General features: G+C 51.3%; 40 protein-coding genes, 2 tRNA genes and 2 pseudogenes (1 of these 44 running past the window's edge). 11 read left to right on the top strand and 33 right to left on the bottom strand.

Annotation, left to right across the window (positions count from 1 at the left end; translation table 11 throughout):
• The 4 genes and pseudogenes from DBZ16_RS15200 to DBZ16_RS11935 form a co-directional block, all read right to left on the bottom strand.
• The coding region (locus DBZ16_RS15200; RefSeq protein WP_430914363.1) for a hypothetical protein at nucleotides 1-9,063 on the bottom strand (9,063 nt) is incomplete at its 3' end.
• A 2-nt stretch (nucleotides 9,064-9,065) separates the two neighbouring features.
• Nucleotides 9,066-9,138: pseudogene (locus DBZ16_RS16745) on the bottom strand (hypothetical protein); the annotation flags it as partial.
• Between the two features lie 153 nt (nucleotides 9,139-9,291).
• A pseudogene (locus tag DBZ16_RS16750) lies at nucleotides 9,292-10,620 on the bottom strand (ESPR-type extended signal peptide-containing protein); the annotation flags it as partial.
• Between the two features lie 1,065 nt (nucleotides 10,621-11,685).
• Complete coding sequence (locus DBZ16_RS11935) at nucleotides 11,686-12,615, bottom strand: hypothetical protein (protein ID WP_107814148.1); 930 nt, start codon at nucleotides 12,613-12,615, stop codon at nucleotides 11,686-11,688.
• Between the two features lie 253 nt (nucleotides 12,616-12,868).
• Between DBZ16_RS11935 and ubiG the strand changes: the two genes are divergently transcribed.
• Nucleotides 12,869-13,588 (top strand): bifunctional 2-polyprenyl-6-hydroxyphenol methylase/3-demethylubiquinol 3-O-methyltransferase UbiG, encoded by a 720-nt coding sequence (ubiG, locus tag DBZ16_RS11940; RefSeq protein ID WP_107814149.1) that lies wholly within the window; start codon nucleotides 12,869-12,871, stop codon nucleotides 13,586-13,588.
• Nucleotides 13,589-13,937: 349 nt separating this feature from the next.
• On the opposite strand, the gene ftsZ is transcribed toward ubiG, so the two are convergent.
• The 27 genes from ftsZ to rsmA form a co-directional block, all read right to left on the bottom strand.
• The gene (gene ftsZ, locus DBZ16_RS11945) at nucleotides 13,938-15,128 is read right to left on the bottom strand and encodes a cell division protein FtsZ (RefSeq protein WP_070498756.1); all 1,191 of its coding nucleotides are present in this window, start codon (nucleotides 15,126-15,128) and stop codon (nucleotides 13,938-13,940) included.
• 224 nt (nucleotides 15,129-15,352) lie between these two features.
• Nucleotides 15,353-16,597, bottom strand: coding sequence for a cell division protein FtsA (gene ftsA / locus DBZ16_RS11950; RefSeq protein WP_107814150.1), 1,245 nt, complete (start codon nucleotides 16,595-16,597; stop codon nucleotides 15,353-15,355).
• A gap of 80 nt (nucleotides 16,598-16,677) precedes the next feature.
• Nucleotides 16,678-17,403, bottom strand: coding sequence for a cell division protein FtsQ/DivIB (locus DBZ16_RS11955; protein WP_107814151.1), 726 nt, complete (start codon nucleotides 17,401-17,403; stop codon nucleotides 16,678-16,680).
• On the bottom strand, nucleotides 17,393-18,307 hold the full coding sequence (locus tag DBZ16_RS11960; RefSeq protein WP_107814152.1) for a D-alanine--D-alanine ligase: 915 nt from the start codon (nucleotides 18,305-18,307) through the stop codon (nucleotides 17,393-17,395). The genes DBZ16_RS11955 and DBZ16_RS11960 overlap by 11 nt, the downstream gene beginning before the upstream one ends.
• Nucleotides 18,308-18,456: 149 nt before the next feature.
• Entirely contained in the window at nucleotides 18,457-19,866 is a 1,410-nt protein-coding gene (gene murC, locus DBZ16_RS11965) for a UDP-N-acetylmuramate--L-alanine ligase (RefSeq protein ID WP_167390294.1), read from the bottom strand.
• A gap of 265 nt (nucleotides 19,867-20,131) precedes the next feature.
• Nucleotides 20,132-20,959: a class I SAM-dependent methyltransferase gene (locus DBZ16_RS11975; RefSeq protein ID WP_107814155.1), complete on the bottom strand. Its 828-nt coding sequence runs from the start codon at nucleotides 20,957-20,959 to the stop codon at nucleotides 20,132-20,134.
• A 134-nt stretch (nucleotides 20,960-21,093) separates the two neighbouring features.
• Complete coding sequence (gene murG, locus DBZ16_RS11980; RefSeq protein WP_107814156.1) at nucleotides 21,094-22,161, bottom strand: undecaprenyldiphospho-muramoylpentapeptide beta-N-acetylglucosaminyltransferase; 1,068 nt, start codon at nucleotides 22,159-22,161, stop codon at nucleotides 21,094-21,096.
• Nucleotides 22,162-22,164: 3 nt separating this feature from the next.
• Nucleotides 22,165-23,427, bottom strand: coding sequence for an FtsW/RodA/SpoVE family cell cycle protein (locus tag DBZ16_RS11985; RefSeq protein ID WP_107814157.1), 1,263 nt, complete (start codon nucleotides 23,425-23,427; stop codon nucleotides 22,165-22,167).
• Nucleotides 23,428-23,747: 320 nt separating this feature from the next.
• A complete protein-coding gene (locus tag DBZ16_RS11990) occupies nucleotides 23,748-25,244 on the bottom strand; it encodes an amidase (protein ID WP_107814158.1) in 1,497 nt (498 codons plus the stop codon).
• 394 nt (nucleotides 25,245-25,638) lie between these two features.
• Complete coding sequence (locus DBZ16_RS11995; protein ID WP_107814159.1) at nucleotides 25,639-26,235, bottom strand: L,D-transpeptidase family protein; 597 nt, start codon at nucleotides 26,233-26,235, stop codon at nucleotides 25,639-25,641.
• A gap of 13 nt (nucleotides 26,236-26,248) precedes the next feature.
• Nucleotides 26,249-27,586: a UDP-N-acetylmuramoyl-L-alanine--D-glutamate ligase gene (murD, locus tag DBZ16_RS12000; RefSeq protein WP_107814160.1), complete on the bottom strand. Its 1,338-nt coding sequence runs from the start codon at nucleotides 27,584-27,586 to the stop codon at nucleotides 26,249-26,251.
• A gap of 43 nt (nucleotides 27,587-27,629) precedes the next feature.
• Entirely contained in the window at nucleotides 27,630-29,189 is a 1,560-nt protein-coding gene (locus tag DBZ16_RS16550; protein WP_107814161.1) for an SEL1-like repeat protein, read from the bottom strand.
• A gap of 84 nt (nucleotides 29,190-29,273) precedes the next feature.
• Nucleotides 29,274-30,401: a tetratricopeptide repeat protein gene (locus tag DBZ16_RS16045; protein WP_107814162.1), complete on the bottom strand. Its 1,128-nt coding sequence runs from the start codon at nucleotides 30,399-30,401 to the stop codon at nucleotides 29,274-29,276.
• Between the two features lie 70 nt (nucleotides 30,402-30,471).
• Nucleotides 30,472-31,626, bottom strand: coding sequence for a tetratricopeptide repeat protein (locus DBZ16_RS12015; RefSeq protein ID WP_107814163.1), 1,155 nt, complete (start codon nucleotides 31,624-31,626; stop codon nucleotides 30,472-30,474).
• A gap of 70 nt (nucleotides 31,627-31,696) precedes the next feature.
• Nucleotides 31,697-32,932, bottom strand: a complete 1,236-nt coding sequence (locus tag DBZ16_RS12020) for an SEL1-like repeat protein (protein ID WP_167390295.1) — start codon at nucleotides 32,930-32,932, stop codon at nucleotides 31,697-31,699.
• Between the two features lie 257 nt (nucleotides 32,933-33,189).
• On the bottom strand, nucleotides 33,190-33,678 hold the full coding sequence (locus DBZ16_RS12025; RefSeq protein ID WP_107814165.1) for a group II truncated hemoglobin: 489 nt from the start codon (nucleotides 33,676-33,678) through the stop codon (nucleotides 33,190-33,192).
• Between the two features lie 172 nt (nucleotides 33,679-33,850).
• Complete coding sequence (dusA, locus tag DBZ16_RS12030; RefSeq protein WP_107814237.1) at nucleotides 33,851-34,864, bottom strand: tRNA dihydrouridine(20/20a) synthase DusA; 1,014 nt, start codon at nucleotides 34,862-34,864, stop codon at nucleotides 33,851-33,853.
• 127 nt (nucleotides 34,865-34,991) lie between these two features.
• Nucleotides 34,992-35,783, bottom strand: coding sequence for a formate/nitrite transporter family protein (locus tag DBZ16_RS12035; protein WP_107814166.1), 792 nt, complete (start codon nucleotides 35,781-35,783; stop codon nucleotides 34,992-34,994).
• Between the two features lie 454 nt (nucleotides 35,784-36,237).
• A complete protein-coding gene (gene greB, locus DBZ16_RS12040) occupies nucleotides 36,238-36,729 on the bottom strand; it encodes a transcription elongation factor GreB (protein WP_107814167.1) in 492 nt (163 codons plus the stop codon).
• A gap of 88 nt (nucleotides 36,730-36,817) precedes the next feature.
• Nucleotides 36,818-38,362, bottom strand: coding sequence for an amidophosphoribosyltransferase (gene purF / locus DBZ16_RS12045; protein WP_107814168.1), 1,545 nt, complete (start codon nucleotides 38,360-38,362; stop codon nucleotides 36,818-36,820).
• A gap of 347 nt (nucleotides 38,363-38,709) precedes the next feature.
• Nucleotides 38,710-39,216 (bottom strand): CvpA family protein, encoded by a 507-nt coding sequence (locus DBZ16_RS12050; RefSeq protein WP_070515270.1) that lies wholly within the window; start codon nucleotides 39,214-39,216, stop codon nucleotides 38,710-38,712.
• Entirely contained in the window at nucleotides 39,209-40,444 is a 1,236-nt protein-coding gene (locus DBZ16_RS12055; protein WP_107814169.1) for a cell division protein FtsN, read from the bottom strand. The genes DBZ16_RS12050 and DBZ16_RS12055 overlap by 8 nt, the downstream gene beginning before the upstream one ends.
• Nucleotides 40,445-40,456: 12 nt before the next feature.
• Nucleotides 40,457-41,731 carry a bifunctional tetrahydrofolate synthase/dihydrofolate synthase gene (gene folC / locus DBZ16_RS12060; protein WP_107814170.1) on the bottom strand — a complete coding sequence of 425 codons (1,275 nt, stop codon included), beginning with the start codon at nucleotides 41,729-41,731 and terminating at the stop codon, nucleotides 40,457-40,459.
• A gap of 134 nt (nucleotides 41,732-41,865) precedes the next feature.
• Nucleotides 41,866-42,300 carry a protein YgfX gene (locus DBZ16_RS12065; protein ID WP_107814171.1) on the bottom strand — a complete coding sequence of 145 codons (435 nt, stop codon included), beginning with the start codon at nucleotides 42,298-42,300 and terminating at the stop codon, nucleotides 41,866-41,868.
• Between the two features lie 4 nt (nucleotides 42,301-42,304).
• Complete coding sequence (locus DBZ16_RS12070; RefSeq protein WP_049224915.1) at nucleotides 42,305-42,664, bottom strand: hypothetical protein; 360 nt, start codon at nucleotides 42,662-42,664, stop codon at nucleotides 42,305-42,307.
• 122 nt (nucleotides 42,665-42,786) lie between these two features.
• Nucleotides 42,787-43,515, bottom strand: a complete 729-nt coding sequence (locus DBZ16_RS12075; RefSeq protein WP_003740819.1) for an amino acid ABC transporter ATP-binding protein — start codon at nucleotides 43,513-43,515, stop codon at nucleotides 42,787-42,789.
• 17 nt (nucleotides 43,516-43,532) lie between these two features.
• Nucleotides 43,533-44,312: a 16S rRNA (adenine(1518)-N(6)/adenine(1519)-N(6))-dimethyltransferase RsmA gene (gene rsmA / locus DBZ16_RS12080; RefSeq protein ID WP_107814172.1), complete on the bottom strand. Its 780-nt coding sequence runs from the start codon at nucleotides 44,310-44,312 to the stop codon at nucleotides 43,533-43,535.
• A 183-nt stretch (nucleotides 44,313-44,495) separates the two neighbouring features.
• Between rsmA and DBZ16_RS12085 the strand changes: the two genes are divergently transcribed.
• The 3 genes from DBZ16_RS12085 to DBZ16_RS12095 all read left to right on the top strand — a co-directional run bounded on the left by DBZ16_RS12085 (nucleotide 44,496) and on the right by DBZ16_RS12095 (nucleotide 46,143).
• Nucleotides 44,496-45,848, top strand: a complete 1,353-nt coding sequence (locus DBZ16_RS12085; RefSeq protein WP_107814173.1) for a deoxyguanosinetriphosphate triphosphohydrolase — start codon at nucleotides 44,496-44,498, stop codon at nucleotides 45,846-45,848.
• A gap of 131 nt (nucleotides 45,849-45,979) precedes the next feature.
• Nucleotides 45,980-46,056 (top strand) — tRNA-Arg (locus DBZ16_RS12090).
• A 12-nt stretch (nucleotides 46,057-46,068) separates the two neighbouring features.
• Nucleotides 46,069-46,143, top strand: a tRNA-Glu gene (locus tag DBZ16_RS12095).
• 239 nt (nucleotides 46,144-46,382) lie between these two features.
• Here DBZ16_RS12095 and DBZ16_RS12100 read toward each other — a convergent pair.
• The gene (locus tag DBZ16_RS12100; protein WP_107814174.1) at nucleotides 46,383-47,525 is read right to left on the bottom strand and encodes an extracellular solute-binding protein; all 1,143 of its coding nucleotides are present in this window, start codon (nucleotides 47,523-47,525) and stop codon (nucleotides 46,383-46,385) included.
• Nucleotides 47,526-47,827: 302 nt separating this feature from the next.
• Here DBZ16_RS12100 and rpsT point away from each other — a divergent pair, with 302 nt between their 5' ends.
• The 7 genes from rpsT to DBZ16_RS15220 all read left to right on the top strand — a co-directional run bounded on the left by rpsT (nucleotide 47,828) and on the right by DBZ16_RS15220 (nucleotide 57,057).
• Nucleotides 47,828-48,091, top strand: coding sequence for a 30S ribosomal protein S20 (gene rpsT, locus DBZ16_RS12105; RefSeq protein WP_002212556.1), 264 nt, complete (start codon nucleotides 47,828-47,830; stop codon nucleotides 48,089-48,091).
• Between the two features lie 240 nt (nucleotides 48,092-48,331).
• The gene (locus DBZ16_RS12115) at nucleotides 48,332-49,552 is read left to right on the top strand and encodes a phospholipase A (RefSeq protein WP_107814175.1); all 1,221 of its coding nucleotides are present in this window, start codon (nucleotides 48,332-48,334) and stop codon (nucleotides 49,550-49,552) included.
• 158 nt (nucleotides 49,553-49,710) lie between these two features.
• Complete coding sequence (locus DBZ16_RS12120; protein WP_039407693.1) at nucleotides 49,711-50,412, top strand: DUF502 domain-containing protein; 702 nt, start codon at nucleotides 49,711-49,713, stop codon at nucleotides 50,410-50,412.
• 64 nt (nucleotides 50,413-50,476) lie between these two features.
• Nucleotides 50,477-52,285, top strand: coding sequence for an aspartate--tRNA ligase (gene aspS, locus DBZ16_RS12125; protein ID WP_107814176.1), 1,809 nt, complete (start codon nucleotides 50,477-50,479; stop codon nucleotides 52,283-52,285).
• A gap of 450 nt (nucleotides 52,286-52,735) precedes the next feature.
• The gene (locus tag DBZ16_RS12135) at nucleotides 52,736-54,109 is read left to right on the top strand and encodes a hypothetical protein (RefSeq protein ID WP_240600373.1); all 1,374 of its coding nucleotides are present in this window, start codon (nucleotides 52,736-52,738) and stop codon (nucleotides 54,107-54,109) included.
• 264 nt (nucleotides 54,110-54,373) lie between these two features.
• On the top strand, nucleotides 54,374-55,849 hold the full coding sequence (locus DBZ16_RS12140; RefSeq protein WP_107814177.1) for a surface lipoprotein assembly modifier: 1,476 nt from the start codon (nucleotides 54,374-54,376) through the stop codon (nucleotides 55,847-55,849).
• Between the two features lie 1,004 nt (nucleotides 55,850-56,853).
• Nucleotides 56,854-57,057: a hypothetical protein gene (locus DBZ16_RS15220; RefSeq protein WP_159070330.1), complete on the top strand. Its 204-nt coding sequence runs from the start codon at nucleotides 56,854-56,856 to the stop codon at nucleotides 57,055-57,057.
• A gap of 150 nt (nucleotides 57,058-57,207) precedes the next feature.
• On the opposite strand, the gene DBZ16_RS12150 is transcribed toward DBZ16_RS15220, so the two are convergent.
• Nucleotides 57,208-57,671, bottom strand: partial view of an acetate kinase gene (locus tag DBZ16_RS12150; RefSeq protein WP_107814179.1) — the 3' end only. 748 nt of this gene lie beyond the right edge of the window; the window shows 464 of its 1,212 coding nt (coding positions 749-1,212); its start codon lies off the right edge, out of view — the gene reads right to left on this strand; its stop codon occupies nucleotides 57,208-57,210.

Raw genomic sequence — 57,671 nt, forward strand, 5'->3', positions numbered from 1 at the left:
GTACTCGGTGTTGTTGCCGTCCACTTTTTCGCTGACGGTCACGTTCTTACCGGCGACGACGGTGGTGGTTTTTTCAGTTGCGGCGAGTTGTTCGTTCAACTGGGCAACGTTGACGGCGTCGGTGGCTGCCGTACCTTTGGCTACGTTGGCAATCTTGTTGCCGCCGTTGTTCAGACCGTCTTTGGTCAGAGACACTTGGCTTGGCGAACCGTCCGCACCGATCTTCAGACCTTCTCCGCTCAGTACGCTGTTGCCGGAGATGAAGCTGTCGGCGAGTACGGTAGTAGCGGAAACAGTACCAAATTCGACGTCGTCTGAAGCCTCAATCGTCAGCTCTTTACCGCTGCGTTTCACTCGGATGTTCTTACCTTGTTTCACGGTCACGGTATCGCCTGAGGCAATGTTTTCACTGTCGCTGTCGGCTTCATCGTTGGCTTTCAGGTTCCAGCCTTTACCTACGGTCTCTTTAACTGCGGCAATCGCGTCGTGAACGTTGTCTTTGCCTGTACCACCAATATCGCTGGTCGTAACGTTGCCTTTGTCGTTGGCCGCTTTACCACCAAGGAGTTTCGCCAGGTTGGCTTGAGTTTCGTTCAACTGTTCTTCAGTCGCGGCTTGACCTTTGGTAGCGAAGTCCGCACCGCCCAAGGCTTTGTTGCTCAGACCGCTGACAATACCTTCTTTACCGTCAATCACGACCGGTTTGCCGCCGTTCGCTGCGTCTTTGCCGATGGTTACTTTCTCAGCCAGGCTGAAGTCGATTTCTTTGCCTGTGCCGCTTGTGGTAACGATGTTCTTATCTTTACTTGTGTACTTGACGGTATCGCCCAAGTTCACTTTTTCAGACGACCCGTTGTCTGCAACGATGTTCAGACCTTTGCTGACTTCTTCGCCCACTTTGTCCAATGCTTCTTGAACTGTACCAACAGCATCATGTTTCGTACCGTCTGCTTTAGTTACAGTAAAGACAGGAGCTTCAATCGCACCAGTAATCGGGTTGATGCTGCTATTCAACGCTTTGGCAATCGGGTTCAGCTGGCTGACGTTAACCACATCAGTATCTGCCACACCTTTGGCTACGTTGGCAATCTTGTTGCCGCCGTTGTTCAGACCGGCAGTGGTCAGAGACACTTGGTTCGGAGAACCGTCTGCACCAATCTTCAGTCCATCAGTATTCAATACGCTGTTGCCTGCGATAACACTTTCAGCAACCACGCTGGTAGCTTCTACTGAATCAGCTTTGACATGAGCAAACTCAACATTGTCTTCAGTCTCAACCGTCAGATCTTTACCGCTGCGTTTCACTCGGATGTTCTTACCTTGTTTCACAGTCACGGTGTCGCCTGCAGCGATTTTCTCGCTGTCGGTCTCGTCGTTCGCTTTCAGGTTCCAGCCTTTCTCGGCAGTCTCTTTCACGGACTTGATCGCCTCGTGAATGTTGCCTTTACCTGTGTCACCGATGTTGGCAGTGGATACATTGCCGTTCTCGTTCTTGGCTTCTCCGCCCAAGATGGTTTTCAGGTTCACTTGGGTAGCATCCAGCTGCGCTTCAGTCGCTGCTTTGTTCGAAGTCGCAAAGTCCGCACCGCCCAACATTTTGTTGGTCAGTCCGCTTACCGTGCCGTTCGTACCGTCAAGTACAATCGGGGTGCTGCCGGTTTTGCCCAACGTAACTTTGTCGTTCAAACCGAAATCAACTTTGCCTCCCGACAGGGTTTTGGTCTTAATGTTGCCATCGGTACCGGTGTAAGTAACGGTATCACCTAAGTTGACTTTTTCAGTCGACCCTTCGTCGGCGGCAATCTTCAGACCTTTGTTCAACTCGTCACCGACTTTGTCCAATGCTTCTTGAACGGTATGCACCGGTGCACTTACCGTACCGTCCGCTTGTTTGACGGTAAAGTTAGGAGCAGCGATAGAACCATCCGCACCAACGGTCGTATTCAACGCTGTTGCCAACGGTTTGATTTGGCTGACGTTCACTCCGTCGGTGTCTTCCGTACCTTTGGCTACTTTGGCAATCTTGTTGCCGCCGTTGTTCAGTCCGGCAGTAGTCAGGGATACTTGGTTCGGAGAACTGTCATCACCAATCTTCAGACCATTAGTAGTCAAGACGCTGTTGCCTGTGATGACGCTGTCGGCAACCACGCTGGCAGCTTCTACTGAATTAGCTTTGACATGAGCAAACTCGACGTCGTCTGAAGTGGCTACGGTGATGTTTTTGCCGTCGCGGGTTACTTTGATGTTTTTGCCGTCTTTGAAGTTAACCGTTTCGCCGGCAGCAACTTTCTCTTCGGTATCGTCGTTCGCTTGCAGCTTCCAACCTTTTTCCACCGTCTCTTTCACAGACTTGATTGCGTCGTGAACCGTATTTTGGTTAGTACCACCGATATTACTCATGGCAATATTGCCGTTGGTGTTTTCTGCGTTACCGCCCAAAATGGTTTTTAGATTCACTTGGCTAGCATTCAGCTGTTCTTCGGTTGCAGCTTGGCCTTTGGTGGCAAAGTCCGCACCGCCCAAGGTTTTGTTGGTCAGTCCGCTTACCGTGCCGTTCGTACCGTCAAGTACAATCGGGGTGCTGCCGGTTTTGCCCAATGTAACTTTGTCGTTCAAACCAAAATCAACTTTACCCCCCGACAGGGTTTTGGTCTTAATGTTGCCATCGGTACCGGTGTAAGTAACGGTGTCACCTAAGTTGACTTTTTCAGACGACCCTTCATCAGCGGCAATGACCAAACCTTTCTTCAACTCTTCGCCCACCTTATCCAAGGCTTCTTGAACCGTACCGACAGCGGTATTTTTCGTGCCGTCCGCTTTAGTTACGGTGAACGCAGGCGCAGCCACTTCACCCGTTGTCGGGTTGACTGTTGTGTTCAATGCGGCTGCAATCGGTTTAAGTTGCTCGACATTTACCGCGTCGGTATCCGCAGTGCCTTTGGCTACTTTGGCAATCTTATTGCCGCCGTTATCCAGACCGTTTTTAGTCAGAGATACAGGAGCGTTTGCAGCACCATTGGAGATGGTCAGTCCATTACCATCTAATACGTTGCTGCCGACGGTTACTTTGTCAAAGACCACTTCATCCGAAGTCGCTACGGTGATGTTTTTACCGTCGCGGGTTACTTTGATGTTTTTGCCGTCTTTGAACGTTACCGTTTCGCCTGCCTCCACTTTTTCGGTAGTATCGCTATTGGCTTGCAGATTCCAGCCTTTTTCAGCGGTTTCTTTGACGGATTTAATTGCATCGCTGACAGTAGTCTTACCTGTTTCGCCGATGTCGGTAACCGTTACCGTACCGTTTTGGTTGGTTGAACCTGTACCCAAAACATTTGCCAGATTGGTTTGTGCAGCATTTATCTGTTCTTCAGTTGCAGCTTGACCTTTGGCTGCAAAATCCGCACCGCCCAAGGTTTTGTTGGTCAGTCCGCTTACCGTGCCGTTCGTACCGTCAAGCACAATCGGGGTGCTGCCGGTTTTGCCCAATGTAACTTTGTCGTTCAAACCAAAATCAACTTTACCCCCCGACAGGGTTTTGGTCTTAATGTTGCCATCGGTACCGGTGTAAGTAACGGTGTCACCTAAGTTGACTTTTTCAGACGACCCTTCATCAGCGGCAATGACCAAACCTTTCTTCAACTCTTCGCCCACCTTATCCAAGGCTTCTTGAACCGTACCGACAGCGGTATTTTTCGTGCCGTCCGCTTTAGTTACGGTGAACGCAGGCGCAGCCACTTCACCCGTTGTCGGGTTGACTGTTGTGTTCAATGCGGCTGCAATCGGTTTAAGTTGCTCGACATTTACCGCGTCGGTATCCGCAGTGCCTTTGGCTACTTTGGCAATCTTATTGCCGCCGTTATCCAGACCGTTTTTAGTCAGAGATACAGGAGCGTTTGCAGCACCATTGGAGATGGTCAGTCCATTACCATCTAATACGTTGCTGCCGACGGTTACTTTGTCAAAGACCACTTCATCCGAAGTCGCTACGGTGATGTTTTTGCCGTCGCGGGTTACTTTGATGTTTTTGCCATCCTTGAATATTACCGTTTCGCCTGCCGCCACTTTTTCGGCAGCATCGCTGTTGGCTTGTAGGTTCCAGCCTTTTTCAGCGGTTTCTTTGACGGATTTAATCGCATCGCTGACGGTAGTCTTACCTGTTTCACCGATGTCGGTAACCGTTACCGTACCGTTTTGGTTGGTTGAACCTGTACCCAAAACATTTGCCAGATTGGTTTGTGCGGCATTGATCTGCTCTTCTGTTGCAGCTTGACCTTTGGCTGCAAAATCCGTACCGCCCAAGGTTTTGTTGGTCAGTCCGCTTACTGTGCCGTTCGTGCCATCGATAACAACTTTCTTACCGTCGGTTTTACCAATGGTGATTTTTTCGGCAAGACTGAAGTCGATATCCTTGTTCGTGCCACTAGTCGTAACGATATTTTTGTCTTTGCTCGTGTACTTGACGGTATCACCCAGATTGATTTTCTGGTTATTGCCGTTGTCTGCGGCAATGTTCAGACCTTTGTTCAACTCTTTACCAACCTCGGTCAATGCGTCTTGAACGGTATGTACGGTGGTACCTGCCGTACCGTCGGCATGATTGACGGTAAAGCTTGGTTTTCCGACCGTACCATCAGAGCTGACGGTCGTGTTCAATGCTTCTGCAAGCGGTTTGATTTGGCTGACGTTCACTCCGTCGGTGTCTTCCGTACCTTTGGCTACTTTGGCAATCTTGTTACCGCCGTTGTTCAGACCGGCATTAGTCAGAGACACTTGGCTTGGCGAACCGTCCGCACCAATCTTCAGACCGTCAGTCGTCAGTACGCTGTCGCCTGCTTTCAAGGTAGTCGCGGTTACGCTGGTCAACGTAATATCGTCATTCAGTTTGACGGTAACGTTGTTGCCATCGGCGGAAGTGGTGATGTTGCTACCGCCTTTGATGCCGACGCGCTCTCCCAGTTTTTTGCTTGAAGTCGAAGTGCTGCCGTCCGCTTCGAAAGTCAGACCTTTGTCCGCCAACTCTTTAAGCTGTCCATAATTCACAGCATCATCTGCATTTTCACCTTTGGCAACTTTGGTGATTTTGTTGCCGCCGTTGTTCAAGCCGGACTTGGTCAGGGATACAGGATTGTCACCATTGGCAATTTTCAATCCATCACCGTTTAATACATTGGCGCCTGCGGTAACTTGCGGCGTGGTCAGTCCGGCTGTAGTCAGAACACTATTACCCGCTTTGAGTTTGTCGGCATTGACGGTTTGAACGGTGATTTCGTCTTTCAATTTGACTTTAATGCCGTCTGCTCCAGCTTCAGTAACGACGTTTTGGTCGTCGCCTTTGAGATTGACGGTTTCACCCAGTTTGGCGACATCGGTTGTTCCGTTGTTACCCGCAAATGCAACACCCTTACTGTCGACAGCAGTTTTCGCCTCCACACCTTTTTTAATCTCAGCTTTGGCGTCGTCTGAAAGGTCAAGTTCGTAGTTGGTGGTTTTGGTTTCGTTGCTGTTTGTTGTTTCAGACGACTCCAACTTCAATTTTCCGTCAGCTTTTACGCTTACAGTAGTTTTATCTGCATGGACGGTGTAGGTCGTTTTATTACCTGCTTCCACAGCAGCAACATGAGTATTGTCACCTTTTTCAACCACGCTGGTTTTTTCGCTGTTGGCAACAGCTTCATTGATGGCTTGCGCGACATCGGCAGCCGTGGCAAATGCATCGCCGGTTTGTCCAGCATTAACCGTACCACCCACACCAGCTTTCAACGTAGATTTGTTTACATTGAACGCAACGGTGCCCCCTTTGTTTTCGGCGGTCGTACCTGTGCCGTTAACGAAGTTCAGCTTGGAATCAGCTTGATTCAACGTTTTAGCATCTTCGCCGTTGACTTGTACGCCGATGTTTTGCAATGCGCTGTCGGCTTTTGTCAAAGAGGCTTTGGTTTTGTCTGACAAATCCAAATTGTAGGTAGTGACATTGGTGGTTGTATTTTCAGACGACGTCAGTTTCAAACCATCTACACTACTGTCGAGCGCAACGGCTGCACCTTTGGCGTTGACGGTGTAAACCGCATGTCCGTCAGTTGGGTTATCGGTTTTGGTTACGCTGGCAACATTCGTACCCCCTTGAACCTCAGTTTTCGCGGCTTTAACTTGTTTGTAACTTGCTGCGTCGGTATCAGCTTCACCGTCGGCAATCTTAGTAACTTTATTGCCGCCGTTTGAGAGTCCGCCAGCAGTCAGGCTCACTGGGTTACTGCCGGAGCCAATGGTTACGCCGGAGCCGTTAACAGTCGTGCCGGCAGTAGTTACATCGCCGCTGAAGGCTGCGGATGTCAGTCCGGTCAATTCTTTTGCCAATTTGACGTTCAGCATGTGATTTTGGTCGTCTGAAACCACACCGATATTATTATCAGACAATTTAGCCCGATCAGTTTGTCCGCCTTTAACGGCAACGGTGCTGCCAAGTTGACGGTCAAACTTATTGCCAACATCGCCTGTAAAATTCAGAGGGCTATTAACAGCTCTATTCAAAGCGGACAGTGCATCGCCAACAGTATTGTAGTTAACTACGCTTGAATTAGATGGTGCTCCTGAAACAACCGCATATGTTGGCATAGAAACACTGCCGTCAGTTCCTACCTGTGTACCTAATGCTTCAGCTATTTTCTTCAATTGGGACACATTGACTGCATCATTATCTTTGATACCCGATTTCACATTACCAACAATAGTTGGTACGGAAGTTTGTGGGTCTTTGGCGTTCAAAGCGGCAATAGTGACATCACCGGTATATTCTGCACCACCATCTACATAAGTAAACGATACTACTTTTTGTCCGCCTACTTCTTTAACGTTGCGGGTTAAAAGCTTTCCGTCTTTATCAATATAAGAGAAAGGAGCGTCATTGCTGACCGTAGTTAAAGTGTTGACGCGCAGATTATTCATTGCATCTTGGAGCTGCCCAACATTAACCGCATCATTAGTATCAGTACCTTTACCCAAATTAGTGATACGGTTTTCAGACATATTTAGTCCGCCTTTGGCAGTAACTACGCCTGTAAACTCAGGATTATCAACCGTATTGATACTTACAGTACTTCCTGACTGATTCAAATGGATATTTTTACCTGCTTCAAGTCGAAGAGTGGAGCCACTCGTGATTTCCTGTAAAGAATGGTTTTCAGCACGACCATTGGTTCCAGCAGCAGCAGCCGTTTCTAATTGAAACGATTTAAAGGCTGACGTTTTCAAAGACGCAATTGCCCTGTCAACGGTATTTTCACCCGTACCACCAATATTATTCATGGTAATACTGCCGTCTTCAGCCAACTTTGCATTACTACCCAATACGTCTTTAACGGTTTTGGCAGTATTGCCCAAAACGTTTTGTACCGCGTACAGCTGGCTGCCGTTGATGGCATCCGTAGAAGTGTTAGAAATTTCGCCCGGAGCAACGTTTTTCAATTGACGTTCGTAGCCTGCCGTACCGAAAGACACTTGGTCGCCCGGATTAACATTGTTGCCGCCTGCAAAACCTGAGTATTTCAGATTGTTGACAGTAGCTTCGTTGACTTCGGTTGCATCGGTTGCAGTCGTACTGCCCGCACCGATTGCCACAGAGTTGCCTTTGGTGGCTTTCGCGCCCATACCGAATGCGGCAGAGGCAACGCCTTGGGCGCGTGTACCCGTACCGAACGCAGTAGACAATTCGCCTTCTGCCTGTGATTGAGTACCAATCGCTACCGCAGCTTCACTTGAGGTCGTACGAACATAGTTACCGGTTACCATCACATCGCCGGTATAGTCGTGATAAACGTCTTTAACCGTTTTACCCGTACCGTCTACAGTTTTCGCTGCAACGGTATCCCAGTCGTCCGCACCGATGGCGATAGAAGAATTGCCTTGTGCTGTTACATTGTTACCGATGGCAGTAGATTGATCGCCCCATGCATTAGAAAATGCACCGATAGCAACGGTTTGATTGTAATCAGGTTGCCCAGACTTTGGTATTTCGGTATTGTTTGCAGAAGCATTGAAACCAATCACAACAGAGCGGGAGTTCTTGGATTGAGCCTGATCACCGATAACAACGGAGCTAAATTTCAAAGCCCGTGCGTCATTACCGATAGCAACTCCCGCAGATGCAGCTGCATGACTGGATTTACCGATGGCGATACTATTGCTATGATCAGCGTTTGCACCATTACCTAAAGCGATAGCGTTTTCCAAACGTGTATGGCTGTTCAAACCAAGCGCCAAAGAAGCCGCGCCGTCTGCATTGGCTAAACGCCCTAACGCGATAGAATCTTCTTTCCAAGCATTGTTGGTTGAACCAATAGCGATAGCATTCACTTCATCAGCCTTCGCACCATCACCCAACGCAATGCCACTATCCTTGGCAGAGTAACTAGTCTTACCAATGGCGACTGCCTTGCTGCCTGCTGCCCGCGCCTCGTCACCCAACGCAATGCCACTATCTTTGGCAGCATGGCTAGACTTACCAATAGCGACTGCCTTGCCGCTTACTGCCCGCGCCTCATGACCGAGAGCAACTGCGCTGCTTGCTTCGGCTTTAGCGGAATGACCACCTGCAAATGATGCCCAGCCCAAAGCATTAGAGTTGAAACCGACAGCGGTTGCCCCTGCATTATTCGCAGTGGTATAAGCACCCAAAGCCACAGCAGAATCATGAAGTGCATTTGCACCATCACCTACCGCCACGCTGGATTTACCTTTTGCATTGGAAACCTGACCACCTGCAAACGAGTTTTGACCGTAAGCATTGGATCGCTGACCGATGGCAACTGCATTCTCACCATTGGCTTTACTTAACGAACCAACAGCAACCGAACCTGAACCCGTCGTATTACCGTGAATAGAGGGGGTAGAGCCTGCTGCCGCCTCAACGGTAGCCTTGCTACCTATCACGACTGCATTGCTTGCAGCCGCTTTGGCTTCAGGACCAGCGGCAATCGCGTTTTCACCTGTCGCGCCGTCATTGTTGTAGTTGGCTACGGGGGTGCCTGGGCGGTTGACGCTGTAATAATGGGTTTGAGCGGCTTGCATATCTTTGGCAATCGCGTAAAGCTGGCTGCCGTTAATTGCGTCGGTAGAAGTGGCAGTAATCTCACCCGGAGCAACGTGTTTCAACTGGCGCTCATAGCCTATCGAACCGAAAGAAACTTGAGAACCGGCAGTAATGTTTTGCGTACCTGCAAAACCGCTATAAGAAATACCATTGATTGTTGCATTCGTTACAGCTGTTGCATTGGTCTCGGTACGCGATCCCGTACCGATGGCGACTGATTTATTATGAGTAGCTGTTGCTCCAACACCAAATGCTGACGCGCCCACTCCTTGCGCAGATGCAGCTGCACCGAAGGCCGTGGATAATACACCCTCAGCAAGAGCTTTCACACCTACTGCAACCGAAGCATGCCCGGCAGTCGTACCTTTCCACGTATTACGGGGCTGATCGGCCATCATTTCTGCGCCTGTCAAATCCTTAAAAACTTGATAGACTTGTTTACCTCCTGCCGCTGCGACTGTTTTTGTACGCACTCCATCCCAATCATCTCCTCCGATAGCAACAGACGAATCGCCTTCTGCACGGGTATTGTTACCGATAGAGGTAGACTGATTCCCTATCGCTCGAGCATCCGGACCGATGGCAACTGCTTGAGTATCGCCTGTCGCCTTAGCTCCCGTACCGATGGCAATACCTTGTCTAGAAGTTGCTTTAATCTCTTTATAAATAGGATCATCACTACCAATAGCGATAGAGGCCTCTCCCGTTGCCTGTGTATTTTTACCGATAGCAATCGATTTAAGAATTGATGCATTCGCGTTCGTCCCAAAAGCAACCGCATCTACACCCGTAGCCTTCGCATTCGTACCGAAAGCAAGCGTATCATTACCAGATGCCATCGCGCGTCGACCAATGGCGGTACTGCGATCCCCTGAAGCCAAAGTCGCACCACTACCGTCATTCAACTCTGTATTGGTATCTCGCCCAAAGCGGTCACTACCGCCGATAGCAACCGCAAACTGGCCTGTAGCCTGTGTCCAACCACCAATGGCTGTTGCACCCCGCGCCTTCGCCTCGGCGCGGCCACCCAAAGCAGTAGCAAATTGATCTGAGGCTATCGTATCTGAACCGATGGTCGTCGCCTTAACCCCATTTGAATTTGAATTGGTACCAATCGCAATCGCATTATTGCCATCTGCCAGCGCAGCCGTAGTTGCATTACTACCACCAATCGCTACAGTACCCGAATTCATTCCATGAGGCGGGTTACCCCTTGTTCCCGCACGCGCAAACTGACCAACTGCAACAGCACCTGTACCCCTGGCATCACCGCCATTGACAGCAGTTTCACCACCGGAGCCATTTGCAACTTGACCGGTAGGCGCAACCACTGCCCAAGCTCCTTCGGAAAATCCCAATAATGCCGCGCTCAAGGCCGTCAGTCTGAATAAGGTTTTCAGACGACCTTCCTCTGAGGCGCGCACATCCCCTTCAGCACCTTCGCTGCTTGATTTGACACGTCCCTTCGCCAATTCGGAAGTAACGACGAAAGAGCCGATGGTACGGTTCCATACAACTTTGAAAATCTTATTCATAACAATCTCTCTTGGTTGAATTTATTAAAAAATATCAGATTGAATTCAAATACATACAGTCAAAACAAGACGTACTCCCCGCACTGCCCCGCCGCCGGATCTTCTTCTTCAGGCACAAGCGGATTTTATGAGGCAGGCATTCGTTTATTTTGTTTATATATTATTGAAAATCAATCGGGCTGACGTTAATTGTCACTTAGGTACAATTTTTAGAACATATCTATATCTTTGGAAATAGTGTTTAAGACTAACTAAACTTACCGCCTATTTCAAAAAAGCTCCGATAATCCATAATCTTACTTCTAAACTTAACACTTATTTACCAAATAATATAGAACTATGACCTTTATCCTGCAATTACTATGCCAAAGATGACTTCAAAATTTATGTCTTTGGGCTTTCATAAAGCATTTATACTAAAATGAAAAAATGCCGTAAGAAAATTTTGAAACAGGTCGTCTGAAAATAAACTGCAACAAGATCATGGACATCGCCCTCTTTGTTACCCATATAAAAAAGAGCGTACTCGATACGCTCTTTCTGCTTCCGTCCGTCTGCATGTCGGAATATTGTGGATTTAAATAAACAAGACTTGCTAACAATTGCCATTCCTGCGCGAGCTGAAATCTTCAAGTAAGGTTTGGCTTGTGGATTCTGTTGAACAGGTTTGATGAAAAACGGATGCCCGCCTGCTTGGAGCTTGTGGAAAGATTGGCTCTGCTGTCTTTATAGTGGATTAACTTTAAACCAGTACGGCGTTGCCTCGCCTTAGCTCAAAGAGAACGATTCTCTAAGGTGCTGAAGCACCAAGTGAATCGGTTCCGTACTATCTGTACTGTCTGCGGCTTCGTCGCCTTGTCCTGATTTTTGTTAATCCACTATATTCTTGCCGTATCGCAACTGGCAACTGCTTCCGATCAGATTTGATAAGAAACAAAGCTGCCATGACGGCAAAAGGTCGTCTGAAACCTAAATTTTGGGTTTCAGACGACCTTTTTGCTTGGCGGATTTATCCAATCACCGTCATTTTTTCCGCTGTTGAATTGGCGGCGGAAAATGCGCTGTTTATTTCAATTTGCTGTTTTTCAATGACTTGGAGGATGTCGACGGCTGCAATGCTTCAACGGCGATATCTTTAGGGTGCGCCGCGATAAAGGATTTGGTCGCACGCATGATTGCCTGTATGCGCGGGTCGTTCCAGCGGACGATTTGATGGTTTTCGTCGCGCTTGTCCGACCAGATAATCACGCCGTCCATATATTTGCTGCAGATTTCGAGCATTTTCTGCCAGCGTCCGGCATCGATAAATTGTTTGAAATACGGGCTGTTGCTTGCGGAATAATATTGCGGCCAGAGGTAGCCGATGATTTTTTTGTCGGGATAACGCTTCCTAATCTCGGCGACAGTGGTTTGGACGTCTTTTTCCCATTGCGCCAAATCGGGCGTGGTAATGTAGAACACGGGATTGGCGTAGTCGCTGATGGCTGCGCTCATTTGACGACGTTTGCTGAATTGCCGCCATTTTGCCAATACTGCTTCGTTGTCCGCCTGAGTTTGGTAGTAGCGGATGGCGTGCAGGTGTTCGTCGGGCAAGCCGTAGTTGCTGATGTAGGCGCGGGGATTTTCTTCTCTGAAAATCTGGTACATGCGGGCAAAGTCGGTTTTAAGTTCTTGAGGCGTGAGGATTTGTCCGTCTTTTTCGGCAAACCAGGTTTCGATGTCGGTGGAGATGGTGCGGTAGCCTTCGCGATAGGATTGGCGCGCCAATTCGCGGATGCGTTTTTCGTTCAACACGCCGTGTTTGCGCTTGCCGGCAGGATCGGGCATGACCAGCTCAGATTCGTAAATCAGGAATACTTTAGACAGCTTGTCGGCGGTCAGGTCGGGTTTGCCGACGTAGTCCATGCGGTCGTAAATGATAAAGTCTTTGCCGGAGGCAAGCGCGGAGGCGGCGGCAAGGAAGAGCAGGGATGCGGCGCGGATGAATGGTTTCATTGGATTTTCTTTTGAATGGGGAATGGGGTGTTTGCTGCTTCGGCAATGCGTGGGCAAGTTTATATAAATTAATGGGAAAGGTTGCGGCAAACAAGGCGGAAGGGGTAAAAACAAGTCAAAGGTCGTCTGAAAAGGGTAAGCGGCGTTTTCAGACGACCTTTTGGCGGCTGGCGGCAGTTTGTCTCTGTTCCATCCTGCCGCTTTGCTATAAAATCAAACCCCTCTTCAACCCGAAATCCAAATCAGGAAAATCATGATGGAAGCAGCCGGACAACACAACGTCGATGCGGACGAAATTGCTAAATTCAGCCAAATTGCGGATAAATGGTGGGATAAAAACGGCGAGTTCAAACCTTTGCACGACATCAATCCGCTGCGCTTGGGCTATATCGACTTGTTCGCACAGTTGGCAGGCAAGCGTGTTTTGGATGTCGGCTGCGGCGGCGGGATTTTGTCGGAAAGCATGGCAAAACGCGGCGCGGCACACGTTACCGGCATCGATATGGCGGAAAAATCGCTCCAAACCGCCCAAGCCCATGCCGCTGCCGAAGGTGTGGACAATATCGATTACCGCTGCATCCGCGTCGAAGACCTCGCCGCCGAACAGCCGCACAGCTTCGATGTTGTAACCTGTATGGAAATGATGGAACACGTTCCCGACCCCGCCGCCATCGTCAAAGCCTGTTCGGAGCTGGTGAAGCCTGACGGTATGGTGTTTTTCTCCACCATCAACCGCAACCCTAAATCTTATCTTCATCTGATTGTCGGCGCGGAATATGTGTTGAACGTTGTTCCCAAAGGGACGCACGATTGGCAAAAATTCATTACCCCCGCCGAACTAGCGCGAATGTGCAGACAGTCAGGGTTGGACGTTATCGATACTAAAGGCATGACCTACAATCTTTTGACCCGCCGCTATTCTTTATGTGACTCGACGGAAGTAAATTATATGATTGCCTGCCGCCCTGCTTAAGGTTGCCTATTCCAAGCATGAGAAGGGTCGTCTGAAAATTACGTTTAAGTACGTTTCAGACGACCTCTTTTCAACTGCTCAATGATACAGCTTGCTCGCTTCTTCAATTTAATTGCTTGGGACAGTTCTCCCACAAATAAAACCACTATTTCCGCTCAAACGGAAATCCATCTTTTCGGCGGAAACTCCCCAACAAAGCCCAAAACCCGAATCTCATCAATAGATTTTTACTCACAAGAAATATCAAAGGATATCAACGCACTGCCCTTTTTGAATCCTTCAAAAATTATGCTCTACAATGCACAGATACAGATACAAAAAAGCCTGCTTAAAGCAGGCTTTTTATCGATTATTTATCAGGATTGTGCTGACGGCGCAAAATCGCAGGAATTTCAAAATCGTCCAAAACAGACTGATTGCCGAAATCTGCTGCAGTCAGATTCATAGAGCGAATACCGCGATTGGTTCTCACCAAACTTTCCACACTACCCGGTTGTTGAACATGGGAGTCATCAACTCCGCTAACCAGTTTTTGTGCGCGGACAGCCGCACGCATTTGATTTTCGCTGCCGTTTTCTTTCAAACCGGTCGCAATAATGGTTACGCGGATAGCGTCTTCGCCCATATTGTCGTCTTCGGCAGTACCGTATTTGCATTCTGCTTCAGGATGCGCATTTTCGTTAACCACTTTCATGATTTCACGATATTCGGACATTTTCAGGCAATCCGGAGCGGTAGTGATGTTCACCAATACGCCGCGCGCACCATCCAAAGTCACATTATCCAACAGCGGGCTGGAAATCGCTTGTTCAGTTGCCAAACGGGCGCGGTCGATACCTTGTGCAAAACCTGAACCCATCATAGCGATACCTTTGATGCCCATTACGTTTTTAACGTCGGCAAAGTCAAGGTTGATGAAACCGGGACGGGTAACCACTTCGGAAATACCGGCCACCGCATCGCGCAGGACGTTGTCAGCAGCACGGAACGCTTCACGCATGGTCACGTCTTCGCCCAATGCGGTCATCAATTTGTCGTTCGGGATGATAATCAATGAATCGACCTGACCTTTGAGCTGTTCCAAACCTTCTTGGGCGATGTGTACGCGTTTGCCTTCGTAGCCGAACGGACGGGTAACGACTGCAACGGTCAGGATACCCATTTCTTTGGCAATCTCGGCAACCACAGGAGCCGCACCGGTACCGGTACCGCCACCCATACCGGTGGTGATGAACAACATATTCGCGCCGCGAATAGCATCTTCGATAGCTTCGCGATCTTCTTGTGCCGCAGCACGGCCGATTTCAGGATTGGCACCCGCACCTAAACCACGGGTCAGGTTGGTACCCAACTGGATGCGTTTTGCCGCATTATTTTTACCCAAAGATTGGGCATCAGTATTGGCACTAATAAATTCAACACCTTGGATGGTGTTGGCAATCATGTTGTTAATAGCGTTGCAACCGCCGCCACCCAAGCCGATTACTTTGATGACCGCAGGGCTTGCGGCTGATTCAGCTACGTCGTAAACAAATTCCATTAAAATACTCCTGCGCGCCCTGCATCGAGGACGGTCCAAAAATTAGATATTATCGCGTATTATATAAGAAGTATTCAGACACTGGCAAAATACTTCTTATTCATTCACCATTACCGTTATTTTTTTACTACATTTTTTAACGAAAGAACACAAGTTTTTAATTATCACAATTGGAACTATTCCGACAGCAACTCGTTTCCCTGTAAGCAAAATAACGGCATTAATCAGAAATTGTCTTTAACGAATTTCATCAGTCTTGCCCACAGGCTGATTTTTTCACCCTGCTCTTGGACCACAATCGCACCAGTCACCGGCACACCATCTTCCTCTCCCCTTGCTGCCTGCAAAAGACCGATGGCGGTTGAGTAACGCGGATTGCGGATGCGCTCGGATACGCCGCCCATTTCTTGGGGTACGCCGATGCGTGCAGGCAGGGCGAACACTTCTTCGGCAAGTTCAACGATACCGGTCAGCATGGATGCGCCACCAGTCAGGACGATACCTGATGTGAGGACTTCTTCAGGGAAGCCGGAACGGCGCAATTCGTTAAGGGTCAGCTCCAAAATTTCTTCAACTCGCGGACCGATGACGCTTGCCAAAACACGGCGTGAAATCTGACGGGGCTGGCGGTCGCCGACGCTGGGAACTTCGACCATTTCGTCCAAGCCTTCCATATCCGGAATCGCTACGCCGTAGTGGATTTTGATGTACTCGGCGGCACTGTGCGGGGTGCGCAGCGCTTGCGCCAAGTCTTTGGTAATCAAATCGCCCGCCACGGGAATCACGGCAGTATGGCGGATGGCGCCGTTGGTATAAACGGCAATATCGGTCGTACCGCCACCGATGTCGATGACGCACACGCCCAAATCTTTTTCGTCTTCAGTCAAAACAGCCTGACCACTCGCCAAGGGCTGAAGCATGATTTGATCCATCTGCAAACCGCAACGATGGATACATTTTTGGATGTTTTGCAGGGCGGTATTGGCACCGGTAATAATATGTACGCGGGTATCGAGACGGACACCGCTCATGCCGATAGGCTCTTTGACACCGGGCTGGTTGTCGATGATGTATTCTTGCACCACGGTATGCAGGATATTGTGATCCGGCGGGATATTGATGGCTTTGGCGGTTTCGATGGCGCGATCGATGTCGGCTTGCGAAACTTCGCCGTCTTTGATTTTGACAACCCCTTGCGAATTCAAGCTGCGGATATGGTTACCCGCGATACCGGTTGTAACATGGCTGATTTTGGTGTCCGCCATCAATTCTGCTTCATTGACTGCCTGCTGAATGGCTTGAGCCGTCGCGTCAATGTTGGTTACCATGCCTGCTTTAAGGCCACGGGACGGTGCCTGTCCGAGTCCGACGATGTGGATTTCGTTGTCGTCTTGGACTTCGCCAATCAGGGCGATGACTTTGGATGTGCCGATATCGAGGGCACTGATATATTTACCTTGTTGTTCCATTATATTTGCTCGTTATTTCGCTGGAGTTATAACTATTTGTCTGTATTGGCAATAGTTTGCTTCACGTTGTTTGCTTGGCTTTAATCGTCTGAAACATTTTCAGACGACGTCTCTGATGTGTAACGCACGGAAAATCCGTCTTTATAACGCATATCAACGTAGGATAACCGATTTTGATTTTTACGCAACAACGTCGGCCAAATTTCGGCGAAAAGCTGTAAGCGTTTGATTTCGTTTTCCCTTCCCAGTCTGACGGTAATCCCATTGTCCAAGACCACCAACCAGGCGGATCGCGGCGTATAAATCAGTTCTTTAATCGCCAAATTTTGCCGGCGGAGGATGCCGGAAAATTCTTCGTAGTGTTTGACCATGTCCTTGCCTGTACCCGGCTGTCCTTCAAAAACGGGCAGCTTGGCTTTGAGCTGGGCATCAAACACATTGCCTTTGGAATCGACCAAACCGCCGCTGCGCCAATGGGCGACAGGTACGCGCTCGGTCAAGTGGATTTCGACGGTATCTGGGAAGCGGCGGCGCACCATAGCGGAATCCACCCACGGCAGCTTTTGAAAGGCCGCCTGAATACCGTCCAAATCGGCACGGAAAATATTGCTGCGCGTGTGCTGTTGAGCAGCGCGCTGAAGTTCTTTCCCATCCGAATAAGTCAGCTTGCCCTGTATGGACACTTGTTTGACGGGAAAATGATTGGAGTTGTATAGCCAGGCTATGCAGGTGCCGATGAGCAGCAATGCCATCAGCAGCAATAGCCAGCGGGTCAGCCGACCCAGTGCGCTTGCGTCATCCCACATGTGCGGTTTTCAAAATTTCAATGCATAAATCGGCAAAATCCACGCCGGTATGGGCAGCGGATTTCGGTACTAAACTGTGGCTCGTCATACCGGGCAATGTGTTGATTTCCAAGAGGTACAGCTTACCGTCGGTATCTTTGAGGAAATCGACGCGCACGCACCCATCTGCCCCGATTGCCTGCGCCCCGCGGACTGCCAGAGAGCGCATCAGGTTTTCTTCAGCCTCGCTCAAGTCTTCGGACGGACATTGATAAACAGTGTCGTCGCGGTTGTATTTAGCTTCGTAGTCGTAAAACTCGGTAGCGGGGATGATGTGTATGCTGGGCAGGCCTTTTCCGTTCAACACGGGGCAGGAGTATTCGCCGCCGCCGATGAATCTCTCGGCAATGATTTCGCCTTGAAGGTGTTTCAATTCTTCGTAAACGCTTTTCAGACGACCTTTTTCTTTGACTTTCACAACGCCGACGCTGCTGCCTTCGGCTGCCGGTTTAACGAACATGGGCAAGCCGAGTTGCTGTTCGACGGCATCGAAATCCGAGTCTTCGTGTAAAACGACAAACTCGGGAACAGGCAGCCCCAAGGCTTGCCAAATCAGCTTGCAGCGGTATTTGTCCATGCCGATGGCTGAAGCGGCTACACCGCTGCCGGTATAAGGAATGCCCAACAATTCTAACGCGCCTTGAACGGCACCGTCTTCGCCGTAAGTGCCGTGGAGGATATTAAAAGCAGTTTGGAAACCTTGGGTTTTCAATTCCGCCAAGGGTGTTTCTTTAGGATCGAAGGCGTGTGCGTCTATGCCTTTGCTTTTTAAGGCATTCAAAATGGCGGCACCGCTATCCAGCGAAATTTCGCGTTCGCTGGAAAAGCCGCCCATCAATACGGCTACTTTGCCAAAATTTTGCATTGTTTTTGTTCTTTCTTAATTACTTCATTTTTTGATACAGGTCGTCTGAAAACGAATCGGGTTTTCAGACGACCTTAATCTTGCTTGCCCACACGATGGGACATCGCTTCATCGGGCAGCTATCGCGGCATCACGATAAAATTTCCGCCTCAGGCTTTTTTTGACAACTCCAGCATCGCGGCAGGAACGCGGTTGATGCTGCCCGCACCCATATTCAACACGATGTCGCCATCCTGTAAAACGTTCAACAGCATTTCAGGCAAGTCGGCGACGTTTTCGCAGTAAATCGGCTCGAGTTTGCCCAATACGCGGATGGCGCGGGCAAGGGCGCGGGAGTCGGCGGCGGCAATCGGCTCTTCGCCGGCGGCATAAACTTCAGTCAACACCAGCGCGTCAACAGTATTGAGGACTTTGGTGAAGTCTTCGAACAAATCGCGTGTGCGGGTATAGCGGTGCGGCTGGAAGGCGAGCACCAAACGTTTTTCTGGATACGCGCCGCGTGCGGCGGAGAGGGTCGCCGCCATTTCGACGGGATGGTGCCCATAGTCGTCCACCAACAGCGCGGTTCCGCCGTTGGGCAGCTTGATGTCGCCGTATTTTTGGAAGCGGCGGCCGACGCCTTCGAAACCGAGCAAGCCGCGCTGAATCGCTTCGACGGATGCACCGACTTCCAGTGCCACGCCGATGGCTGCCAAGGCATTGAGGACGTTGTGCCTGCCGGGCATGTTCAACACGACTTCAAACGGCGCTTGTTCACTTCCTTTCATTTGGACATGAACGGTAAACTTCATTTGCGCACCGACGCTTTCGATGTCGGTCGCGTAAATATCGGCGGTATCGTCTAAGCCGTAAGTAGCGTAAGGTTTGCTCACTTTGGGCAAAATCGCGCGGACGTGTTCGCTGTCGATACACAAAAACGCTTTGCCGTAGAACGGCATACGGTGGATAAAATCGACAAACGCCTGATGCAGTTTTTCGACGCTGTGTCCGTAGGTATCCATATGATCTTCGTCGATATTGGTGACGACGGACATAATCGGGGTCAAATGCAGGAAGGACGCATCGGACTCATCGGCTTCGGCGACGATGTATTCGCCTTTGCCCAAACGGGCGTTGGTACCTGCAGCATTGAGTTTGCCGCCGATAACGAAAGTGGGGTCGAGACCTGCCGCGCCGAGGATGGAGGCAGTCAGACTGGTGGTCGTGGTTTTGCCGTGCGTACCGGCAATGGCGATGCCGTCACGGAAGCGCATCAGTTCCGCCAGCATCAGGGCGCGCGGAATGACGGGAATTTGCTGCTCCAGCGCAGCGACGACTTCGGGATTGTCTTTTTTGACGGCGGTAGAAGTAACGACGACATCCGCGCCGTTGACGTGTTCGGCGGTATGACCGGGATAAACTTGAATACCCAAGCTGCTCAAATGCTCGGTAACGGCATTTCTCGCCTGATCCGAACCGGAAACTTTAAAGCCCAAATTGTGCAAGACTTCGGCGATACCGCTCATGCCGACGCCGCCGATACCGACAAAATGGATGTTGGTGACTCGATTTTTCATCATGATGTTGCGTTCCGGTGGATTTTCGATGCGTAAAGGCGTTATTTTAAAGGGCTATCCGCTTCTGCGCCATAGTTTTCTTGTAAATTAAAGATGTTTCGGCATACAGGATTTCACATTGGTGGCAATATGGGTGAAAAAGAGGTTTCGTTCAGCGGCGAATCTTTGCTTTTTTGCCTATTTTTAAACTCGACTTCAGCCACCAAAACACCAGCAAAAACAAAACATAAGGTCGTCTGAAACTGGTTTTCAGACGACCTCGCGCTTCTCAACTTGACGGCATCTGTATCCTCATCAAGCGCATATCCAATTTGCGCCTCCCCCACGCGGTCGCATACACAAGGCGCAAGAGCCACGGATAACGCGGTTTGCAGACGCTGCTCAAGCCCGCTTCTTCGATGATTTCCACACCCGGCATCAGCCGTCGGATGTCGTCCGTTCCGCTTATCGCCCAGCGGAACTCGGGCGGTTTGTCCATTTTACCGAGTGCGTCGTGGCGTTTGCTTTGTCCAATGTAGGCCTTGGGGATAGTGTCGAAAGCGAGTTGGGCGTTCGGTAGGTGGCGGGCAACCTGTTTGAAAAAGTCCTGCACCTGCGCTTCTTCGAAATACATCAACACGCCTTCGATCACGAGCAAGACGGGTTTGCCGTGCGCGGCGACGGTGTTCATCCACGCTTCGTCAAACATGGACGCGCCCAGATAATGATTACCCGATTCGAGCAGCAGCATACGCCGCACTTCAATCACTTCAGGCAAATCCAAATCATACCAAGCGGTAATGCGCGGCTTGCCCAAGCGTTCGTAACGCGCATCCAGCCCCGCGCCGATTTGCACGACGACGGCATCGGGATGTTCGGCGATGAAGTGCCGGGTCATATCATCCAACAGCTTCGCCCGCCCGCAACAGCCGACCTGCGATGCTTTGACTTTGGCAAACTTGCTGAAGTCGTAGTCAATCTTGCTCAACATCCGCACGGCTTCGTCATCGCGCAAAAGCGGCTGCGCCCCACCCTGCTCTACGGCCTTTGCCCACAGGGGAATCAGCATGGTACTGGACAGTGCGGAAACGGTTTCGGGAGAGATTTTTGCAGACATGGCAGCCCCTAATGAGAGAAATTCCTATTTACATCATACTCCCGCACAATACGGCTGCCAAGTTGCAAAAAGGTCGTCTGAAACCCGTTTCTTGGTTTTCAGACGACCTCTGTTTCATTCATCACATCATGTCATCATGCCGTACATGCGATGGCGGCTTCCGCTACATCGTCCGCGCTGTGCGGCAGTGCCAATGTGCGGGCGTTTTCCGCCCATTTCAGGCATTTTTCGCGGTTTAAGCCGCCGAGAATTTCGGCAAGTTTTTCCGCCGTCAACTGGGCTTGCGGCAACAACAATCCTGCCTCTGCCTGCACCATAAAACGCGCATTGGCGGTTTGGTGGTCATCGACGGCGTAAGGATACGGCACCAGCAGCGCGCCCAGCCCCGCTGCCGTCAACTCGGCAATCGTCAGCGCGCCGGCACGGCAAATCACCAAATCGGCATCGCGGTAGGCGGACACCATGTCGGTAATAAATTCCACGCATTCGGCTTTCACGCGCAGCGCATCGTAATCCGCCCGCAAGCTGCCCAGCTTGCCCCGACCTGATTGATGATACATCTGCGGGCGCGCATCGTCGGGCAGCAAAGCCAATGCCTGCGGTACGGTTTTGTTCAAAACGTCTGCGCCCAAACTGCCGCCGACCACCAAGATTTTCAGACGACCTTCACGCCCTTGGAAACGCTCGGCAGGCACAGGCAGGTTGGCAATATCGGCGCGGACGGGATTGCCGACCAAACCGCCTTCATGACTGAACGCTTTCGGGAAAGCGTATAACACCCGTTTCGCCCAGCGCGACAGTTGGCGGTTGGACAAACCTGCCACGGCGTTTTGCTCGTGAATCACAATCGGCACGCCACACAGCTTCGCCGCCAAGCCGCCGGGGAAGGTAACGAAGCCGCCGAAACCGATGACGCACTCGACGCGGTGTTTGCGGATAATCCGCTGCGCTTCGCGGACGGTTTTATACAAAGTAAACGGCAACATCAGCTTACGTTTGATACCATTGCCGCGCACGCCTTTAATCGCCAGCGTTTCGAGCATGATGTCGTATTGCGGCACGATGCGCTCTTCCATCGAGCCTTCGCTGCCCAGCCAAATCACATGATGGCCGCGCGCGCGCAATGAATCCGCTACCGCCAGCGCAGGGAAAATATGGCCGCCGGTACCGCCCGCCATCAACATGAAAGTTTTACCGCCCATGATTTACTCCACTTGGTAACCGCGCATTTTTTTGCGGTTTTCATAATCGATACGCAACAATAAGGTAACGCACACCAGCATAACGGCAACCGCCGAACCGCCGTAAGACATCAACGGCAAAGTCAGACCTTTGGTGGGCAGGATACCGATGTTGACACCGATATTGAAGAAACTTTGAATACCTATCCAAATACCGATGCCGTTGGCGACATACGCGCTGAACATCAATCCGGAATCACGCGCCTGTTTGCCGATGGAGAACGCACGCATCACCAACCAGCCGTAGCAGAACACCAAAATACACATCCCGACAAACCCGAATTCTTCGCCGATAACGGCAAAGATAAAGTCGGTATGCGCCTCAGGCAGGTAGAAGCGTTTTTCCAAACTCGCGCCCAAGCCCTGACCGAACCATTCGCCGCGCGCAATCGCCATCAACGAATGCGTCAACTGATAACCTTTGCCCAAAGGGTCGCCCCAAGGGTCCAAGAATGCCGACACGCGCGCCATACGGTAGGGTGCCGCCAAAATCATCACGCCCATCCCCCCCAGTACGCTCAGTACCAAGACGGCAAAATATTTCCACGGGAAACCCGCCAAAAACAGCATACCCATCGTAATCGACACAATCACGACAAACGAGCCGAAGTCAGGCTGCGCCATCACAAGAACCAAACCCAATGCAATCATCACAATCGGCAACAGGATGTTTTTGAATTTCTTCAGCTTCTGCCAAGTTTTCTGACGCGCTTCCTTGCTGAACGGACACAGAAAAGCATTGAACAAACCGACAAACAGCGGTTTCAAACCCAAAGAGTCCATACTGCGCAAAACTTCCTCGCGGCGCGTAAACAGGCTGGACAAATACAAAACCGTCGCCAGCTTAAACAACTCGGTCGGCTGAAGATTGACCGGCCCGATATGAATCCAACGCGTCGCCCCGTTGATTTCACGCCCGACAAACAACACGACCACCAGCAAAATCGCGGAAAAAGCAAAATAAAACGGAATGATTTTCCGCCAAAAACTCATACTCAACAGCGACAGCCCGAGGCAGCCCAACACACTCGCGCCGACAAACATCGCCTGCTTGCTGACGAAAGAAAACTGATTGCCGCCTTCCGACGCGGCATAGGCAATCGACGCAGAATAAATCATTACCAAGCTGAAGGCGGTCATCAAAATGACCATCCACAACAGTGACACATCGAATTTCCGACCGTCCAAAGAAATCGGGCGGTCGAGAAGTTTGGAAAGACTAATCATGAAAAACATCCGTATACGGGCAGACGGAAAAATCCGCCCCGAAACAACTAGAACAAAGCGTTTCAGACGACCCTCCGCCTAATCGGGACATCGAAGGTCGTCTGAAAAAATATCGAAAATCAGAAAAACGTCATTCTAAAGGTTTCTTGGCAAAGCAACAATTCAGATTCTTTAAAGACAGTCGGATTCCGGCGTTCTTTGCGCCCTCCCCTACCCTTTGATACCGACAAAAGGTCGTCTGAAAACGTTTTTTTGTTTTCAGACGACCTTGTATAAATCTTTTCTTCAGGAAATAGGCTGCTTTTTATCCAATGCAAACCCTAAGCCACCTGCGGTATTTCCGCCCACGGCTGTATCTGTTCCAACTGCGCGGCGAGGCTAAGCAGCGTGTCTTCGCGTCCGTGTGCGGCGGCGAACTGGGTACCGACGGGCAGCCCGTGATGCCGGTAAAGCGGTACGCTCATGGCGGGGTTGCCGCTCATGTTCAGCGGCGATGTATAGCCGACGTATTGCAGCGCGGCGGCGGCTTCTTTTTCTAAAAACGGGTTGTGTTTCAACAGAAAACCCAAACGCAGCGTGCCGAACAGCAGGCGCATGGCTTTTTGTGCGGCGGGCGGAGGCATCATCTCGCCGATTTTCGGCGTGGTGCGCGGGCAGACGGGCGTCATTAACACGTCGTAGCGTGTGAAAAATGCTTTGGCGGCACGTTCCTGCGCCAGCATCATGTCGCGTGCCCAAGCCATTTCGCCCGCGCTGATTTGCCGCCCCTGCACAATCATTGCCCACGTTGTCGGCTCAAGCAGGCGGTGCGGCAGTTTTTGCCCGGTTTCGTATTGATATTGGTAGAACAGTTTTGCCGTTTCGCCCATGACGATGATGCGGGCGGCTCGGTTGAGTTGTTCAGGCGGTGCAAAATCGGGCGTGGCTTCTTCCAATTCGTGTCCCGCGTTTTGCATCAGTTTCAAACTATGGGCAAACGCGGCTTCCGTACCTTCGTCGTTGCCGCCGCCAAACCATGCCTGTTTCCAAAAAGCAATTTTCAGGCGACCTGTTTCTAGTTTCAGGCTGTCTGCAAAACCGTTTTCGGGCGGCGGCGGGCAGGCATACAGGGCGCGGGCTTGGGTTTGGGCGGCGATGTCCAGCAAAACCGCGCTGTCGCGCACGCTGCGGGTCAAGACATGGTCGCATACCAAACCTTGCCATGCCTCCGATGCGTTCGGCGCGTAACTGCTGCGGCCGCGCGTGGGTTTCAACCCGAACACGCCGCAGTTGTGCGCGGGTAAGCGGATGGAGCCGCCGCCGTCGCTGCCGTGCGCTGCGGGCACGACGCCTGAAGCCACTGCCGCCGCAGCACCTCCGCTGCTGCCGCCTGCGGTATAGTCTAAATTCCACGGATTGCGCGTGATACCGTAGATTTCGGTTTCGGTAACGGCATATGCGCCCCATTCGGGCGTGGTGGTTTTGCCGAACACGCGCAGCCCCGCATCGAGATAGGCCTGGGTCAAATCGCTGTTTTGCTTGGCAATGTAATGCTGCATCATGCGCGACCCCGACCATGTCGGCGCGCCTTCCCAATCCGCCAGCAGGTCTTTGAGCAAAAACGGCACGCCCGCCAGCGGCGTATCGGCATTTTCAGACGACCCCTGCCACGCCGCCGCACGTTCGCGCAAATCGTGCGCCAACAGATTAAGCTTGGGATTGACTTCGTCCAAGCGGCTTAAAGCAGCTTGCAACACTTCATCGGCGGACACTTCTTTTTTGCGGATCAGCTCTGCCAAACCGACGGCATCGTAACGGATGTAGTCTTGAAAATTCATGGGTTTTCCTTTTGGATTGATGAACACACGTTTTTTCGGTCAGGCATGGCTGCCCGCCGCCTCGCCGTTTGCCCGCAGATAACTAAATGACTTTATTTTCGATACGTAACTTACCGGTTGCCGTCATTCCCGCGCAGGCGGGAATCCATTTTTGAAATTTAGAAACTGTTTTTCAAATTAAGGTTTCTCAAGTTTTACGATGGATTCCCGCCTGCGCCGGAATGACGGAATTTGATGACATACCGGATTTAAAATCAAGTATGTTGTGATAGGTAAATTTTAAGAAACAGTAACACCGTATAAAGGAAAAGAACAAGTTTGCCGTTGCAGCAAAAAGGTCGTCTGAAACCGCCTTGACGTTTTCAGACGACCTTGAGGCAATGGCGCACAAGGCTTACGACAGAATCTCAATTTCCGCGTTGTGCTTCACGCTGCGGTAGAGTTCGTCGATTTCCTCGTCCGTTACCGCGATGCAGCCGTCGGTCCAGTCCCTTTGCAGATGCCTTTTGCCGATAGAACCCCAGCCGTTTTTGATGCCGTGGATTTTAATCAGCCCGCCCGGGCTTTTGCCTTGTGCCGCCGCGTAGGCTTTGTCGGCTTCGTTGGGATAGGAGACGCCGAGGTTTTTGTGGTACGCGCTGTTGGGATTGCGATCGTTGATGCGGTATTTCCCTTCGGGCGTTTTGCCGTCGCCTTCAAAGTGTTTATGCCCGACGGGCTGCTTGCCCAGCGCGATGGGATAAGTTTTCAGCAACTTGCCTTTTGAATACGCCGACATGGTGCGCTTGCTTTTATGCACGACCAATCTGTCGATAACGGCATCTTCGGGAAGCGGCGTTTCGATCGGCGCTGAAACGGCGGGCTCTCCTGCGGGTTCTCCTGATGTTGCAACGGTCTGCTCGGAGCGGATGGGCATGGAATACCAAACCACTCCGGCAGCGACTGCCAAAAGCAAAACCGCCGCCAAACTGATTTTCAACCCTCTTTTCATGTTTCAGACGACCTCACAAAGCCTTAAACGCTTCGATAAACACTTCCGAACGGTGTGCATAGCCTTTAAACATATCGAAGCTCGCACAAGCAGGGCTGAGCAACACGATATCGCCCGCTTCGGCTTGGGCGTATGCCGTCTGAACCGCTTCTTCCAAAGTGGCGCAGTCGGTCATATTCAAACCGCAGCCATCCAAATCGTGGCGGATTTGCGGCGCATCGACGCCGATCAGGAACACGCCTTTTGCCTTGCCGGCAAGCGCGTCGCGTAGGGGCGTGAAGTCCTGCCCTTTGCCCATGCCGCCCAAAATCACGAAGAGCGGGTTTTGCAAACCGGCAATCGCGGCGGCAGTCGCGCCGACGTTCGTGCCTTTGCTGTCGTCGATGAACACCACGCCGTTTTTCTCGCCGATTTTTTCCACGCGGTGCGGCAGGCCTTGGAAGGTTTTAACGTGTTCGAGCAATGCTTCGCGCGGTAAACCGACGGCTTCGCACAAAGCGACGGCAGCCATGACGTTGGCGGCGTTGTGCAAACCTTGCAGCGGGATGTCTTGCGTGGCAATCAAATCCTCATTGCCTTGTTTCAGACGACCCGTTTCGCTCTCCAACCAAAAATCGGCTTCGTGTTCCAAAGAAAACCATTTCACCTCGCGCCCTGCCCGTTTCATCGAGCGGCAGAACACGTCGTCTGAATTCAAAACCTGCACGCCATCGCCACGGAAAATCTTGGCTTTGGTATGCGCGTAGTCGAGCAGGTCGTCGTAGCGATCGAGATGGTCTTCGGAAATATTCAGCACCGTCGCCGCAGTCGGGCGCAGGCTTTCGGTGTTTTCCAGTTGGAAGCTGGAAAGCTCCAACACCCACACGTCCGCCTTTTTGCCTTCGCGCTGCAATTCCGCCTCCAAAACCGGCGTGCCAATATTGCCCGCGATAACGGTATCCAGCCCGCACTTGATACAGAGATAGCCGACCAGGCTCGTTACCGTGGTTTTACCGTTGCTGCCGGTAATCGCAATCACCTTGTCGCCGCGGCGGTTCACAATGTCCGCCAGCAATTCGATGTCGCCCAACACTCGCCCGCCGTTTTGCTTGAACGCCTCAATATCCGGCTGACGCTCGCTGATGCCGGGACTGAGCGCCAGAATATCGAAACCGTTGTCCAGCGCATCTTTCAGACGACCCGTGTAAAACACCAGCCCGTCAAACATCTTACCGATTTGCGACACGCGTTCGGCTTTCAGCTCCGCATCATAAGCGGCAACCTCCGCGCCGTTTTTGCGCAGATAGGCAATCATGGAAATACCCGTACCGCCGAGTCCGGCGACGAGGATTTTTTTGTTTTGGAAAGTCATTTTGGTTTTGTCCTAAATATTCAGACGACCTTTGAATAAGAATTCAATATCCTTGCTGATTCAATTCTCGGTAAGCATCGCAACCTAACTGTTTTCCGTTATCACAAGCCTTACCAAACCACTCTTTGGCAATCACTATATCTTGCCGAACCCCTTGCCCAGTGGCATACCTCAAGCCCAAAGCTAATTGGGCGTGAACATCTCCTTGTTCTGCCGCCTGGCGATACCACTGCATTGCCTGTGCATAGTCTTGACGAACGCCTTGCCCATTTTCATACATCACACCCAAATTATATTGGGCATCGGCAACCCCTTGTTCTGCCGCCTTGCGGTACCACTGCACTGCCTGTGCATAGTCTTGACGGACGCCTTGCCCTCCCTCATACATCACACCCAAATTATGTTGAGCTTGAGCATGCCCTTGTTCAGCCGCCTTGCGATACCAATGCACTGCCTGTGTATCATCTTGACGAACGCCTTTCCCTTCTCCATACATCACACCCAAATTATTTTGTGCATCGGCAACCCCTTGTTCTGCCGCCTTACGATACCACTGAGCTGCCTGTGCATGATCTTGACGGACGCCTTGCCCCTGAGCATACCTCACACCCAAATTATATTGGGCTTCTGCAACCCCTTGTTCTGCCGCCTTGCGGTACCACTGCACTGCCTGTGCATAGTCTTGACGGACGCCTTTCCCTTCTCCATACATCACACCCAAACTATTTTGGGCATCGGCATGCCCTTGCTCTGCCGCTTTGCGATACCAATGCACTGCCTGTGCATAGTCTTGACGGACGCCTTTCCCTTCTCCATACATCACACCCAAACTATTTTGGGCATCGGCATGCCCTTGCTCTGCCGCTTTGCGATACCAATGCACTGCCTGTGCATAGTCTTGACGGACGCCTTTCCCTTCTCCATACATCACACCCAAACTATTTTGGGCATCGGCATGCCCTTGCTCTGCCGCTTTGCGATACCAATGCACTGCCTGTGCATAGTCTTGACGGACGCCTTGCCCTTGATCATACATCATACCCAAATTTAATTGGGCTTCTGCCTCTCCTTGTTCAGCCGCCTTGCGATACCAATGCACTGCCTGTTCATAGTCTTGACGGACACCTTGCCCTTGAGCATACATCCAACCCAACACATATTGGGCATCGGCATGCCCTTGTTCAGCCGCCTTGCGATACCACTGCACTGCCTGCGTATCATCTTGACGGACTCCTTGCCCTTGAGCATACATCACACCCAACATATATTGAGCAACAGCATACCCTTGCTCTGCTGATTTACGAAACCATTTTAGCGCTTCTTCGTAATCCTGATTGACTCCTACTCCATCGTAATACAGCAAACCTAAATTTTTTTGAGCAGTTTGCTGACCTTGCTCTGCTGCCTTCCGAAGCCAATACGTAGCCGATGCGTAATCTTCACGAACAAGATAGATTACTCCCAAACTAGATTGTGCTGGCACACTGCCTTGTTTTGCCTTTTGTATTAGTTCGTCCAAATCAGACACGTCTTCCGCCCAAGCTGCTTGCCCTATGCCCACAGCCAGCAAAGCAACCATCATTTTTTTCAATAACGTTTTCATCTTAAAATCCCTATTTTATTCAGAATGTTTTTTGGTTTGTCTATGTGTTTCAGACGACCTTTGGGAAAGGTTTCATTATCCTACTTAATCCAATGTACGGTAAGCGTCACAACTTTGTTGTAGTCCATTATCACAGGCCTTCTTGTACCACTCTTTGGCAATCTTATGATCCTGATGAACACCTTGTCCGTTGACATACACTGCTCCCAGATTATGCTGAGCCTCTACATTTCCTTGTTCTGCAGCCTTGCGATACCACTGCACTGCTTGTACATAGTCTTGGCGGACGCCTCGTCCTTTGGCATACATCACGCCCAAATTATATTGAGCATCCGCATATCCCTGTTCCGCCGCCTTGTAATACCACTGCACCGCATCTACACCGTTTTGACGAACACCTTGCCCTTGTTCATACATCAAACCCAAATTATATTGGGCAGCTGCATCCCCTTGCACTGCTGCTTTGCGAAACCACCGCAGCGCCTCCGCATAGTCTTGATGAACACCTTTTCCTTCATAATACATTCCACCCAAATCATTTTGAGCTTGGATATACCCTTGGTCTGTTGCCTTACGATACCACCGCAGCGCCTCCACATAGTCTTGGCGCATGCCTTTCCCTCTATAATACATTCCTCCCAAATTATGTTGGGCACTTGGATTCCCTTGCTCTGCTGCCTTGCGATACCATTGCACTGCCTTTGCATAGTCTTGACGGACTCCTCGCCCTTCATCATACATCCAACCCAAATTAGATTGAGCTTCTGCAAGTCCTTGTTCTGCCGCCTTGCGATACCACTGCACTGCCTGTGCATAGTCTTGACGGACTCCTTGCCCATTGGCGTACATCAGACCCAAATTAAATTGGGCAACTGCATCCCCTTGTTCTGCTGCTTTGAGAAACCATTTCGCAGCCTGTGCATAATCTTGATGGACTCCTTGACCATTACCATACAACCAACCCAAATTCACTTGAGCATCGACATCCCCTTGCTCTGCCGCCTTGCGATACCACTGTACTGCCTGTGCATAGTCTTGACGGATTCCTTGCCCATTGGCGTACATCAGACCCAAATTAAATTGGGCAACGGCATCTCCTTGCTCCGCAGCTTGAAGCGTTTCCTTAAAATACGACACATCATCCGCCCAAACTGCTTGCCCTATGCCTAAAGCCAGCAAGGCAACCATCATTTTTTTCAGTAAGGTGTTCATCTCAAAATCCTTTTTTACTCAGAATGTTTTTGGGTTTGTTTATGTGTTTCAGACGACCTTTGAAAATGGTTTAATGTCCTTCGTTATTCAACTTTCGGTAAGCATCGCAACCATCTTGAAATCCATTAGCACAAGCCTTTTTGTACCACTCTTTGGCTATTACCGAATTTTGGCGAACGCCTCTGCCCGTGTAATACATCCAACCTAGACCACTTTGTGCCTCGGCAACTCCCTGCTGTGCAGCTTTATGCCATAACTGCAATGTTTGAACATAATCTTGGCGGACGCCTCGTCCTTTGGCATACATCACGCCCAAATTATATTGAGCATTTGCATCACCTTGTTCTACCGCTCTGCGATACCACTGTACCGCCTGAGCATCATCTTGCCGAACACCTTGCCCTTCGACATACATCCCACCCAAATTATATTGGGCTTCTGCATTCCCCTGCTCTGCTGCTTTACGATACCACTTCACCGCCTGAACATAATCTTTACGTACACCTTTCCCATCCTTGTACATTACGCCTAAATTATTTTGCGCATCCTTATATCCCTGCTCCGCTGCTTTGCGATACCACTGCAATGCCTGTTTATAGTCTTGACGTACACCTCGTCCTTCGTAATACATCAAGCCCAAATTATATTGGGCTGCAGCAACCCCTTGTTCTACCGCTTTGCGATACCACTGTACAGCCTGATTGTCATCTTGACGTATACCTTTCCCGTCCTTGTACATCGCACCTAAATTATTTTGGGCTTCCGCATACCCTTGATCGGCGGCCTTCCGATACCATCGTACCGCCTCTACATAGTCTTGGCGGACGCCTCGTCCTTCGGTATACATTACAGCCAAATTATATTGAGCTGCTGCAAGCCCCAACTCCGCGGCCTTGCGATACCATTTCACCGCCTCTGCCTCATCTTGGCGCACGCCTTGCCCTTCGACATACATCACACCCAAATTATATTGGGCTTCTGCATATCCCTGTTCCGCTGCCTTGCGATACCATCGCACTGCCTCTGTATAATCTTGGCGAATGCCTTTTCCTTGTTCGTACATCACCCCTAAAGAAAATTGAGCATCTGCATCGCCAGCTTCCGCCAGTTGCAGCATTTCCTTTTGCGCCACCTCTCCTACATTCAGCGTATCATCCGCCCAAGCTGCCTGCCCTATGCCTAAAGCCAGTAAGGTAAGCATCATGTTTTTCAATAAGGTGTTCATCTCAAATCCTGTTTTTATTCAGAAGGTTTTTGGGTTTGTCTATGTGTTTCAGACGACCTTTGGGAGAGGTTTAATGTCCTTCGTTATTCAACTTTCGGTAGTCATTGCAACCATCTTGGAATCCATTATCACAAGCCTTCTTGTGCCATTCTTTGGCAACTTTTCGATTTTTGGGGACGCCTTGCCCTTCTTCATACATCTCACCCAACCTATTTTGAGCCGGTGAGAACCCGCCTTCTGCTGCCTTGAGATACCATCGCAACGCCTCTGGATAGTTTTGGTGTACGCCTTTTCCTTCATAATACATCTCACCCAAATTATGTTGGGCTGCTACAAACCCCTGTTCTGCTGCCTTACGATACCACCGCAACGCTTCTGGATAATCTTGGCGAACACCTTGCCCTTCACTATATGCCACACCCAAATTATTTTGGGCAACTACATACCCCCGTTCTGCTGCCTTGCGATACCACCGCACTGCCTCTGCAGAGTCTTGGCGAACGCCCTGTCCTTCGTCATACAGCGCGCCCAAATTATTTTGAGCGTCTACATCGCCCTGTTCCGCTGCCTTGCGATACCATTGCGCCGCCTCTTCATAGTTTTGACGGACGCCCCGTCCATTGGCATACATCACACCCAAATGATATTGGGCTGTCGCAAGTCCCTGTTCTGCTGCCTTACGATACCATCGTTCAGCCTCTTGATAACTCTGACGAACTCCCCGCCCATTGGCATACATCACACCTAAAATAAATTGGGCAGCTGCATCTCCCTGCTCTGCTGCCTTGCGATACCAGCGCGCCGCCTCTTCATAGTTTTGACGGACACCTTGCCCTTGCTCATACATCGACCCTAAATTTTTTTGGGCATTTACACTCCCCTTCTCTGCCGCCTTCTGAAACCACTTCGTTGCCTCTACATGGTTTTCAAGAACTCTATACATCATGCCTAGATTATTTTGGGCTGAGAGATACCCTTTATCTGCCGAAGAGCGGCACCATTCCATCGCCTGTTCATGGTCTTGATTAACACCTTGTCCTACGTAATACATCATACACAAATTATATTGGGCTTCTGCCTGTCCCTGTTCTGCCGCTTTGCGATACCATCGCACCGCCTCTTGATCACTCTGACGAACGCCTATCCCTCTCAAATACATCGAACCCAAAATAACTTGAATATCTGCCTCTCCCGCTTCCGCCCTTTGCACTATTTTCTTTAAATTCGGTACATCATCCGCCCAAGCTGCTTGCCCTATACCCAAAGCCAGCAAAGCAACCATCATTTTTTTCAACCATGTGTTCATTTCAAACTTCCCTGATGTATGTTTCATAAAAAATCACGACATTTTCAGACGACGGTCGAGGTCGTCTGAAAATGTCGTGATTCTATCCTGACTGCATTTAAAATGCTATTTTGCTACTTTGGCTGACTGTTACTGTCAGAAATATCGTGATTAGGATTCTCCGCCATTGATTGAAGCGCAAACGGCTGCAACCTTACAGCAGCGTTTTTTTTATCAGGCAGGGAAAATGGGTAATGGTTCGCCTTTTTCAGACGACCTCAAGCCGGGAAGGTTGGGAAATAACCGTCTACGCCGTATTGCTTCAAGACGTTTTTCAGCTCGGGAATTCGGATTGTGGGATCGACTGCCATCGGCGGCATGGGCGGTTCTACGCCTTCTTCGTTTTGGTTGCGCATCCAGTCCGCCATCGCAAAAATGCGGATAAGGACGGGCTCGGCGAGGTCTTTGCTGATTTCCAGTTCGTTCATGGCTTGGGCGAAGCAGGCGACCCATTCGTCGCGCACCTGCATATTCACGGCAAAGGGCATATGGCGCGCCCGCAGCATGGGATGGCCGTATTTCTGCTCGAAGAGGGGAGGGCCGCCGAGCCAGCCGCTGAAAAATTCGTAGAGTTTTTCGCGAATCAGCGTCATGTCTTCGCCGTGCATCTGGCGCAGGGCGCGGTATTGCGGTTCGAGTTCCATCAAGTCGTAAAAGCGGTCGGTCAGGTTGCGTACGCCTGTTGCGCCGCCGAATGCGTGATACATGTCATTCTTTCTTTAAAGGTCGTCTGAAACGGGGATTTTAATAGACTGCGCCGATTGTGTCATACAGGATAAAGAGAGGTCGTCTGAAAACCTGTTCCGTTTTCAGACGACCTTAAATTTTTGGGCAGAGAACCGATTTTCTGATGCAGGACAACGGCAATCGAAAATCAACTTAGCCGCGATGTTCCCACACGTTCGCCCGCTCGACCTCTTTCCACGCTTCGAGAATCAGGCTGCCGTCGTTGTCTTTCAAGAGCGTCGCGTCGGAAAGCATACGCCGCCAAGTTCGGGCGTTTTTCAGGCCGTACATCAGCCCGAGGCTGTGGCGGACGATGTGGCGCAAGATTGTGCCGCGTCCGGCTTGGATTTGGGTTTGGCTGTATGTGTAGAGGCGCTGCACCAAATCGGCGTATTCAATCCGGCTGCGGGTGTCGCCGTAAAACAGCCTGTCCCATTCGTGCATGACCATAGGGTTGTGATACGCCTCGCGTCCGACCATTACGCCGTCAACGTGTTGCAGGTGTCCGGCGATTGCTTCGTTTGTGGTGATACCACCGTTGATGATGATTTCCAGCTCGGGAAACTCTTGCTTGAGGCGGTAAACGTAATCGTATTTCAACGGCGGAACGTCGCGGTTTTCTTTGGGAGATAATCCATCCAGCCATGCGTTGCGGGCGTGGACGATGAAGGTTTTGCAGGCGGTTTTGTCGCGCAGCGTGCCGACGAAATCGGCGACGGTTTGATATTCGGTCTGCCTGTCGACGCCGATGCGGTGTTTGACGGTAACGGGGATGCCGACCGCGTCCTGCATGGCGTTGAGGCAGTCGGCAACCAGCATGACTTCGTTCATCAGACACGCGCCGAACGAGCCTTTCTGCACCCGCGGACTGGGGCAGCCGCAGTTGAGGTTAACTTCGTTGTAGCCGTATTCTTCGGCGGCTTTGGCTGCTTTCGCCAAATCGGACGGATCGCTGCCGCCCAGTTGCAGGGCGACGGGCTGCTCGCCTTCGTTAAACATCAAAAAGCGGTCTTTGTCGCCATAGACGATGGCGCCGGAATTGACCATTTCGCTGTAAAGCCATGTGTTGCGGGTAATCTGGCGGGCGAGGTAGCGGTAGTGGCGGTCTGTCCAGTCGAGCATAGGGGCAACGGAAAGGCGGCGGGGAGGGAGGGAGGCTTGAGTCATGTGTTTCATGTATCTGATTATTTTCAGGCGGCATTATATCAGACGGACTGCGTCGGCAATCGGCACAGGGGTCGTCTGAAACGGCAAAACCTGCTTTTTGAAGCAGGTTTTGTATGTTCAAAGACACTTATTCGGCGCAATCTTTCAGCGTATCTTTATATATATAAAGGTACGACGCGCCGACAAACGATGCGCCGCCTAAGACATTGCCTAAAAATACGGGAATCATGTTGAAGAAAAATTGCCCCCATGTAATGTCTGCGCCCGCCAAAATACCGGCAGGAATGACGAACATATTGGCGACAAGGTGTTGGAAACCGTTTAACACGAAAATCATTACGGGAAACCAAATCGCCAACATCCGCCCTGCCGTATGTTTGGCGGCAAAGTGCAGCCACGCGCCCATACACACCATCCAGTTACACGCGACCGCTGAGACGAAGGCCCTGCCGAAATCCATATGGACTTTGGCTTCCGCCACCGCAATCGTTTTTTCTGCCACGCTGCCTTCGGTCATGCCGACATAGTGTCCGAGGAAAAACGCCATCGCCAGCGTTCCCGCCAAATTGCCCAGACACACGACGACCCAGTTGCGCAGCAGCATTTTTGTGGAAATCCGCCCTGCCAAACGCCCCAAAGACATAATCATCATATTACTTGTTACCAGCTCGCCGCCGCCGAGCAGGATGCAGATCAAGGCGATGGGGAACATTGCCGCGCCGAGCAAAGTCGCCAAGCCGCCCCATTCGTGCGGGATGCCGCTGACCACTTTCAAATAGGCAAGATAACCGAAGCCGATATATCCGCCCGCCAAAACGCTCAAAACCGCCAGCGTGGAAACGCTGGATTGTGCCTTGGCACAGCTTTTATCGAGGACGACCTGTAAAATTTCCTGTGGGTATAAATCGCGCGAAGCCATGATTTTCCTTAAAGTGGATTGAGGTGGGAACGCCGTTTCTGAAGACGGCAAAACTGTCGCGGTAGGGCAGTGTTGAGGGATGCCGGTGTACGGTCTTATCGGATAAAAGACAATAGTGTATTAAACCTAAAATGCGGTCGCGCCGCCTTGCTTTGGCTCAAAAGAAAGATTATTACATCCAGCAGACAGGTTACAGTGGATTAACAAAAATCAGGACAAGGCGACGAAGCCGAAGACAGTACAGATAGTACGGAACCGATTCACTTAGTGCTTCAGCACCTTAGAGAATCGTTCTCTTTGAGCTAAGGCGAGGCAACGCCGTACTGGTTTAAAGTTAAGCCACTATAGTTTGCGAAGCGGCGGCTTCAAACCAAAGGTCGTCTGAAAACCTTGATGTTTTCAGACGACCTTTTCATCACAACAAATGACAAATACGGCATAGTCGGGTTACCCCTCAATCAATCCGTATGTATTCCACCGATAAAATCTCGATGTCCTCGCGCCCTTCCGGCGTGTTCAAAACGACCTCGTCCCCTTCCCTCGCTTTAATCAAACAACGCGCCAACGGGGAAATCCAAGAAATTTTGTTTTGCGCGGTATCGATTTCATCGACGCCGACGATTTTGACGGTTTGCTCGCGCCCGTCGCTGCGCAACAATCCGACAGTTGCGCCGAAAAACACTTGGTCGGTCGCTTCGCGCAATTCGGGATCGACGACAACGGCGGCTTCCAAACGCTTGGTCAGGAATCGGATGCGGCGGTCGATTTCGCGCATACGGCGTTTGCCGTAAAGATAGTCGCCGTTTTCGCTGCGGTCGCCGTTGCTTGCCGCCCAGTTGACGATTTGGACGATTTCGGGGCGTTCTTTATTGACCAGTTGATACAGCTCGTCTTTCAACGCCTGCCAACCGACGGGCGTGATGTAGTTTTTGATTTCGGTACTCATAATCTTGCCGTTAAAAAATAATACAAAGGTCGTCTGAAAACATGACCCCGTTTCAGACGACCTTTTGTCTTAATCGTTCAATCCGGTTTTATTCTTCGTCACCCGTATCGCTGATACTGATGCTGTGTTCCATCCGGCTCGGATGGACTTTCAAGCCGCCGCAGCCGGATTTCTCGGCGGACAGGCGGTCGAGGTAGGCTTGGTCGATGTCGCCGGTTTGATAGATGCCGTTGAAACAGGACGAATCGAAGGACTCGATTTTCGGATTGAGTGCTTTGACGACGGCTTCCAAATCGCTCAAGTTTTGGAAAACGATGCCGTCCGCGCCGATTTCGGCGGCAATTTCCGCCGCACTGCGCCCGTTGGCAATCAATTCTTCGCGCGTGGGCATATCGATGCCGTACACATTGGGATAGCGCACTTCGGGCGCGGCGGAGGCGATATAAACTTTGCGTGCGCCCGCTGCGCGTACCATTTCGACGATTTCGCGGCTGGTCGTCCCGCGCACGATGGAGTCGTCCACCAGCAACACGCTTTTGCCTTCAAACTCGGTTTCCATCGGGCTGAGTTTTTGGCGTACGGATTTTTTGCGCGTCGCCTGACCGGGCATGATAAAGGTGCGGCCGATATAGCGGTTTTTAATCAAACCTTCGCGATAAGGCTTTTTGAGGTGGACGGCAAGTTCCATCGAACTGGGGCGGCTGGTGTCGGGAATGGGCATCACGACGTCGATGTCGTCCACAGGCAGCTCGCGTTTGATTTTTTCCGCCAAGGACACGCCCATGTCCAAACGCGATTGGTAAACCGATACGCCGTCGATCACGGAGTCGGGGCGGGCAAAATAGACGTATTCAAACAGGCACGGGCTGAGTTTGGCTCGGTCGCTGCATTGACGGGCAATCAGTGTGCCGTCAAAGCCGACGAATACCGCTTCGCCCGGCTGGATATCGCGTTCCAAATCGTAGGCAAGCGCATTGAAGGCAACGGATTCGGAGGCGACGGCATAGGATTTTCTGCCCGCTTCGTCGGTTTGCGAACCCAACACCAGCGGACGGATGCCGTAAGGATCGCGGAATGCGACCATGCCGTAGCCCGCAATCATGGCAACCACGCCGTATGCGCCGCGCACAAGGCGATGGACTTCGGCAACGGCGTTGAAAATATTGTCGATATTGAGTCGGTGGGGATTGGCGTTTTTAGAGACTTCGCGGCGCAATTCGTGTGCGAAGACGTTGAGCAAGACTTCGGAATCGGAGCTGGTGTTGATGTGGCGCAGGTGTTTGTTGCACACGTTTTCGTAGAGTTCGGCGGTATTGGTGAGGTTGCCGTTGTGCGCCAAAACGATGCCGAAAGGCGAGCTGACGTAGAAAGGTTGCGCCTCCGCGCTGCTGCCCGCGTTGCCCGCCGTAGGATAACGGACATGGGCGATGCCCGCGTTGCCGATCAAATCGCGCATATTGCGTGTGCGGAACACTTCGCGCACCATGCCTTTGCCTTTGTGCATGTGAAACGTGCCGCCCTCGGCCGTTACAATGCCCGCCGCATCCTGCCCCCTGTGTTGCAACATTTGCAAACCGTCGTACAGAAGCTGGTTTACCGGCTCATGGCTGACCAAACCTAATACACCGCACATATCGTCTTCTCCGAATTCGAGGTTAACTTGGAAACTAGAATTATAGAATAAATCGGACAAAGTTGCCCAAATTGTTGACAATCATTCGTCCGTTTAGCTTGAAGGCAGATACGGACTATGACTTATTGATGAATTAATACGACAAAACGAGGCATCGAAAATAAAACCCAACCTCACCCTAACCGCTTTTATTTCATCGCCTTATCAACACCCTGCCCATACTTCTACCGGATATTTAGACTATAAGCAGCGCGATCGGCAAATATAGCTACCTAACTTTTAACCCTCATGAAAAACCGGTTTCAGACGACCTTTGATGTAATCGAGGTCGTCTGAAACCGGTCGGTTTACAATTCCGCCTTATCTTCCGTCTTATCCTTCTGACCGGGCAGATAAGGCATGATGACTTCAGACAATGATTGGAAATAAGGAATGCTGTACGAACTTTGCCAATCTTCCGTTTCCGGCAAATCGGTGTGGGCGCAGACCATGACTGCCAAAGTTACCAGCAACACGCCTTTGGCTGCGCCGAACACGCCGCCCAAGACTCTGTTGACACTACCCAAGCCCATCGATGACGCTGCGTTGGTCAGTATGGTGCGCAAAAACTGCTGTAAAAAACGTGCCAAAAAGAAAATCACGACAAACGAAATGGCAACGCCCAAGGCATGCGGTTGAATCGATTTAAACGCCACTTCTGAAAACGGTACGGCAAACGTTTTAGCCAACAAGAAGGAAATCACCCACGCAAACAGCGAACCCGCTTCGGCAATGACGCCGCGTATCATCGACATCACGATACACGCCGCGATTACGCCGAAGGCGAGTATGTCGGCTAACGGAATATCATTCATTGGTTACCTGTCCGGCAATGCCGTGTACGCGCAATTTGTTCAAGTCGCGTTCGGCGTCGTAGGCGTTTTTGTATGCGCTCGATTTGACACGGTAAACCTTACCTTTATCCGTCATCACTTCGGTAATGGTTGAGTCGATACCTGCCGCTTTCATTTTGCGTTGCAGGCTCAAGGCGCGTTCTTTTTCAGCATAACCTGCCTGAATCGCGGCTTTTTTACCTGATTTAGCATCGGCGGTTTTGGTTTTTGCCTTTTCAGACGACCTTTCGGCAGCAGCGGTTTTCTCTGCTTTGGCTGTCGGCTCGGTTTTGGCTTTGGCAACTTTCGCTTCGGCTTCTCTTACCGCAGCAGCTTTTTTGTTGGCTGTTTCGATTTTTTCGTATTTGGAAGCATCTACCCGAATTCTTTCTTTAGGTTCGGATGCGGATGCTGTGACGGCTTCTTTGGCTTTTTCCGCTGCCGCTCTGTGTTTCGCCGCCGCTTCTTCTTTGGCTTTTAACGCCTTACGTTCGTCAACGGCTTTTTCAGCTTTTTCCAACTGCGCCAGCTTGTTGCGTTCGGCTGCGGCAGCGCGTTCGGCTTTCTCGGCTTTGGCAGCTTGAAGCGCACGTTTGCGTGCTGCGGCATTGGCTTCGCGCTCTGCTGCTTCTTGTGCTTGAAGCTGCTGCGCTTTACGCTGCTCTTCGCGATTACGGCGGCGCTCTTCCGCGCGGCGTGCGGCTGCTTCGCGTTTGGCGGCTTCGGCTTTTTGGATTTTCTCGGATTCTTCCAAACCTTTGATGTCGCTGTCTGACAGCGTATCGTTAATCAACACCAAAGGCGGACCTAAATCTTCGGGTGCGGCAGGCGGCGCTTCAGGTTGCGGTTCGGGCTGCGCTTGTGCATTTCGCTCCGGCGTGCTGATTTCCTGAGGCTTGTCTGCTGCTTCCGCCACTTCGGCATCTGCATTTTTAGCCGCTTCTGCCGCTGCTTCCAAATCTTCTTTGGTAGAAGGTTCCAACACGGTCGCATCCGCCAAGTTGGCAGGTTCTGCGTTGGCATTATTCTGTTGGATGGTTGTGGTTTGGGCGTTTTCTTCTTGTTTGTTTTCCGGTCCGGTTGACAGGGCGACGCCCAATAAAACGGTCGATGCCGCCACCAACCCCGATGCCATAACCAAGCGGCGGCGGTTGCGGCGTTTGAGCTGTTCGTAACCGGTCAGAACTTCATTTTGCTTATTGTCAGACATGGAGATTTCCTTTTACAACGCCGCCATCACGTCGGCAACGGTATGAAATGAGCCGAAAACAACGATTCTATCATTTTCGCCCGCCTTAGCCAAAGCGGCGCGGTACGCCTCTCGAACGGAGGTAAAAGTTTGTATATTTTCGATATTTTGTGCTTCCAGTTTCGCCTGCAAGGCGTCCGTCGTCATACCGCGCGGCACGTCCAAAGGCGCGATATACCATTCGTCAAACTGGTCTTTAACGATTTCCAACACGCCGTCTATGTCTTTGTCGGACAGCATGCTGAACACGGCGGTGCGCTTTTGTGCAAACGCCAAATTAATCAGGCTGCGGCGCAGGGCGCGGGCGGCGTGGGGATTGTGCCCGACATCCAAAACGGTCAGCGGACGGCCGGGCAGGACTTGGAAGCGTCCGGGATTTTCAACCAGCAGCAAACCGCGCTTGATGGCGCCGATGTCCACCGGCAATTTTTCGTTCAAACATTCCAACACGGTCAGCGCGCAGGCGGCGTTGGAAAGCTGATATGCGCCGCGCAATGCGGGAAACGGCAGGGAATTGCGGTTGCGCGCGGGGTCGTCTGAATGCTGCGGATGGAAGCGGTAGTTCCATTGGATGTTTTCCAATGAGGAAAAATCGAAATCGCGCTGCACCATCAGCAGTTTCGCGCCTATGGCTTCGGCGTGTGCGACCAACGATTCGGGCGCAGGGTTTTGCCCGCAGATTGCGGGTTTGCCGCTGCGGAACACGCCTGCTTTTTCAAAGCCGACCTGCTCGACCGTATCGCCCAAAAACGCCTGATGGTCCAAATCCACGCTGGTGACCACCGCGCAATCGCAGTCGAACACATTGACCGCGTCCAAACGTCCGCCCAAGCCGACTTCCAATATCATTACATCGACTTGTTCGTGTATGAAGATATCGACCGCTGCCAAGGCATTGAATTCAAAATAGGTTAGCGATATTTCGCCGCGCGCCGCTTCGATACGCTCGAAAGAAGCGGTGATGAGGTCGTCTGAAACCGGCTCGGCGTTGACGGCGATGCGTTCGTTGTAACGCAATAAATGCGGGCTGGTCAGCGTACCGACTTTGAAGCCTGCCTGTTTGTAAATCTGCGTCAGGTAGGCACAGACCGAACCTTTACCGTTTGTTCCCGCGACAACGACGACGGGGCATTCCGGCTCGAGCTTCATGCGTTTTTTCACTTCGCTCGTGCGTTCCAAGCCCATGTCGATTAAGCCGCCGCTGTGGGCGGTTTCCAAATGCGAGAGCCAGTCTTGTAATGTTTTCATGTGTGTTTCGTTTTTCAAAAGGTCGTCTGAAACCGTCGTTTTGGAATAATGGGGATGGTTACTGCTACTTGTGTGGACTATTTTTATATTGGGTTTAATTTGATGAGAACAAGACGGGAAACCGCCTTGTTGAATTAAAGCGGATGCCCGGCATCCTGAGCCTGACACCAGCGTGCCCAAACTTTCAGACGACGGTAAGATTCTTTATCCGCCATATCGGGCGTAACGCATTGCCGTATCGTTTTGCCGTCGGCGTTCCACTGCAAAAACAACGCGTAAGGTGTCAGCATGGTCGCGCCGTCCAACACCGCGCCCTGCCCTTCTCCGTCTCCGCAAAATAGAGAAGCGCGCGCATGGCGGTCGATGGCGATTTTCTTTACCGCACCCGCCGTCCGCAAATTCACTACGCGCCACGCGTGGACAAAACTGCCCGCCAACGCCGCCAGCCCGAACCACATCATCCAGCCGTAAAACCATATCAGGCACACGGCAACTGCGGACAAATGCAACAAGACGGACAAGGCTTTTAAAGAACGGGACGGCTTCAAGGTCGTCTGAAAAGCGCGCATCGCCCTACATCATATTGTCGAACACGGGCGTAATGCTCAATTCCGCTTCTTCCATGTCCAAAACCATATCGTGGATTTCTGTATCGAAAAATTCCCAAAACGCCTTCAGGCTCATGTCTTGCGGCCACTTGTTTTTATCGATGTCCCAGCCTGCCAGTTCCGCCTCGAAAATCTGTTGGTAGCGTTCGTCAAAATAGGCAATCACGGCTTCCGGCTCGTCAAACTGCGGCACGAGAAACACGGAGCAGTTGGCACGGATTTGCTCGATGGTCAGGTCGGGCATATTTTCATCGGCGGATTTCAGCCATTCCAAAAAACGGGCGGTCGGCTTAAGCACGACGGCGGTACGGTCAACAAAATACATGGTTTTCCTTTGAAACGGCAAAATCGGAAATGACCCCTTTGCCATCTATATCTATCGGTTGCATTCGCCAAAGGTCGTCTGAAAGCCTCAATCTGTCTTTCAGACGACCTTTTGACGAGCTGTTAATGCGTCATCACTTGCTGCAAGAACTGTTTGGCGCGTTCGTGTTTCGGATTGGTAAAGAACTCTTCAGGCGTTTCGTTTTCCAAAATCTGCCCTTTATCCACGAAAATAATGCGGTCGGCCACTTCGCGCGCAAAGCCCATTTCATGCGTGACACACATCATGGTCATGCCGCTTTCCGCCAAGTCCTGCATCACTTTCAACACCTCGCCGACCATTTCCGGGTCGAGTGCGGAAGTCGGTTCGTCAAACAGCATCACGCGCGGCTCCATCGCCAGCCCGCGCGCAATCGCCACGCGCTGCTGCTGACCGCCGGAAAGCTGGCTGGGGAAAGCGTCTTTTTTATGCGCCAAACCCACGCGTTCCAACAGCTCCATCGCCTTTTCCTCAGCCTGTTCTCGGCTTTGTTTTTTCACCTTCATCGGCGACAGGATGATGTTTTCCAATACGGTCAGATGCGGATACAGATTGAAGCCTTGAAACACAAAACCCACTTCTTCGCGCACCTTGTTCAAATCCGTTTGCGGATCGGCAACATTTATACCGTCCACCCAAATCTCGCCGCTCTCAATGCTTTCAAGCTGGTTGACGGTACGGATGAGCGTCGATTTGCCGCTGCCCGAAGGTCCGCAAACCACCACCACTTCACCCTGCTTCACTTCCAGATTGACGCCGTTGATGACGTGCAGGTCTTTGAAATGTTTATGTACGTTTTTGAATTTAATCATGTTGTTTCCAGATGTTTTCAGACGACCTTACGGACAAGATAATTGCTCAGTTCCACATATTTCTCCGGCGCGATATGTTCGGCGCGGTCCTGCGGACTGATACCGACTGCCTGCAAATCCTCGTCGCCGGCAAATTCTTTCAGATTGTTGCGTATGGTTTTGCGGCGTTGGTGAAAGGCGAGTTTCACCAGTTTGGCGAAATGCTCGAAATCGTCCGCCTTGCCGATACGGTGTTTCACCGGAATCATGCGCACCACCGCCGAATCCACTTTCGGCGCAGGGTCGAACGATTCGGGCGGCACGTCAATCAGCAGCTCCATATCGAAAAAATATTGCAGCATCACGCCCAAGCGGCCGTAGTCGTTGCTTTTCGGCGCGGCAACCATGCGCTCGACCACTTCTTTTTGCAGCATAAAGTGCATATCGACGACATCGTCCGCCACTTCCGCCAGCTTGAACAAAAGCGGCGTGGAAATGTTGTACGGCAGGTTGCCGACGATTTTCTTTTTGCCCGCGATGCTGTTGAAATCAAACTGCAATACGTCGCCTTCATGAATCACGAGCTTATCCGCAAACGGCAGCGTTTTCAGACGACGTACGATGTCGCGGTCGATTTCGATAACGTGCAGGCGGTTCAGCTTTTTCGCCAAAGGCTCGGTAATCGCCGCCAAGCCCGGCCCGATTTCAATCACCACATCATCCGCCTGCGGACGCACGGCGTTGACAATATCGGTAATAATCCGCGTGTCCTGCAAAAAATTCTGCCCGAAGCGTTTCCGGGCCTTATGTTCTTTCATCGCGTCTCTTCAAACTGTCGATCATTATAGTAAGCGCGTATTGTAACTGAAAAACAAAGTCCTGTTCAGACCAACTGCCCAAGCAGCCGCCCTACGCCAATCGGGATTTCAAACCGTCCCGCAATGCAGTAATATCCCGTTCATCCCACAAAGGTCGTCTGAAAACCAGCAAGGAGCAATTTCATGCAGATGAATTGGAAAAACCTTCTCTCCACTCAACGTTTCCGCACGAAAAACGGCGAAATCATCCCTACCGTCACGCCTTCCACCCAAGAAGGCGCAGACGCTTTGCGCACCGACTTCCATATCGACTACGACCGCGTCGTGTTCTCCGGCGCATTCCGCAGACTGGGACGCAAAACCCAAGTCCACCCTCTTGCCGAACACGACCTGACCCACAACCGCCTCACACACAGCGTCGAAGTCGCCAGCGTCGGACGCAGCATCGGCAACCGCGTAGGCGTTATGCTTCAGGCAGGCGGTTTTTTACCGGAAAACAATACGCCAAGCGACATCGGCGCCGTCGTCCAAGTCGCCTGCCTCGCGCACGACCTAGGCAATCCCCCGTTCGGACACACTGGAGAAGACGCATTGCGCGACTGGTTCCGCAATCCCAAAAACCAGCCGTTTTTACAGACATTAAACGAAGCAGAGCGCAACGACATCCAAACCTATGAAGGCAATGCCCACAGCCTGCGCATCACGGCAAGTTTGGAAATGTATCCCGACGCAGGCGGCATGCGCCTAACGTCCGCCGCCATAGGCGCACTGCTGAAATACCCTTGGACGACGCAACATCCGAACGGAAGAAAAAAATTCAATATTTACCAAACCGAATTACCCTTCATCCGCCGCGTTGCAGACGAATTGGGACTGATTGAATCAGGAACAGACTGTTGGGTACGCCATCCCCTGTCCTACTTGATGGAAGCAGCCGACGACATCTGCTACGCCCTCTTAGACTTGGAGGACGCGGTCGAACTGGATTTACTGAGCGACGCTGAAATCGAAAGCGTATTATCCGAACTTACCTTTGAAGAAAGCACTTGGCACGCGCAATCCAGCCGCCAACGCTGCGCCATGTTGCGCGGCATCGCCATCGGCAAAGCGATAGAAGACGCCGCCCAGACTTTCATGATGCACCAATCCGACCTGCTAAACGGCAACTTCAAAGGCAAAGACCTATTGGCGTTGTGCAGCCCGCAAGTTCAAAACACCTTGGAAAAAGCGAAAGAACTTGCCCGCACACGCATTTTCCGCCACCGCACCAAACTCATGACCGAAATCGCCACTTTCCCGTGTCTCGGTTCCATTTTGGATTTATTGGTTCCCGCCGCATACGCCATGATTGCGCAAAAACAGGTTGATGTGCGCCAATCCCTCGCGCTTGAATTGCTAAAAAACCACGACCCCATCCAAGAAACTGACAGCCTGTATCGTGCATACATGAAAATTTTAGATTTTGTCGGCGGCATGACAGACAACGCCGCCGCAAAAATGGCACAAGATTTATCAGGCGTAGGCATTTTAAGATAATTAATACCCTTTATTTTCATATTGTTATTTTATTATAAGCATTTTTATCCAGAAAACACTGGACAGCAACCGACAGCTTGTATATTATTCGGTCTTCTTGATTCACGACGCAGTCGCGAAGTGATGAAAATGCACCCGTAGCTCAGTTGGATAGAGTATCTGGCTACGAACCAGAGGGTCGGGCGTTCGAATCGCTCCGGGTGCGCCAACAAAATTATCCGCGCCCATCGTCTAGCGGTTAGGACATCGCCCTTTCACGGCGGTAACCGGGGTTCGATTCCCCGTGGGCGTGCCAAATTCTTAAAGCACAGTTTAAACAAACTGTGCTTTTTTCTTTGCTTTTAAAAATTCATCACAAACACAGCCGACTTACTTTAAACTAAATCAACACAAACAAACCACAGCCAAATCCAATATCAAAACAACACCTTACCTAAGCTCAATCCATACACACCACTCCGAAACCAAAATAAGAAAAGGTCGTCTGAAAACCCAATCCAAGGTTTTCAGACGACCTTTCAAAACATCAAACGATTAGTTTGAACCGACTTTAATCTTCTGCCACAGATTAACCGACAGTTTCTTCGCATCCGAACTCATTTGCGGCATCACAAAACCGTCTTTCATATCCTGAGCATTCGGGAAGATGGAGCGGGTGTTAACCAATTCGGCAGGCATTTTCTCGCGCGCCGGTTTGCTTGCAGGCGCAAAGGTAACGGCAATGCCGTTTTTCGCAGCCACTTCGGGATCAAGCGTGTAGTTGATGTATTTGTGGGCATTGGCGATGTTTTTCGCATCAGCAGGAATCAGCCAAGATTCAATCCAGAAGCCCATACCCTTCGGCGTCAAGACTTCAATGCCGACGTTGTTTTTCACTTCTTCAGAACGGGCTTTCGCCAAGTTCAAGTCGCCGCCGTTACCTGCTGCGAGACAGATGTCGCCGCGCGCCAGCTCGTCAATGATAGACGGACTGAAACGTTTTACATCGGGACGGATGGTTTTCAGCACTTCCGCCGCTGCTTTCAAATCATCAGGATTTGTACCTTTAGGATCTTTGCCCAAGTAGTTCAACAAAATCGGGAACATCTCGCTCGGCGTATCCCACAAGGCGATACCGCAGGATTTCAGCTTGTTGGTGTATTCAGGCTTGAACAGCAAATCCCAACCGTTTTCAGGCAGCTTGCCGCCCAAAAGTTCTTTACCCTTCGCCGTAATCGCCAAAGTATTGACACCGGAGAAATAAGGCACGGCATACTGGTTGCCCGGATCGGCAGTTTCCAGCATTTTCAACAATTCAGGATCGATGTTTTTGTAATTGGGAATCAGGTCTTTATTGACTTTCTGATAAGCACCCGCTTCGATTTGGCGAGGCAGGAAAGCGATACCGGGAACGACCAAGTCATAACCGGATTTGCCGGTCAGCATTTTGGCTTCGAGGGTTTCGTTGTTTTCGTAAAGGTCGTAGGTCAGCTTCAGATTATTGGCTTTTTTGAAGTCTTCGACAGTGCTCTCGTCAACGTAGTTCGACCAGTTGTAGATGTTCAAAGTATCGGTGGAGGCTGCTTCAGCATTGGCAGCAGGCGCGCTGCCTGCTTGAGGTTGCTCGGTTTTTTTCTCGCCACCGCCGCAAGCGACCAGCGATAATGCCGCCAATACGGCTAATACGGATTTTTTCATACGGGCAGATTCCTGATGAAAGATTGTTAACAGAAAATGAACACTCTGCACCCCATCAATACCCCGGCACAAAGCGGGGCTATTGTAATGGAAGTAGGTAAGAACTCAAAGCAATATCTGACTGATTTTTATTGAAATAAGGCACGATTTCTCAGACTCGGGAAAACGGCGTTGCACAAGATGTCGTTTTTGGGCAAAATACGGGCGATTTGCGCGCGCAAACAGAGAAAATACTTGCATATAGAGAAATCTGTCTTTAAAATTGCGCGTTTACAGAATTTATTTTTCAGGAGATATTCAATATGGCAAACAGCGCACAAGCCCGCAAACGTGCCCGCCAATCGGTTAAACAACGCGCCCACAACGCCAGCCTGCGTACTGCATTCCGTACCGCAGTGAAAAAAGTGTTGAAAGCAGTTGAAGCCGGCGACAAAGCTGCTGCTCAAGCAGTTTACCAAGAGTCCGTCAAAGTCATCGACCGTATCGCTGACAAAGGCGTATTCCACAAAAACAAAGCAGCCCGCCATAAGAGCCGTCTGTCTGCCAAAGTAAAAGCATTGGCTTAATCTTTTTCGCCTATCGTCTTGGCGCTTGATCGCATCGGGACAGGCAAGCAGATAACGATGCCCCTGAGGTCTTAACCTTTCAGGGGCATTGCCGTATGTGGTGCAAGTTGATGTAAACTTTTCAGACGACCTGCTGTAACACCGGCGCAAGGCGGTAAAATGCGGCTTGATCTGCTTTTCAAACGATTAATCCCGATATTCAGGCAAAAGGTCGTCTGAAAACACCCAATCGGCAATCCCATGAATGAAATGATGAACAAGATGTTGAAACACAATTTGGTGCAAAGCGATGCCCTAAAGAACAAAAAACCGTCATTATCCAAATGTCGGCGCGCCTTGATGCTTATCCTTATCGGCGGAACAGCCGCTCCTGCCGCCTACGCCGACACAGCTTTACAATGTACTTCCATTCAAGACAATGCCACCCGTTTGGCGTGTTACGACAGCATTTACTCGGCTCAACTGCCGCCGCAAGCTCCGCTGCCCGTCATTCGCGAAGAAACCGCCAAAGCACCGGTCGATTTACCCAAAACCATCAGCACCAGCCGCGAGAAAAAAACGGCAACGATTGTATTTGACGAAAATAAAGAACAATCCACCCTTTCGGAAGACAATCTCCGCACTACAGCCGATGCCTACACGCCACTGAGTCTGATGTACGATTTGGACAAAAACGACTCGCGCGGCTTATTGAGTGTGCGCGAGCACAATCCCATGTACCTGATGCCCGCATGGTACAACAGCTCGCCCAACCTGCATCCCCATTCCCCTTCGCGCGGCACGACCAATCAGGAAAAATTCAGCGAACAGAAACACATAGAAACCAAACTGCAAGTTTCGTTCAAAAGCAAAATTGCCGAAGATTTGTTTAAAACCCGCGCGGATTTGTGGTTCGGCTACACCCAAAAATCCGATTGGCAGATTTACAACCAAGGCAGAAAATCCGCGCCATTCCGCAACACCGATTACGAACCCGAAATTTTCCTGACCCAGCCTGTGAAGGCTGATTTGCCGTTCGGCGGCAAACTGCGCATGGTCGGTGCAGGTTTCGTCCACCAATCCAACGGACAAAGCCGTCCCGAATCCCGCTCATGGAACCGCGTTTACGCATTGGCGGGGATGGAATGGGGCAAACTGACCGTCATCCCGCGCGTGTGGATGCGCGCATTCGATCAGACCGGTGAAAACAACGACAATCCCGACATTACCGACTACATGGGTCATGGCGATTTGAGGCTGCAATACCGTCTGAACGACAAACAAAATATTTCGTCCCTGCTGCGCTACAATCCCAAAACCGGACACGGCGCGGTTGAAGCCGCCTACACTTTCCCGATTAAAGGCAAACTTAAAGGTGTCGTGCGCGGCTTTCACGGCTACGGCGAAAGCCTGATTGATTACAACCACAAACAAAACGGCATCGGCATCGGCCTGATGTTCAACGACTGGGACGGAATTTAATGCCGAATCTTGTTTTCAGACGACCTTTTATACCATGTTGTACGCAGGTCATCTGAAAGCAAAACAAACACCCTTCCCATATTAAAAACACTCGTTTCCTATCGCCCAAACGCGTATAATGCAACGTTTGGGCGATATTTGTCGGAATAACACAGAAGATGACAGAACAAACGGCCGAAGGCGGAAAAGTTGCCAAGGCATTAAAAAAATATCTGATTACAGGCATGTTGGTGTGGCTGCCGATAGCCGTAACCATTTGGGCGGTCAGCTATATCATATCTGCCGCCGACCGGCTGATCAGTCTGCTGCCCGAGCAATGGCAGCCTCAATATTTCTGGGGATTCAATATTCCCGGCTTGGGTATTATTGCCGCCATTGTCGTCTTGTTTCTGACCGGCGTGTTCGCCGCCAACGTTTTAGGACGCCAAATCCTCGCCGCATGGGACAGCCTGCTGGGACGGATTCCCGTCGTCAAGTCCATCTATTCCAGCGTCAAAAAGGTATCCGAGTCCCTGCTTTCCGACAGCAGCCGCTCGTTCAGAACGCCCGTGCTGGTTCCGTTCCCGCAGCCCAATATTTGGACGATTGCCTTTGTTTCAGGGCATATTCCCGACAAACTTAAAGGCAGCCTGCCGCACGATGACGACTATCTTTCCGTCTATGTGCCGACCACGCCCAACCCGACCGGCGGCTATTACATCATGGTGAAAAAAAGCGACGTGCGCGAACTCGATATGAGCGTGGACGAAGCATTGAAATATGTGATTTCGTTGGGCATGGTGATGCCGGATGAAGTTCGGGTCAAGGCTTTGGCAGAACACAGGTCGTCTGAAAACGGCGATACAGAACAAAACAATTAAGGTGTCTTTTTTTCAGACGACCTTTTCCTTCTTTTCAAATTGAACAATATAAAAAGGTGATTTTATGCGTACCAACTATTGCGGCCTGATCAGCGAGCAATACTTAGACCAAACCGTAACCGTCAAAGGCTGGGTACACCGCCGGCGCGACCACGGCGGTGTGATTTTTATCGACCTGCGCGACCGCGAAGGCATCGTCCAAGTCGTGATTGACCCCGACACGCCCGAAGCGTTTGCCACTGCCGATTCCGCCCGCAACGAATACGTTTTGAGCATTACCGGCCGCGTGCGCAACCGTCCGGAAGGCACGACCAACGACAAAATGATTTCCGGAAAAATCGAAATCCTTGCCAAAGAAATCGAAGTCTTGAACGCCGCTGCGACGCCGCCGTTCCAAATTGACGACGAAAACATCAGCGAAAACGTGCGCCTGACCAACCGCGTTATCGACCTGCGCCGTCCGGTAATGCAGCGCAACCTGCGCCTGCGTTATCAAGTCGCTATGGGCGTTCGCCGTTATCTGGATGCGCAAGGTTTCATCGACATCGAAACGCCGATGCTGACCCGCTCCACGCCTGAAGGCGCGCGCGACTACCTCGTGCCGAGCCGTGTTCATCCGGGCGAGTTTTTCGCACTGCCGCAATCGCCGCAATTGTTCAAACAACTGTTGATGGTGGCGGGTTTCGACCGTTACTACCAAATCACCAAGTGCTTCCGCGACGAAGACTTACGCGCCGACCGCCAGCCCGAATTCACCCAAATCGACTTGGAAACCTCGTTCTTGAACGAGGATGAAATTATGGACATCACCGAAGGCATGGCAAAACAAGTCTTCCAAGACGCGCTGGGCGTGGACTTGGGCGATTTCCCGCGTATGCCTTACTCCGAAGCCATGTTCTACTACGGCTCCGACAAACCCGATATGCGTATCAACCTGAAATTCACCGAGCTGACCGACCTGATGAAAACGGAAGAATTCAAAGTCTTCCGTGGCGCAGCCGACATGAAGGGCGGCCGCGTGGTTGCCTTGCGCGTACCGAACGGCGCGAAATTCAGCCGCAAAGAAATCGACGAATACACCAAATTTGTCGGCATCTACGGCGCGAAAGGTTTGGCGTACATCAAAGTGAACGATGTCAGCAACCTTTCCAACGGCGAAGATAGCGGCCTGCAATCTCCAATCGTGAAATTCCTGTCTGAAAACGCCCTGAAAGAAATCATCGAGCGTACCGGCGCGCAAAACGGCGACATCATCTTCTTCGGCGCAGACAAAGCCAAAGTCGTGAACGAAGCCATCGGCGCGCTGCGTATCAAAGTCGGTTTGGAACACGGCGCGGAAAACGGCTACTTCGTGGACGAATGGAAACCTTTGTGGGTCGTCGATTTCCCGATGTTCGAATACGACGAAGACGGCGACCGCTGGGCAGCCATGCACCATCCGTTTACCTCGCCCAAGCCCGGTCATGAAGACCTGATGGCGTCCGATCCTGAAAACTGCCTGGCACGCGCCTACGATATGGTGTTGAACGGTTGGGAAATCGGCGGCGGTTCCATCCGTATCCACCGTGCCGACGTACAGGAAAAAGTGTTCGCCGCTCTGAAAATCAGCCCCGAAGAGCAACAAGAAAAATTCGGCTTCCTCTTGGACAACCTGAAATTCGGCGCGCCTCCGCACGGCGGTTTGGCATTCGGTCTCGACCGTCTGGTGACGCTGATGACCGGCGCCGAATCCATCCGCGACGTGATTGCCTTCCCGAAAACCCAACGCGCCCAATGTCTGCTGACCAACGCGCCAAATGCGGTGGACGACAAACAACTGCGCGAATTGAGCTTGCGCCTGCGTCAAAAAGCGACTGAAAATAAAGAAGCGTAATTTTTAAAAGCAGGTGGGCAACACCTGACAGTCAAAAGGTCGTCTGAAACCTATTACAGGGGTTTCAGACGACCTTTTTTATATAGTGGATTAAATTTAAATCAGAACAAGGCGACGAAGCCGCAGACAGTACAAATAGTACGGCAAGGCGAGGCAACGCAGTACTGGTTTAAATTTAATCCACTATAACAGATGTGACAAATGTCAGGAGGCGGGCATTTTCTATTTTAATCCTTCGGCATTCATCACATAATGGGTAAATCCGTCTATTAACTTTAGCCTATTTGAGTAATATCAGCTTATCTTCATAATCCCACGGTAATTTTTTTACATTTCCTTTTTGTCATGCTATTCTCGCCTCCCCTGTATGTATCAGCTTGTTTAATCAAGAAGTTTATTGTTGCAGGCATACAGATAATATCTTAATTAATTATTGATAAGAGTATAGCTATGAAAAAAATAACTTCCTCCATTCTAAAAACCTGTTTTGCAGCGACGGCGGTTATCGCGGCGCATTCCGCGTTTGCATATGACGCTTCCCGCCCTACCTCCGCACCTACACGCAGCACTTTGGACAACCACAATTTCCCCTATTCCATGCCGATTAATCCTAACGCAGCGCGTGACGGCAAACCTTATCTGACTGCACACAGCAACGTGATGACACTGGCGGGCGCCACCCTACCTCCTGCACGTCCGGCCAAACCGACTGCGCCTCCTCCACAACGTGCGCCATTGGCTAACCAAGATTTCCCTTACTCCATGCCAATCAACCCCAACGCAGCCAATGACGGCAAACCTTATTTGAAAGCACACGACGACGTGATGACGCTGGCGGGTGCGACCCTGCCTCCTGCACGTCCAGTCAAACCGACTGCGCCTCCTCCATCCAAACCTGTCGGCAACAATGGCGACTTTCCTTACTCCATGCCAATCGGCGGCAATGTTTCGATACCGGACAGTGGTGTGATGAGCACAGCTTCCCAACCTCCTGCCCGCCCTATCGGCAAACCGATTGCGCCTCCTCCGTCTAAACCCGTCGTCAACAATGGTAACTTCCCTTACTCTGAGCCAATTTATGGCAAACGTACTTCGACAACACCTTACAGCGTCATGACCACAGCCGACGTACCTCCTGCCTACAATCCAAATAACGCAGTGGCAAAACCTCAATATACAGTCAAAAACTCCGTCCGCGTTGCTGATGCCGACAACCTGAAAAACAAAGAAATCCTGTTTGTTATCGACAGAATCGAAGGCAAGGGCGAGCGTGTCATCCGCGAACGCCGCATTAATCAGATCGAGCTGTTCAGCCTGAACACTGAAGACGGCAAAGGAAAAGGCTTGCTGACCATCGGCAAAATTCCGACTGCTTCGGGCAATGTGTTCTTCGGCGAATGGGCGCCTGCTTCAGAAGCCGCCGCTACTGCGCATGTCAAAGGCAACGCGCATCCTGCTTGGTTCTATGGCAAAAACCCGACTGGCAGCACCAAAGGCTTGGCAACTGCGACTTACAACGTAGTCGGTGTCAACGGTCATAAAGCCGGCGAACGCGATATCTATACCGGTACCGTCAAAGCCTATTTCGGTTCAGGCGACAGCGGCAGCATGACCGGCAAACTGGCGCGCCATACCGACACTCTGGACTTTGCCGGCGTGAAAATCGACAACCGCAACGGTACTTTCGCCTCTGACGCCGCCCGCAACCACGAAGGCATCAAAGGTCAGTTCTACGGTCAAAATGCCGCCGCATTGGTGGGTACTGCGACCCGTGGTACGGAAAGCCGCGCCGATGACATCTCCTTCGGCGGTATAAAACAATAAACCGACGATGGGACCATAACGGGGAAGGCGCGGATTGCCGTGCTTTCCCCGTTTTATGGCAAGTTGCGGACGAATTTCCGCAGTTTCCGTTTTCAGACGACCTTTTGTGCTCGTCTCTATCTAAAAGGGTCGTCTGAAAACAGAAACAGATTAAAAACAAAGCAATATTGAACATTGCATCTTTTCAGACGACCTATTCCGCCTCGCTACAAACCCACCTCGTCTGAAAATTGCTTACCACACACCCAGCCCGAAAGAATACGAATGAACAAATTCTGCGCCCTCCTGCTCACCCTGCTGCCCCTGTCCGCCCACGCAGACAGCGACGACCTGCGCCGCCTGTCCGAAGAAAACGGACGCGTGCAGCAGCAATATCGGGAAAGCGGCTGGCTGGACGGCGGCACACCCGCAGGCGACATCGAAAACGACGACGCATACATCCGCATCGGCGGTCAAATTTACACCGTTGGCAACAATACCGAAGAGCTGGAAAGCGCGATTTACCATGCCATTAACGAACATCAATGGAAAAAGGCAGAACGCTTCGCCACACGTTACGCCGCCCTGCCCGACCATAATCCCGCCCTGCCCAAATTGGTGCTCGGCTTGAAACAACGCGCCGAAGGACGCCTCGCCGAAGCCTTGCGAAACCTGCAATCGGCAGAATCGCTCGACCCCGACAACCCGCGCATCCTGCTCGAAACCGCGCGCCTTTATACCGAAGACAACCAAAACCGCGAAGCCCAAAGCGCATTCGTCCGCGCCCAATCCACCGACATTCCCGAAGAAACCCGCGCCCTTATCGGACAATATCTCAGCGAAATCGACAAACGCAGCCGCTGGCACGGACAAATCGGCATTGCTTACGGCTACAACAGCAACATCAACCAATCCGACGGCTCCGTCCGCTGCATCCTGCCGCTTGACGGCCAATGCCTCGCCTACCAAAACCTGCCCGCCCCCATCAGCTCCCCCGCATGGAATTACAGCATAAGCGCAGGTAAAATCACCCCCGTCAAAGGACACCACAGCCTCAAAACCAACCTCCTCGCCTACGGCACACACTACCGCCGCAAAGACACAGACGCCGCCCTGTCCGACTACGGCAGCCAAACAGGCACACTGTCTGCCGGCTACGAATACGCCGACGCACAAAGCCGCCTCTCACTGATGCCCGTTTACGAACACGAACGGCGCAACCGCCACACCTACTACAACGCCTACGGCGCCGAAGCATCGTGGACGCATGCCATCAACCCCAAATGGCAGATCAACGCCGACTGGTCGGGCAAACGCTACCGCCACAGCGGCACCGCCAAAACCTACGCCGCCGACTACACCGAATACCGCACAGGCTTGGGCGCAGAATACGCCCTAACCACCAAAACCGGCTTGTTCGCAGGCTCGGACTACACCCGCCGCACATACAACGGCGGCACATCCGACCACCGCGAATACACCCTCCGCACAGGCTTATACACCCTGTTTGACAACGGCACCTACCTCAACGCCCTCGTCATGAAACGGCGCAACCTCTACGACCACGCAGGCATCGCCGCAGACGGACAAAGACGCAGCGACCGCCAAACCGTCTGGCTCGCCGCCGCAGGCTTCAGACAATGGCACATCGGCGGCTTCTACCCCGAACTGCGCTTCAAACACACCACCGTCAAAAGCAATTCCGTTTTCTACCGCTACCGCCAAAACGAAATCATGCTGGGCGTGAAGAAACAGTTTTAAAACGCTTTTGCCGAATGGACAAACACATGAACAAGGTCGTCTGAAAATAAAAGTTTTAGATTTCAGACGACCTCGTTTAATAGGTTCAAATGGCAGCCAACACCCTACCCGCCGCAATCTCCATCCACTCCTTTCTCCTCCCCTGCGACCTACCCCCTCTCCCATCGGAGGGAGAGGGTTGGGGAGAGGGTGACTCTATGGGCTGCACGAATTTGATTTTTCCCAAACAAAAAAGCCACCCCCATCCTAGCCTTCCCCCGCCGGACGGGGGAAGGAACAAGGTTGCTGTTGCGGCGAAAAGTCGTCTGAAACCAAAATCTTGTTTTCAGACGACCTTTTTAACCGGCTCTAACCAGTAAACACCTTACCTACTGCTGCAACCTGCCCCCTCTCCCGTTGGCGGGCGAGGGTTGGGGAGAGGGCGGCTCTATGGTCTGCACGAATTTGATTTCTCCAAGTCACAAAGCCACCCCCATCCTAACCTTCCCCCGCCGGATGGGGGAATGAACAGTGTTACTGATGTGGCGAAAGGTCGTCTGAAAACAAGATTTTGTTTTCAGACGACCTTTTTAATCGGTTCTAAACAGTAAATACCTTACCTACCGCCATTCTCCCCAATATTACCTTACCATCTGCTGCAACCTCCCCCCCTCTCCCGTCGGCGGGAGAGGGTTGGGGAGAGGGTGGCTCTACGGGCAGCTCGACTTTGATTTTTCCTCAGAAACACAAAGCCACCCCCATCCTAGCCTTCCCCCGCCAGACGGGGGAAGGGACAAGATTGCTGTTGCAGCGGGAGGTCGTCTGAAAATTGGGATTTATGAATTTCAGACGACCTCATCATTCGTCATCAGATCACACCAAACGCCACCACAGCCTTCATTCCCGCGCAGGCGGGAATCCATTTTTAGGATTAGGTTTGTTTGAATAGTTCTTAAGATTTTTGTTGCTAGATTTCTGTTATTGAAAATTAGATTCCCACCGTAGCTGTCCTCGCGGAGACAGGAATGTCGGCAGTCAGACAAGAATTTATGCCGCGCCCTGCAACCTGCCCCCTCTCCCGTCTGGCGGGAGAGGGCTGGGGAGAGGGTGGCTCTACGAACCACACTACTTTGATTTTTCCTCAGAAACACAAAGCCACCCCTATCCTAACCTTCCACCGCCGGACGGGGGAAAGGACAAGGTTGCTGTTGTGGCGAGAGGTCGTCTGAAAATAAAAGTTTTAGATTTCAGACGACCTCATCATTCATCATCAGACCACGCCAAACGCCGTCGTCGTCATTCCCACAAAATAAGAAGTCGTCTGAAACCCATCTTTCAGACGACCTCTTTTCTCTTTCAAAAACGCTCTGCCCTAACCTCTAGCCTGCTTCTTGCAAAAAGCCTGCCAGTTCGGCGGTGTCGAGTGCGATCATCAGTTCTTCGTTAGTCGGTACGACCAAAACGGCGGGATTGGAACCTGTCGGGCTGATGATGCCTGAGTTGCCGTAGCGTTTTTCCATATTGGCTTTGGTGTCGATGTGCAGACCCAAATAGTCGAGGTAGGCGACGGTTTTGGCGCGAATGTTGCGGGAGTTTTCGCCGATGCCGCCGGTGAAGACAAGGGCGTCTATGCCGCCGCAGGCAACCGACATTGAGGCGATGTATTTGGCGAGGCGGTAGGTCATGACTTCGAGGGCGAGGCGTGCGCCTTCGTGACCTTCGTCGGCGGCGATTTCGAGGGTACGGCAGTCGTTGGAGAGTTCGGAGATGCCGAGCAATCCTGATTTTTTGTTCAGCATTTCATCGACTTGCTCGATGTTCATGCCGGCGTGGGCGGTCAGGT

The sequence above is a fragment of the Neisseria sicca genome (assembly GCF_003044565.1).
GTDB lineage: Bacteria > Pseudomonadota > Gammaproteobacteria > Burkholderiales > Neisseriaceae > Neisseria > Neisseria sicca_A.

Coding starts and splice junctions, on each gene's coding strand:
- folC (WP_107814170.1), bottom strand. CDS start 41,731: ATGAAAACATTACAAGACTGGCTCTCGCATTTGGAAACCGCCCACAGC.
- DBZ16_RS11985 (WP_107814157.1), bottom strand. CDS start 23,427: ATGATTAGTCTTTCCAAACTTCTCGACCGCCCGATTTCTTTGGACGGT.
- DBZ16_RS16045 (WP_107814162.1), bottom strand. CDS start 30,401: ATGAACACCTTACTGAAAAAAATGATGGTTGCCTTGCTGGCTTTAGGC.
- DBZ16_RS12115 (WP_107814175.1), top strand. CDS start 48,332: ATGAATGAAATGATGAACAAGATGTTGAAACACAATTTGGTGCAAAGC.
- DBZ16_RS11960 (WP_107814152.1), bottom strand. CDS start 18,307: ATGCAAAATTTTGGCAAAGTAGCCGTATTGATGGGCGGCTTTTCCAGC.
- DBZ16_RS11995 (WP_107814159.1), bottom strand. CDS start 26,235: ATGAAAAGAGGGTTGAAAATCAGTTTGGCGGCGGTTTTGCTTTTGGCA.
- DBZ16_RS11955 (WP_107814151.1), bottom strand. CDS start 17,403: ATGTGGGATGACGCAAGCGCACTGGGTCGGCTGACCCGCTGGCTATTG.
- DBZ16_RS12025 (WP_107814165.1), bottom strand. CDS start 33,678: ATGTATCACGCATTCGGCGGCGCAACAGGCGTACGCAACCTGACCGAC.
- DBZ16_RS12140 (WP_107814177.1), top strand. CDS start 54,374: ATGAACAAATTCTGCGCCCTCCTGCTCACCCTGCTGCCCCTGTCCGCC.
- DBZ16_RS12015 (WP_107814163.1), bottom strand. CDS start 31,626: ATGAACACCTTATTGAAAAACATGATGCTTACCTTACTGGCTTTAGGC.
- DBZ16_RS12055 (WP_107814169.1), bottom strand. CDS start 40,444: ATGTCTGACAATAAGCAAAATGAAGTTCTGACCGGTTACGAACAGCTC.
- ftsA (WP_107814150.1), bottom strand. CDS start 16,597: ATGGAACAACAAGGTAAATATATCAGTGCCCTCGATATCGGCACATCC.
- ftsZ (WP_070498756.1), bottom strand. CDS start 15,128: ATGGAATTTGTTTACGACGTAGCTGAATCAGCCGCAAGCCCTGCGGTC.
- aspS (WP_107814176.1), top strand. CDS start 50,477: ATGCGTACCAACTATTGCGGCCTGATCAGCGAGCAATACTTAGACCAA.
- purF (WP_107814168.1), bottom strand. CDS start 38,362: ATGTGCGGTGTATTAGGTTTGGTCAGCCATGAGCCGGTAAACCAGCTT.
- rsmA (WP_107814172.1), bottom strand. CDS start 44,312: ATGAAAGAACATAAGGCCCGGAAACGCTTCGGGCAGAATTTTTTGCAG.
- DBZ16_RS12065 (WP_107814171.1), bottom strand. CDS start 42,300: ATGCGCGCTTTTCAGACGACCTTGAAGCCGTCCCGTTCTTTAAAAGCC.
- DBZ16_RS12100 (WP_107814174.1), bottom strand. CDS start 47,525: ATGAAAAAATCCGTATTAGCCGTATTGGCGGCATTATCGCTGGTCGCT.
- DBZ16_RS12135 (WP_240600373.1), top strand. CDS start 52,736: ATGAAAAAAATAACTTCCTCCATTCTAAAAACCTGTTTTGCAGCGACG.
- DBZ16_RS12075 (WP_003740819.1), bottom strand. CDS start 43,515: ATGATTAAATTCAAAAACGTACATAAACATTTCAAAGACCTGCACGTC.
- dusA (WP_107814237.1), bottom strand. CDS start 34,864: ATGACTCAAGCCTCCCTCCCTCCCCGCCGCCTTTCCGTTGCCCCTATG.
- rpsT (WP_002212556.1), top strand. CDS start 47,828: ATGGCAAACAGCGCACAAGCCCGCAAACGTGCCCGCCAATCGGTTAAA.
- DBZ16_RS12085 (WP_107814173.1), top strand. CDS start 44,496: ATGCAGATGAATTGGAAAAACCTTCTCTCCACTCAACGTTTCCGCACG.
- DBZ16_RS12120 (WP_039407693.1), top strand. CDS start 49,711: ATGACAGAACAAACGGCCGAAGGCGGAAAAGTTGCCAAGGCATTAAAA.
- DBZ16_RS15220 (WP_159070330.1), top strand. CDS start 56,854: ATGTCGGCAGTCAGACAAGAATTTATGCCGCGCCCTGCAACCTGCCCC.
- ubiG (WP_107814149.1), top strand. CDS start 12,869: ATGATGGAAGCAGCCGGACAACACAACGTCGATGCGGACGAAATTGCT.
- DBZ16_RS12050 (WP_070515270.1), bottom strand. CDS start 39,216: ATGAATGATATTCCGTTAGCCGACATACTCGCCTTCGGCGTAATCGCG.
- murG (WP_107814156.1), bottom strand. CDS start 22,161: ATGGGCGGTAAAACTTTCATGTTGATGGCGGGCGGTACCGGCGGCCAT.
- greB (WP_107814167.1), bottom strand. CDS start 36,729: ATGAGTACCGAAATCAAAAACTACATCACGCCCGTCGGTTGGCAGGCG.
- DBZ16_RS12070 (WP_049224915.1), bottom strand. CDS start 42,664: ATGTATTTTGTTGACCGTACCGCCGTCGTGCTTAAGCCGACCGCCCGT.
- DBZ16_RS11935 (WP_107814148.1), bottom strand. CDS start 12,615: ATGAAACCATTCATCCGCGCCGCATCCCTGCTCTTCCTTGCCGCCGCC.
- DBZ16_RS11990 (WP_107814158.1), bottom strand. CDS start 25,244: ATGAATTTTCAAGACTACATCCGTTACGATGCCGTCGGTTTGGCAGAG.
- DBZ16_RS11975 (WP_107814155.1), bottom strand. CDS start 20,959: ATGTCTGCAAAAATCTCTCCCGAAACCGTTTCCGCACTGTCCAGTACC.
- murD (WP_107814160.1), bottom strand. CDS start 27,586: ATGACTTTCCAAAACAAAAAAATCCTCGTCGCCGGACTCGGCGGTACG.
- DBZ16_RS16550 (WP_107814161.1), bottom strand. CDS start 29,189: ATGAAAACGTTATTGAAAAAAATGATGGTTGCTTTGCTGGCTGTGGGC.
- DBZ16_RS12035 (WP_107814166.1), bottom strand. CDS start 35,783: ATGGCTTCGCGCGATTTATACCCACAGGAAATTTTACAGGTCGTCCTC.
- DBZ16_RS12020 (WP_167390295.1), bottom strand. CDS start 32,932: ATGAACACATGGTTGAAAAAAATGATGGTTGCTTTGCTGGCTTTGGGT.
- murC (WP_167390294.1), bottom strand. CDS start 19,866: ATGATGAAAAATCGAGTCACCAACATCCATTTTGTCGGTATCGGCGGC.